We start from the raw sequence: 55,362 nt of genomic DNA, 5'->3' as shown, positions 1-55,362 counted from the left end.
CGCCAGGAGCGCCGGGGCGCCGGCCAGGGCGGCCAGGGCCAGGGCGGTCGCGGCGGCCAGGACCGGCGCGGCGGCGGTCAGGGCGGCGGCGGTGACCGCGGCGGCTCCGGCGGCGGTGCGCCGGCCAACAGCGCCATGGCGGACGCGCTGCGCCGCGCGGGCCTGACCGGCGGCGACGGCGGCCGCGGCGACCGGCGCTCCGGGCGGCGCTGAACGGCTGAGCGGAGCCGAACCGGCACCCGGAACCCGACAGCGGCAGCGGCCGGGGCCGGTGGACGTCACGGTGCGTCCGCCGGCCCCGGCCGTCCGTGCGGGTCAGGCCAGGAGCTTGTCCTTGGCCTTCTGGTACTCCTCCTCGGAGATGGCGCCCTTCTCCTTCAGGGCCGCCAGTTTCGCCAGGTCGTCGACGTGGCTGCCGCCTCCGCCGCCCGCCGGTGCCGTTCCGGCGGCGTCCCGGATGTAGGACTTGAACGCGGCCTCGGACCGCTCCGCCTGTTCGACGTCCCGCTTGCCCATCGACTGCCCGCGGGCGATCAGGTAGGCGAGGACGCCGATCAGCGGCAGGATGATCACCAGGACCAGCCAGCCGGCCTTGGCCCAGCCGCCGAGGTCGTGGCTGCGGAAGATGTCCGTGATGATCTTGAACAGCAGGAAGAACCAGAGGATCCAGAGGAACAGCTCCAGCATCGTCCAGAAGATGTGGAGCGCCGGGTAGTCCACGGCCAGCAGTTTGGTGTCCATGGCCGAGTCATATCACCGCAAAACGGACACGGCCTGCTGCTGTTCGGCCGTTCCGGTGGTCTTCCGCCCCAGTGGGAATATCCCGGCGGGGAGCGGTTTCAGCCCAGCCCGGCCCGTCGGCGCAGCTCCACCGCCAGCGCGACCAGCTCGCCCCACCAGGCGTCGTGCCCGGCCAGCAGCAGCCGCTGGGCCTCCGCGGGCGGCACCGGACGGACCTCGACCACCTGCTCGCCGTCCGCCGGGTTGGTCGGCGCGGAGTCCAGCGCGACCTCGCCCCAGCCCCACAGCCAGGCCTTCTCCGGGTGCGGCTGCCACGGCCGGTACGGCACCGGGTCCTCGGTGCGGCAGCGGTGCGCGCCCAGCCAGTGCGGCTCGCCGAGCAGCCGGGCACCCGCCTCCTCGCGCAGCTCCCGGGCCAGGCAGGCGACGATGCCCTCGTCCTGCTCCCGGGTGCCGCCGGGCAGGAACCAGTGGTCCCGGTCGTCCCGGCAGAGCACGACCTGACCGTCCGCGAAGCCGACCAGGTGGATGTTGGTGACCAGGGCGTCCGGCGGCGGCTCGGTGGAGAACTGCGCGTCGAAGCGGCCCCAGCTCCAGTACTGCGGCGCGTGCAACGCCGGGAACAGGGCGGCGAGTTCGGCTGATCTGGCAGAGGTGTCGGTGCGCTCCGTGGTATCGGTCATCAGGAGATCGTAGTGCCGGTCGGGAAACGGCGGGGGACGGTCGGATGGACGAGCGCGATGTCGGAGGTGGAGATGGCGCGCGGCCGGCGCGGACGCGCCCCTTCGGCCGGTGCGCCGACCCAACTGCCCAGCGAGATCTCGGCGGTGATGCCCGGTCCGAAGCCCGCGATCAGCCCGGTGGTGCCCTCGGGCACGCCGCCGTCGGCGAACAGCCGGGCCAGGGCGTCGAAGACGACGGCGCTGGCGATGTTGCCGCGCTCGGTGAGCGTCGCCCGGCTGTAGCGGAAGGTGGCGGGCTCCAGGTTGAGGAAGCGGCACAGGTCGTCCAGGATGCGCGGGCCGCCCGCGTGCACGATGTAGAAGCCGAGCCCGGAGACGTCCCAGCCGTGCTCCCCGGCCAGGCCGCGCAGCGCGGGCGCGAGCAGCTCCATGGTGCCGGGCACCCGGCGGTCCAGCTGGAAGTGGAAGCCGGTGTCCTTCACCCCGTACGAGATCCAGTCCTCGGTGTGCGGGACGAGGTGCGAGCCGTTGCGCTCGACCTGCACGCCGTGCCCGCCGTTCCCGCGCATCACCACGGCGGCGACCGCGTCGCCGAACAGCCCGTTGGAGAGCAGCGAGCCGACGTCGAGGTCGGTCGGCTGGTAGCAGAGCGAGCAGAACTCGCAGGCGACGATCAGCACGTTGGCGCCCGGGTAGGCGCGGCAGAAGTCGTGCGCCCGGTTGACGGCGGCGCCGCCGGCCGCGCAGCCGAGCTGGGCGATCGGCACCTGGCGGGTGTCGGAGCGGAAGCCCATGGTGTTGATCAGCCAGGCGGTCATCGACGGCATCATGAAGCCGGTGCAGGACACGTAGACGATCAGGTCGATGTCCCGGGCGGTCAACTCGCCGTGGGCGAGGGCGCGTTCGACCACCTCGGGGACGCGCCGCTTGGCCTCGCGCTCGTACACCTCGTTGCGGACGGTGAAGCCCGGGTGGGCGAGGGTCCGCTCGATCGGCTGGACCAGGTGCCGGGTGCGCACCCCGGTGTTCTCGATCAGCCGTAGTGCCAGGCCGAGTTGGGGGTGGCCGGCGTGCAGGGTGCGGGCCAGGGCGAGGGTCTCGTCGAGGGTGATGACGTGCTCGGGTACGGCGATGGCGGGGCGGCAGAGTGTTGCCATGGGTACGGGTCTCCCCTGGGGGCCTGGTGGCAGGCATGGTGGATGCGTGGAGCGGTGCGGACGCCGCGGCGGCCGGGGGCGGCGGGCGGCGGCGGGTGGTGGTGACGGGTGGCGGCGGCAGGCGGGGAGTCGGCTACCAGGCCACCGGCAGGGTGCGCGGGAAGCGCCAGATCGAGCCGGAGTTCCAGTCGAGTTCGGACGGCTCGACGGCCAGCCGCAGGCCGGGGAAGCGGCGCAGCAGGGTGCCGATGGCGACCTGCAGCTCCATCAGGGCCAGGTGCGAGCCGAGGCAGCGGTGCTGGCCGTACCCGAAGGTCATGTTGACGGGCCCGGCGTCGCGGTCGAGGTCCAGTTCGTCGGGGCGCTCGTAGGCCGCCGGGTCCCGGTTGGCGGTCAGGTAGGAGACGTGCACGGCCTCGCCGGCCCGGATCAGCACGCCGCCCAGTTCGACGTCCTCGGTGGCGACCCGGGCGATGCCGACGCCCTGGCGGAACGGGATGAAGCGCAGCAGCTCCTCCAGGGCGCGGGGCAGCGTCTCGGGCCGGGCGCGCAGTTTGGCGAGCTGCTCGGGGTGGGTGAGCAGGGTGTAGGTGAGGTTGCCGAGCTGGTAGGTGCTGGTGTCGTGGCCGGTGACCAGCAGGACCATCGCCATGACGGTCAGCTCGTCCGGTTCCAGCAGTTCGTCGCCGTCGCGGGCGGTGGCCAGGGCGCTGATCAGGTCCTCGCCGGGGTGGGCGCGGCGCTCGGCCGTCAGCCCGGTGAAGTAGTCGCGCAGCGCGCTCTTGGCGGCCTCCTGGCCGTCCCGGCTGCCGGGGCCCATCCGCATCATCGCCACGGCGTGGCCGCGCAGTTCGGCGCGGTCGGCGGCGGGGATGCCGAGCAGTTCGCAGATGGTGGTGAGGGGAAGGCGGCCGGCCAGGAAGTGCATCAGGTCGGCGGGGGCGCCGTGCTCGGTCATCTCGTCGAAGTAGCCGTCGACGGTCCGCTGGGTGGCCGGGCGCATCCGTTCGACCTGGCGGTTGGTGAAGCCCTGGGCGACGAGCCGGCGCAGCCGGTTGTGGGCGGGCGGGTCCATCAGGTTGATCGCCTCGGCCTGGGCGATCGGGGCGGGCGTCATCCGGGGCAGGTCGCGGCCGATGCCGGCGGCGCGGCTGAACCGGCGGTCGCTGGTGACCACCTTGACGTCCTCGTAGCGGGTGGCCAGCCAGGCCTCGCCCTCGCCGTGCGGCAGCCGGATCCTGGCGACCGGGGCCTCGGTGAGCAGTCGCTTCAGGAGGGGGTCGAACTCCAGGCCGTCGGTGTGGTGGAAGGGGCAGTCCCACACGGGGGCGGTGGTGGTCACGGGCCGGTCCAAGTGTTCTCGTCATGCCGGGGGGTGGCGCCCGAGGTGGTGGTCACGTTCGGGCGTGGACATGCAGATGGTGCCCCATGAACTGGCAAAAAGGAGAACGTGGTGAAGAGAGTTAACTCCAAGGAGTGAGATTGGGCTGATATTCATGCCAATCAGCATGAGGTCAAGGGAAGTTGACGTTCAGTCGGCGCCGCCCGGCGCGACCAGCCCGGTCTCGTAGGCGAGCACCACCGCCTGCGCCCGGTCCCGCAGGTTCAGCTTGGCGAAGATCCGGGCCACGTGGGTCTTCACCGTCGACTCGCTGAGCGTCAGCTCGCGCGCCAGCTCGGTGTTGGACAGCCCGCGCCCGAGCAGCGCCAGCACCTCCGCCTCGCGCGGGGTGAGCGGCGCGAGGTCGCGGTGCAGCGCCGGGCCGTCGGCGCCCGGGGCCGGGCGCGGGGCGCCGGCCGCGAACCGCTCGACCAGGCGCCGGGTGATCGAGGGGGCGAGCAGCGCGTCCCCGGTGTCCACCAGCCGTACGGCGGCGGCGAGGTGGGCGGAGGTGACGTCCTTGAGCAGGAAGCCGCTGGCCCCGGCGGACAGCGCGGCGTAGACGTAGTGGTCCAGGTCGAAGGTGGTCAGCATGATCACCCGGCAGCCGGGCACCTGGGCCAGGATGCGCCGGGCGGCCTCCAGGCCGTCCGTGCCGGGCATCCGGATGTCCAGCAGCGCCACGTCCGGGCGGTGCAGGACGGCGGCGGCCACCGCCTCGGCGCCGTCCGAGGCCTCGGCGACCACGTCGATGCCGCGCGCGGTGAGGATCATCCGGAAGCCGGTGCGGACCAGCTCCTGGTCGTCGGCGATCACCACCCGGGGGCGGCGCTCCTGGTCCTGGGGCACGTTCTCCTCCGTCACGGCCGGTCCAGCGGGATGCGGGCGCGGACCCGGAAGCCGCCGCCGAGCCGGCGCCGGGCGTCCAGGTCCCCGCCGTACACCGCGACGCGCTCGCGCAGGCCGATCAGCCCGCGCCCGGCGCCGTCCGGCCTCGGCCCGTCCGGTGCGGCTCGTCCCCCTGACGCGGCGGCCGCCCCGGAGAGCACGCTCGGACCGCTGTTGAGCACCTCCACCCGCAGGTAGTGGTCCGCGTAGCGCACCGTCACCTCCGCCGTCACCCCGTCCCCGTGCTTGAGCGCATTGGTCAGCGCCTCCTGGATGATCCGGTACGCCGTCACGTCGATCCCGCCCGGCAGCGGTCTCGGCTCGCCCGAGACCCGCACCTCGACCGGCAGCCCGGCGAAGGCGAACCGGTCGATCAGCGGGCTCAGCCGGCTCAGGCTGGGCTGCGGCGCGAAGCCGTCCGGCGCGGGCTCCTCGCTGCCGTCCGCGGCGGGGGCCAGCAGGCCGAGCAGGTGCCGCAGCTCGGTCATCGTGTCCCGCCCGGCCGCCTCGACCGCGGCCATCGCGGCCGCCGCCTCCGCGGGCATGGTGGCCAGCACCTCGCGCGCGGCCCCGGCCTGCACCACCATCAGGCTCACGTTGTGGCTCACGATGTCGTGCAACTCGGCGGCGATCCGGGACCGTTCGGCCTCCACGGCGGTCCGGGCGGCGCTCTCCCGCTCCCGTTCCAGCAGCCAGCCGCGCTCGCCGATGGCCGCCCGGTGCAGCCGCCGCGCCCGGGCGAGCGCCACCGCCAGCCAGCCGGCCGCCGTGCCCGCCGCAGCGGCCGTCGCGACGGCCGCCCACTCCCACCCCGTTCCCCACACGGCGACAGCCTCCCAGGTCACCGCATGATCCACATCATCCGGGGGTGCCGCCCCCGTACATCCCGGGTACTACGGCCGCCGCGGTTACACCCGGGGTGGGACGTGCCGGCGGCGGCCCCGCGCCTACGGTCGTCCACCATGAGCAACGACCACGACGGGACCTCCCGGCCGGACGACGCGCAGGTCGTCGTCGAGCTGTCCGGGGTGCACAAGGAGTTCGGCGACGCCAAGGCGCTCGACGGCGTCGACCTGCGGATCCGCGCCGGCGAGGCGGTCGCCGTGATGGGCCCCTCGGGGTGCGGCAAGTCCACCCTGCTGAACATGGTGGCCGGACTGGACCGGCCCACCGCCGGCACCGTCCGGGTGCAGGGCCAGGACCTCGGGCGGCTGAACGAGAACGGGCTGGCCCTGTTCCGCCGCCGGCACGTCGGCATGATCTTCCAGTTCTTCAACCTGATCGACGACCTCCCGGCCCTCGACAACGTCGCCCTGGCCGCCCAGCTGACCGGCACCGGCGCCCGCCAGGCCCGCCGCCGGGCGCTGGAGCTGCTGGACGAACTCGGCGTCGCGCACCGCAAGGACGTCTACCCGGCCACGCTCAGCGGCGGCGAGCGCCAGCGCGTCGCGGTGGCCCGCGCCCTGATGAACCGCCCGGCCCTGCTGCTCGCCGACGAGCCCACCGGCGCCCTGGACAGCCGCTCCGGAGAGCAGGTGATGGACCTCCTGATCGACCTCAACCAGATCGGCCAGACCCTGCTGATCGTCACCCACGACCCCGCCCTGGCCACCCGCTGCGCCAGCCGGCTGGTCGAGGTCGCGGACGGCCGGGTGGCCGGCGACCGGATGCTGGAGGCGTCCGCATGACCGGCGCCGTCTGGCGTGCCTCCCGGGCGGCCGTGAAGCGCCGCCGGGTGCAGACCATCGTGATCGGTCTGGTCGTCTTCTGCTCCACCACGACCGTGCTGCTCGCCCTCGCGGTGATCAGTGCCGCCCGGGCCCCCTTCGACGACGCCTTCTCCCAGCAGCGCGGCGCCCACGTCGTCGCGACCTTCGACCCGGCCGGGGCCACGCCGGAACAACTGGCCGCCACCGCCCACCGGCCCGGCGTCGAGGCCGCCGCCGGGCCGTTCGACCAGGCCGTGGTGGAGATCCCCACCGACTGGGTCGGCAGCCCGCCCGGAGCGCTCACCCTGGTCGGCCGCTCCGACCCGGCCGGCCCGGTGGACCGGGTGCAACTGCTGGGCGGCCGCTGGGCGAGCAAGCCCGGCGAGGTCGTCATCAACGAGCCGTTCGGCGGCTACTCGCCCGCCAACCTGGACTACCCGCTGCCCCTCAGCGGCGGCCGGACGCTGACCATCGTCGGCTACGCCACCAGCATGAGCCAGAGCGCGGGCGGCTGGGTCACCCCCGAACAGGCCGCCGACCTGCACCCCAGCGCCCGGCAGATGCTCTACCGGTTCTCCGACGCCTCCGACGAACAGCGGCTCACCTCCGCCCTGGCCACCGCCACCGAGGGCCTGCCGAAGGACGCGCTCACCAACGTCCAGTCCTACCTGGTGCTCAAGGACGCCTTCTCCGCGGGCGCCGACGCCTACCTGCCGCTGATGACGGTCTTCGGCGTGCTCGGCCTGGTCGTCGCCGCGCTGATCGTCGGCAACGTGGTGAGCGGCGCGGTCGTCTCCGGCTACCGGCACATCGGCGTGCTGAAGGCGATCGGCTTCACCCCGCGCCAGGTGGTCACCGTCTACCTGACCATGGTCTCGGTACCCGCCGTCGCCGGCACCGTCCTCGGCACCGCGGCCGGCTGGGTGGCGGCCCACCCGATCCTCCAGGCCGCCTTCTCCGGGATCACCACCGGCACCGCCGTCATCGAACCGGCCGGCTGGCTGCCCGCCGCCACCCTGGTCAGCGTCCCGCTGCTGGTGGTCCTCGCCGCCCTCCTCCCCGCCTCGCGCGCCCACCGGCTGTCCGCCGCCCAGGCCATCTCGGCCGGCAGCGCACCGCGCGCCGGGCGCGGACTGAAGGTCCAGCGCCTGATGAGCGGCACCCGCCTGCCGCGCGCCGTCAGCCTCGGCCTCGGCCAGCCCTTCGCCCGCCCCGGCCGCACCGCGCTCACCATGTCGGCGATCGTGCTCGGCGTGCTCACCGTGACCGTGACGTCGGGACTGGGCACCACCCTGACCAGGCTGGTGGGCCACAACGACGGCCACACCCACGTCAGGGTGCAGACCGCCCACTTCGCGGGCAACAAGACCGAGCCCCGGCTCACCCCCGCCCAGACCGAGACGATGCTGCGGACCACACCCGGCGCCGACCAGGTCCACGTCCGCGGGCTGGTCAAGGTCGGGCTGGTCGGCTTCACCCAGCCGGTCTTCGCCGACTTCCTCAGCGGCGACGGGATCACGGAGCAGCTGCAGCGCGAGGTGGTCAGGGGCCGCGCGGCGACCGGGCCGAACGAGATCGAGGCCGGGCCCTCCTTCCTCCGGGAGCACGGACTCAGGATCGGCGACCGGCTCACCCTCGACCTCGACGGCCGCCGGCTGACCGTCACCGTCGTCGGCGAGGTGGTCCAGGGCAACGCCCGGGCCTTCACCTCCAACGACCTCACCCGGGCCGCGCTCACCGACGACCCGCACGCGGTCGAGTACGACATCAGCCTCGCCGAGGGCGCCGACGCCCAGGCGTACCAGCGGGCCGTGACGGCCGCCGACCCGAGCCTCTCGGCCCAGGTGTTCGCGCCCGACCCGTCCGGCCCGATCGTCGCGGTGATCAGCTTCGCCACGATCTTCACCGTCCTGCTGTCGGTGGTCGCCGCGCTGGGCGTCTTCAACACCCTGCTGCTCACCATCCGCGAGCGCCGCCGGGACCTCGGCATGCTCAAGTCGATCGGCATGACACCCCGCCAGGTGGTGACGATGACGATCACCTCGGTGGCCTGGCAGGGCGTGGTCAGCGCGCTCATCGGCGTCCCGGCCGGCATCCTGGCGCACCGGCTGCTCATCGAGAACGTCGGGAGCATCCTCTTCCCGGAGTGGACGATGGACGTCTGGAGCGCCCCGCTGCTCACCGGCGTCGGCGTCGCGGGCGTCGCCATCGCCGTCCTCGGCGCGCTCGTCCCGGCCCGTTCGGCCGCCCGGCTGCCGATCGCCGAGGTGCTGCACAACGAGTGAGTCCGGGGTGGGGGGAGGGCTGGTCGGATCATCCGACCGGCCCTCCGCCGTGCGCGGGTCCGCCGCGTTCCCGTCACGGAACTGACGCATGCTCAGTCCGTGCCGTGAGGACGCCTATCATCTGCGCCATGGCCACCGCTGAGCTGATCCGCATCGTCTCCCGCTCCTCGCCCATGGCACTGGCCCAGGTCGAGCGGGTCCGCACCGAACTCGCCGCCCTGCACCCGGGGCTGCGCACCGAGGTGGTGCCCGTCACCACCTCGGGCGACCGCTGGACGGGTGATCTCGCCGCCCTCGGCGGCAAGGGCGCCTTCACCAAGGAGGTCGACGCCGCGCTGCTCGCCGGGGAGGCCGACGTCGCCGTCCACTGCCTCAAGGACGTGCCCGCCGACCGACCGCTGCCGGCGGGCACCGTCTTCGCCGCCTACCTGCGCCGCGACGACATCCGCGACGCCCTCGTCCACCCCGGCGGCCTGCCGCTGGCCGCCCTCCCGCCCGGCACCCGGATCGGCACCTCCTCCGTCCGCCGGGTCGCCCAACTCGCCGCCTCCCACCCGCACCTGGAGTGCCTCCCGATCCGCGGCAACGCCAACAGCCGGCTCGCCAAGCTGGACGCCGGGGACGTCGACGCGCTGCTGCTCGCCCTCTCCGGCCTGGAGCGGATCGGCGAGCAGGCGCGGATCACCGAGGTGCTCGGCATCGAGGCGATGTGCCCGCCGATCGGCGCCGGCATCCTCGTCCTGCAGTGCCGCGAGGGCGACACCGCGACCATCGAGGCGGTCACCGGCCTCGGCCACCACGACACCTGGCGCGAGGCGGCGGCCGAGCGGATGTTCCTGCACGCGCTCCAGGGCCACTGCAACAGCCCGATCGCCGGGTACGCCAGGGCCGAGCGGGACGGCCGCCTCTCGCTGCGCGGCCGGGTCTTCACCCCGGACGGCAAGCAGGTGCTGGACGCCCATGAGTGGGCGGGCGCGCTCAGCCCGGAGGACCTCGGGACGTCGGTGGCGCTGGCGCTCAAGCGGCAGGGCGCGCAGGAGCTGATCTCCTCGATCCCGCACTGAGCGCCTATTCCTCTTCGGCCGCGGCCCGTTCGATGATGCCGGCGATCACCTCGGTCTTGGCGTCGGCGTAGTTCTGCAGGTACTCCCAGGACTGCTCGGCCAGGGCCCGCTTGGCGTCGGCGTACAGCTCGCGGTCGCCGCGGTGGCGGCGCAGCCGGTCGCGGAAGCGCAGCATCCGCCCGATCTCGGGGCATCCGGCGGACAGCACGTGCAGGTTGGCGTAGTCGGCACTGGGGTCGATGGCGTACCGGCGCAGGACGCGGTGCTCGTACCAGTCGGGTTCGCGGACGGCGAGCCGGTAGCCCAGGGCTTCGAGGGCGGGCACGTAGGCCGCCTCGTCGGCGGAGTCGGGCACGATCAGCAGCATGTCGACGACCGGTTTGGCGGGGAGGTCGGGCACGGAGGTGGAACCGACGTGCTCGATCCGGTGGTCGAGGTGGGCCAGGGACTCCGCCATGCCGGCGGCCTCCCGCTGGTAGGCCGCGGGCCACCGCGGGTCGTGGTCGCGCAGGACGATCCGGCCGTCGGGCCTGGTGGGCGCACCCAGGTTGGCCGCCTCGATCTCCTCGGTGGTCATGGGGACGCGCGGGATCTCCTGCTCGGGCACGGCCGGCTCCTGTTCCTCGGGTGCTGGTCAAGGGGGTCCTCGTCGGGGACCGACCCAGTAGACCAGGACGCGTCGGCCTTCGCGCGGCCGTCGGGTCGGGGCCGCGTCGCCTTCCGCGCGGTCGCCTGACGGTCCGCGCGGTGAGCGGATGGTGACGCTCCGGAGGTTTTTCTCTTCCGGGTGAGAACCGGCCGGGTGCGCGGGGCGTCCGTTTGAGGCGTGATCAGTGCGGTGCTCGGCGGGATGCCGATGTTCTGGCCCGGGTTGCTGCTCTCGCTGGTGCCCGCGGCCCTGTTGAACCGGCCGGTGGGGCGGTTGCTGCGGGCCCACTGGGTGGTGGGCTTCGTCCTGCTGCTCGGGCTCGGCGGGGTGGTCGTGGCGACCCTGCTGCCGGAGGCGTTCCGGCTCTCGGAGGGCGCCGTCCGGCACTGCGCCGTGGCGGGCGGCCGGCCGCGGTCGCCGTACGAGCTGCTGCACGTCCGGCACATCGAGCTCAAGCTGGCGACGTACGCCCCGGTCGGTTTCGCGGCGGCGCTGGCGGGCCCCCGGCGGCGGGCGGCGGCGCTGCTGGGTGCGGCGGTGCTGCCGTTCGCGGTGTCGGCGGTGCACTACGCGCTGCCGGCGATCGGGCGGGCCTGCGACGTGCAGGACGTCTGGGACGGGGTGCAGGGGGTCGCCTTCGGAGCGGCGGCGGGGTTGGCGGCCGGGCCGCTGGTACGGGCGGTGCGGGCGCGTTCGCGGGCCGTCTGACGGCCTGTCCATCCGGCTGTCTACTGGTCGAGGAGCGGGAAGAGCCGGGTGACGGCGGCGACCGGGCGGGCCCCGGCGGGGCGGGCGGCCGGGTCGGTCTCGCGGCCCCGGTAGCGGGCCAGCATCCGGCGGACCTCCTCGCCGACGGCGGCCAGTTCCTCGGGCGTCAGGTAGACGACGGCGCTGAAGGCCTCGTCCTGCCGCCACTCGGCCGGGGCCTCGGCGCGCCGGGCGAGCCAGTGCTGGTAGCTCTCGTCCTCCAGGCCGCGCGCCAGCTCTCCGAACCCGCCTTCCACGGCGTCCGGTCGGCTTGTCGGCAGCCGCCAGGGCCGGGCCCGCCCGTCGGTGGCCGGGGCCTCCTCGATCAGCCCGTACCGGGCCAACTGCCGCAGGTGGAACGAGCAGAGGCCGGAGCTGAGGCCGAGCCGGGCGGCGGCCTCGGTGGAGGTGACGGTGCCGTGCTCGCGCTCGGCGAGCAGGTCCAGCAGCGCGGTGCGGACGGCGTGCTCGGGGAGGGGGCCGGTTCTGACGAGGTCTTCGGTCACTTTGCAAAGTCTGCTACTTTGCAAAGTCAGACCGCAAGTACCGTCTCTCGAAGGAGTGCCCTCCCGTGTCCGAGCTGCGCGAACGGCCGACCGTCCTGCGGATCACCGAGGTGGGGGAGGAGATCCTGAGCCGCACCTGCCGGACCGCCACCGAGGAGGACTTCGGCAGCGAGCGCCTGGCCCGGCTCATCGACGACATGTTCGCCACCATGCACGTCGCCGACGGCTGCGGCCTCGCCGCCAACCAGGTGGACGTCGACCTGCGCCTGTTCGTCTACGACTGCCCCGACGACGACGGCGTCCGGCACACCGGCCACGTGCTCAACCCGGTGGTCGACGAGCAGGAGCCCGGCCGCGCACTGATCGAGGAGACCGAGGGCTGCCTCTCCGTCCCCGGCGCGAACACCAAACTCGCCCGCCCCGCCCGCACCGTGGTGCGCGGCGTCGACCAGCACGGCGACCCCGTCGTGATCGAGGGCACCGGCTACTTCGCCCGCTGCCTCCAGCACGAGACCGACCACCTGAACGGCGGCCTCTACATCGACCGCCTCTCCGCCCGCGACCGCAAGCGCATGCTGAAGCAGACCGCCGACCGCCGGGAGAAGGTCTTCGCCGAACGCGCCACCAGGGCTGCCAAGATGGCGCGGTGACCGAACCCGCGCACCTCGCCGCCGTCCGCGCCTCGTACGACGCCGTCGCCGCCGACTACCTCCGCCTCGTCGTCCCGCCGGAGGGCATGGACCCGGTGTCCCGCGCCATGCTCGCCGCCTTCGCGGAGCTGGTACGGGAGTCGGGCGGCGGCGAGGTCGCGGACCTCGGCTGCGGCCCCGGGCGGGTGACGGCGTACCTGTCCGGCCTGGGGCTGCGGGCCTTCGGGGTGGACGTGTCGGGCGAGATGGTCGCGCTCGCCCGCCGGGCCTACCCCCGACTGCGCTTCCTGCACGGCTCGATGGACGCCCTCGACCTCCCCGACGGAGCCCTCGGCGGCATCCTCGCCTGGTACTCCGTCCACCACACCCCGGCCTCGCAACTGCCCGGCCTCTTCGCCGAGTTCGCCCGCGTCCTCGCACCCGGTGGCCACCTCCTCCTCGGCGGCCACGTCGGCGAGGCCCAACTGCTGCGCCCGACCCAGGCGTACGGCCACCCGGTGTCGTACGCCTCGCACCTCGTCCCGGCCGGGCACCTCGCCGAACTCCTCGAACAGGCCGGCTTCACCGTCACGGCGCGGACGGAACAGCCGCACCCGCAGCGGGAAAACCGGTCCCACGCCTGCCTGCTGGCCCAGGCGCCCGGCCGGCGCTGAGCCCGGACATCGACGCGGCCCGCCGGACCAGGGAGAGCGTCGGGGGCTGACACACGCCGGCCCGGACCCGTACAGAGTGGATCTGTCGGGTGGGGGCAGGAGGCAGCGGGTACGCCAACGGCCCGCCGCCGGGAAGGCGGTGGGCCGTTTGGGGGAGCTCTGGTCGGTCAGACCTCGGTGGTGGCGGCGAACTTCACGAAGGCCGCCCACGTGGCCGGCTCGAAGGCCAGCTGGGGGCCGCTCTTGTCCTTGGAGTCACGCACGTGGACGGTGCCGGGGGTCTCGGCGACCTCCACGCACGCGGCATCTTCATTGCTGCTGTAGCTGCTCTTGAACCACGTCAGCTCGGCCATGCTCATCGCTCTCCCAGGATCATTTCGATCAAGGCCAAGGACTCCCTCATGGTGAGCGCCTGCCCCCTGAGAGTGCCGTACCGTGCGGCCATCTTACGGACTTCTTCCGGCTCCGTGATCAGCCTGTTGACGTGCTGGACCGCAACGTACGCGATCTGCGGCCGTCCGTTCGGTGTGAGGAGGACGAACGAACCCCCCATGCCGGCATTCTCGGTCCTGTCGAGCGGCATGACCTGCAACTCCAGGCCCCGGATCTCGGCGACTTTGAGCAGGTGGCGCAACTGCTCCCGGTGAACGTCCCAGCCGCCCAGCGGACGACGCAGGGCGCTTTCGTCGATCACCCAACTCATGACCGGCAAAGGCCAGCGAGTGAGGATCTGCTGCCGCTCCAACCTCGCGGCAACCCACTGGTCGACCTGCTCCACGGAGAGCCACGGCCTGCGCATGTCGAACAGTGCTCGTGCATGGGCCTCCGTTTGGAGAAGTCCAGGAATGTGGAGGCTGCTGTACTCGTGGATCTCGATCGCCTTCCACTCTTCCTGGGTGAAGGCCTTGTTGTAGGCGGGGTGCCTCTCGGACACGCGCACCTTCGCCTTCATCACGTCGTCCGCGACGACCTTGAGCAGCCCGCCTGCGTCAAGGGCGTCGTCCACCACCGTCAGGTACTCGATCCTCGGGGTCCGCACGCCCCGCTCCACGGCCCCGACGTGGTCTTCGCTGTAGCCGGTGGTCTTGGCCAGCTGCTTCTGCGTGATTCCCGCCCGCTCGCGGAGGAGTTTGATCATCTTCCCGACCGCGCTGTAGAACTCCGCGACGCCGTCGAAGCCCTCCGCCGTCTCGCCGTCCTCGAAGACGGTTCCCTCAAGGCTCATCGCAGTCCATCTCTTTCGATCTTGGGTCGACCGGCAGGCCAACTATGTGCACCCGTACAGATACTCTCTGTGTCCGCCGGGCTGCTGGTCAGCGTACGTCCACCCGACCACGCTTAACTCCCATGACGACCGAAACCCCCCTCGAAAACCCCCGGTCCCGTACCGCCCTCTTCGCCGCCACCCCCAAGGGCGCCGCCGTCTGCCGGCGCCTGGCGAGGCGTCAACTCACCCACTGGGGGCTGGACTCCACGCACACCGAGCCGTTCCACTGCGCGCTGCTGATCGTCACGGAGCTGGCCGCCAACGCGATCACGCACGGACGCGTTCCGGGGCGCGGGTTCGAGCTTCACCTCTCCCTCACCACCTCCGTGCGCCGGGGCACCACCCTTCGCATCGAGATCAGCGACCCCCGGGGTGACAGACTCCCCGTCCTCCCCACCGTCCACACCCCCAGTGCCCAGACCGGACGCGGCCTCACCCTCATCGACGCCCTCAGCCACCGCTGGGGCACCATCCCCCGCCACCCCAACTCCAAGACCGTGTGGGCCGAACTCGACCTCGTCGCGCCCGCCGCGCCCGATGTCCCCGATGCCCCCTGAACCCCGCGATAGCCCAACACCCCACTGAACCAACAGGAGTGGGAAGTCGACCCCTCCGACTTCCCACTCCTGTCGCTTCCTCGCCGACGCCCACCGCCGGTCCGGGGACATCCCAGGTTTGTGGGATACCCCCAGGTCGAGGGGCATTGCCAGGATGTGGCGCACGGAGCCGACCACTCCGGCCGGGCTCCGTCGGAGCGTCCGGCCGTCTCGAAAGAGGGATCCACACCCATGAAGATCCGCCGACTTGTCGCCGCCTCGGCCGTAGCCGCCGTGCTGGCCCCGGTGCTCGTCCTGGCCACCGGGACCCAGGCGAACGCCTACCCGCGGCAGCTGTCGAAGAGGGAGCAGTGCACCGCGGCGTGGAACGTCAACTACTGGTCCGGCGGCGCGTCCTTCGCTCGCGGCCAGTGGGCCGCCTGTATGGCGGGCTGACCGCCTCCCGCGGCCCCCCGGCCCCGGCCGGGGGCCGCGACCCACCGGCCGCTGTCGTCCGGTGTATCGGTGACGTCGGCGCCCCCGTGCTCCGGTCCACCGCAGGGACCATGCCGACAAATTCGCTGTCCGGTGGCCGGAGTGCCGTGATACACAATCCGGCGTGCAGAACATAGTGGAGTTTCCCGAGGTCCTGAGGCTGATCGAGGACCGGTCGGCCGCTTTCCGCGCCGCGATCGCGGCCGCCCCCGACCTCGACGTCCAGGTCCCGACCTGCCCGGACTGGACGCTGCGTGAACTGGCGCAGCACCTCGGCGACGGCCGCCGCCGCCAGGCCGCCATCGTCGCGGCGGGCCCGGGCGCCGAGCCCCCGGCGAAGACGTCCCCGAAGGGCGCCCCGACCGCGCCCCGTGACCGCGAAGCCCTGGACGCCTGGCTCGCCGAGTCGACCGGGCTCATGCTCGACGCTCTGCGCGAGGCCGGTCCGGACCGCGGCTGCTGGACCTGGTGGGGCCGTTCGCAGGCCCCGGAGACCAGCGGAGCCCTGGCCCGGCACCAGATCCAGGAGATCGCCGTCCACACCTACGACGTCCAGCTCATCCTGGGCGCCGCACAGCCGCTGCCGGCGGACGTCGCGGTCGAGGGCGTCGACGAGTTCCTGACGACCGTCTCGGCGACGACCGTCCCCTGGCCGTTCAAGCCGGCGACCATCGACCTGCACGCGGCCGAGGGCCGCTCCTGGCGCCTGACCCTCGACGCCTCCGGCGTCCGCTGCGACGGCCTCGCCGCCGACGCGGAGCCGGGCGACATGGTGATGCGCGGGGCGGCGAGCGACCTGGTCCTCTACTTCTACGACCGCATCCCGCTCGACAGCCTGGACAACTCCGGCACCACCGAGCCGATGGAGCAGCTCGCGGAGTGGGACCCGACCGCGTAGAGGCGGCATCCGGTGGGCCGGCAATCGGCGAGAGGGCGGGCGATGGCCGAGGCGTGGGACCGACTGCGGGCGATCATGGGGGAGCCGGTGTACGCCCCGGCGCGGGTTCCGTGGGAGTCGGCGCCTGCCGAGCTGGGGGTCCAACTGCCCTCGGACTACCGGGCGTTCATCGACCTGTACGGCGGGGTGAACCTGAACGGCGAGTGGGGTGTGTACACGCCGACGGAGACGCCGGTCCACGCCGGCGAGCCGACCGGTCTGGCGGGATGGCGCTTCAGGACCGACACCGATCTCCGCGATCAGCTCGAAGGCGAAGAGGTGTGGTGGGAGCTGCCGGGCCCCACCCCGGTGTTCCCGGACCCGGGCGGCCTGCTGCCCTGGGGCTGGAACAGCAACCACAACCAGTGCTGCTGGCTGACCACCGGTCCGGACCCCGAGCAGTGGCCGGTGGCGGTGTTCTACGAGGACCGGCTCGACCACTTCGACGGTGGTTTCGCGGAGTTCCTGGTCACCGTGCTGACCGGCGGCTACGCGGCGGAGGACGAGTTGCTGGTGCGCGCGGACCCTGCCGTGTGGGGGCCGCAGCCGGCCCGGCCCCTCTGGTCGCCGAAGGGGGACTGGGCGGGCAGGAACTGGGGCGCCGAGTGGGGGATCGAGGGGTTCCTCACGGCGCCCGGGTCGACGGAGATGCCCTGGGTCAGGACGTGAGGGTGCCGCACGCACGCGCACCGCGGACGGGAGGCGGTTCCCGGTGAAGCGCCCTCATTGGCAGCCGTACTGGTGGCGGCTGCGGTTCCGTGCGGACGGCGAGCCGGAGTTCGCGGTGCTGGGGCCCGAGCCGGTCAACCGGGTTCCGAACGACGCGCTGAGGAACGTGCCCCTGGAGGTGTGGGCGGACGCCCTGCTGGAGGAGGCGCCCGACGAGCTCGACGACCTGCGCGGCGAGCTGCTCCTGGAGTGCTTCACGGAGCCCGCCCCCACGGAGGGCACTCCGCCGGTGTACTCGCGTCAGGTCCGGCTGCCGGGCCCCGCCCTGCCTCCGTACCCCGGGAGACGGCGTACCTGAGCCACCACCCCGGCACCGCTCCCCGGCCGCGGAGCGCTGCGTCGCTCGTGCTGAGGACGATCGTGGACCGGGGAGGTCTCAGGCCGGCGGGTGTCGGTCCCCGGTCGTACCGCTGGGGCCGGGTCCGTTCCCGGGTGGCGCGGTCGGTGCCACGCGCTCCCGTAGCTCTCGCAGGTCCGCCGGGGTGTTGACCGCGCACCAGTAGCCCTCGGCGCGGTACCCCGCCAGCTGCCGCAGCCGCACCAGGTGCGGCAGGGTCGTGGTCGCGTGGTCCCCCCGGTCCGGTAGCAGGGGGACGACCCCGGGCGCGAAGGCGTACACGCCGCCGTTGACCGTGCAGGCGGGCGGGGGCGGTGCGGCGAGTTCGGCGACCCGGCCCAGGGCGTCGCAGCGGACCGTGCCCCGGGGCAGCCGGGGCGGGACGAGGGCGACCGTGGCCAGCGCCCCGCAGCGCAGGTGGTGGGCGCCCAGCGCGGTGAGCGGGAAGTCGGCCCAGATGTCGCCGTAGACGGCGAACCACGGGTCCCGCGGCGCCGGTAGCGCGCGGGCGGCGAGCTTCAGCCCGCCGCCCCGGCCCAGCGGGGTGGACTCCACGACCACGGTGGTGCGGACGGGCAGGGGCGCCGTGCGGACGTAGTCGGTGATCACCTGGGAGCGGTAGCCCGCCGAGACGACCACCGTCTCCACGCCCGCGTCGGCGAACCGGTCGAGCTGGTGGCGCAGCAGTGGTGCGCCGTCGACCTCGACCATCGCCTTGGGGCGCAGGTCCGTGTGCGGGGCGAGCCGTCTGCCGCGTCCGCCTGCCAGGATCACGGCTTGGCGGATCGGGAAGCACGTGTCCGGCGATGGCATTCCCGACCTCCCGGGAGCGACGGCACGGCTTCGGAGCCCCGGCCGCGCGGTGCGGACGGAGCGTACGAATGCGACGAGGGTGGCCCCGACGCGCCGCTGGAGAGGCAACCGATCCGATCGCCGTGAAGTCACGCCGATGAGCGGGTGATCGGTGTGATCGGTGCTCCCGTCCTGCGGAGTGATCGGTCGGGTCCGCAGATGTCCGAGTCGGACTCCGCCCACAGCCTCCTGTGTCGCGCCTCCGGGACAACCCTGACGGAAGATCAGGGGACGGCGGCTCCCCGCCCCTGATGCCCCGGACGAGCGGGATCGGAAGACTCGTCGTCCGGGCCGGGAACCACCGGCCCGGACGACGACCAGTCTGGAGCCGGACCGCACGTGAACGCGCACACGAACCGCAACCGTTGGGCCGTCGTGGCCGCCTCCGCCGCCCTGGCGGCCGCGCTGACGGTCGGGGCGGGCACGCCCGCCCTCGCCACCACCTCCACCGTGTCGGCGACGGCGGCGAGCCCGTCCGCACTGTCGCCGCTCGACCCGGCGGCGCTCCGGGCCGCCCTCGCCCAGCGGCCCGCCGCCGACGTCTCCGCCGGGTTCGTGCGGGTCACCGGCTCCGCCGGAAGGTTCGAGGGCAGCTCGGCGGAGGGCGGGGCGGCCGTGGACCCGCAGGGCCGGTTCCGGATCGGGTCGATCTCGAAGGTCTTCACCGCCACCGTCGTCCTCCAACTCGCCGCCGAGGGCCGGATCGACCTCGACGGCAGCGTCCGGCGGTACCTCCCGGACCTCCCCGCCCAGTTCGGGGCGGTCACGGTGGGGCAGCTGCTCAACCACACCAGCGGACTGCCCACCGGCGACAACACGTACTGGGGCGACGGCACCACCGGCTGGTTCGCCGAGCACCAGCTCGACGCGCCCACCCCCGAGGAGATCGTCGCCTCGACGGCCGGGCAGTCGCCGGCCTTCGACCCCGGCACAGCCCAGCAGTACAACGGCATGAACACCTTCGTCGCCGGGCTGGTCGTCGAGAAGGTCACCGGCCACCGCTACGCCGAGGAGCTGCGCCGTCGGATCATCGGCCCGCTCGGCCTGCGCGACACCTCCCTCCCGGACGCCGACGACCCGGCGCTGCGGCGCCCCGCGACCCGCCCGTACCTGACCGTCCCCGACGCAGACGGCGGCTCGCACCGCGTGGACGTCACCGAGCAGAGCCCGTGGCCCTGGGCCGAGGGCGGCATGATCTCCAGCGCCCCCGACCTGGACCGCTTCATGACCGCCCTGTTCCGGGGCCGCCTCCTCCCGCCGGCCCAGCAGGAGGAGCTGTTCACCGTCCCGGAGGTGCCGGTCGCCCCGGGCAACCGCTACTGCCCGGACGACACGGCGTGCCTGAGCATGGGCCTCGTGCGCCTCGCCTCCGGCGGCGTCGTGGCCTGGGGCAAGACCGGCTCCCGGCCCGGTTCCACCAGCGGCGTCTTCGCCACCCGCGACCTCTCCCGGACGGTCGTGTACTCGGTCGACCCGACCACGCTGAAGGGCACCGAGACCCCGTACGCCCTCGGGCTGCTGAAGTCCGCCTTCGGTCTGGGGAAGTAGGGCCCGTCTCCGCCGGTGGTCGGACGGGCGGCTGGCTCGCGCGGGGGAGGGGGACGGGCCGAGCGGTGGACGTGCGGCGGGGGCGGTGTCCGGGAGCGTGGACGCATGCTGAAGACCATCCCGGTGGGCGACACCGAGCGCCCCGTTCCCCGGTGGGCCCTGCGGCTCGCCAAGGCCCTCCCGTTCATCGTGCTGCCGCACTGCCTGTGGCGGCTGCCGTTCGCGTTCGACTTCCGGATGGGCACCGTCGACCCGCAGGCCCCGGCCTACGTCTGGTGGGCCGCCCCGTACGTGATCGGTCTGAGCGTGCTCACCGAGGCGCTGACGCTCCTGACCCTGGGGCTGGTCAGCGGTTGGGGCGAGGTGTTCCCGCGCTGGGTGCCCGTGCTGCGGGGCCGCCGGGTGCCGCCGCTCGCGGCGGTCGTGCCGGCCGTGCTCGGCGGGCTGGTCCTGGCGGCCCTGTTCGACGGGATGCCGCTCGGCTGGCTGGGGGTGTTCGAGGAGGTCGGCTACAGCAACGGCTGGTGGCTGCTCCTGGGGCGGGTCTGCACCTCGACGGCGATGTTCTGGGGCCCGATCACCCTCGCCCTGGCCTGGGCCTACCACCGCCGCCGTCGCCCCGCCGCCGCTCCGGCCCGTTGACGCCCGGCCGCGGGCGGGCCGCCGTGGGCGGGGCGTCGGCCCCGCCCCCAGACCCCGCCGCCGCGGGGGGGGGGGGCGGGGGGGCGGGGGGGCGGGGGGGGGCGCGCGCCCGGCCCCCCCCCCCCCCCCCCCCCGCTTCCGCGGTGGGCGGCTCAGTGGGTGCGGTAGTACTCGGCGACGGCGGAGAACGCCTCCTTCGGGTCCCAGGGCAGGCCGGGGTAGGTGGTTCCCGTGCGGTCCTCGTAGGTCCTGACGACGCCGTAGCTGGCGAGGTCGAGGTCGTCGCGGGGGTCCCCGTCCGGGCGGTGGACGTGGTCGTAGAGGGCGAAGGTGAAGACGAAGGCGGCGTCGATGCCGCCGGCGTCGAAGGCCTCCAGCAGTTCCCGGACGTACGCGGCCTGCCCGGCCTCGTCCCGCTCGTAGACGCCGTCCAGGCGGACCGGGCCCCCGTCGGCGTACTCGACGATGTCCAGGCCGTTCGCGCCCCGGTCGCCGGCGCCGCGGAAGGTGGCGGAGCCGAACTCGGTGACGGCGACCGGCTTGCCCTGGGCGGTCAGCTCGCGGACGCCGCCGGCGAAGCGGTCGGCGGTCTCGGCGGAGCGGTACAGGTCCAGGGAGACCAGGTCGAAGGGCTCCCAGTCGACGCGCTCCAGCGGTACGGCGGCGTACGTGACGCGCCCGCTGAACCGGGCCCGGACGGCGGCCACCGCCTCGGCGAGGAACGCGTTGACCCGGCCGCTCACCGCACCGAGGTGTGCGCGCACCTGCTCGGGCCGGGCGAGCAGGGCGAGGCGCTCGCCGATGCCGGAGCCGGGCAGGAACCCCGGGTTCATCAGGCTGAGTTCGGCGCCGGTGACGAACACGACCTCGGCGCCGCGCCGCCGCAGCCGCTCGGCGCGCTCGGCGCAGTCGGTGAGGAGCGCGAGCATCGCGTCGGCGGTCAGTTCCAGCGGGTAGGGCGAGAACCAGACCTCCAGGCCCAGGTCGGCGGCGTGGCCGGCGGCGAGCTCGATCCGCTCCGGGTCGCCGCCCATGATGCGGACCGCGGTGCAGTGCAGGTCGTCCCGGATGATCCGCAGCTCACGCTCGACCGCCTCGGAGTCGAACCAGGCGCGGGAGTACGCCCCGTCCCTGATGAAGCCGGTGTCGTAGCTGATTCCCTTGGCGCGCACGTTCTTCCGCCTTTCCGGCGAGAGAGAATTTACGGTACGCCCAGTACCCTAGTTGCCGACGGCCCGGCACGGCAAGAAGGATGGGGAGGGTACGGGCGGTATCGGCGGGCGGACTGGGCGGAGCGAGGGCATGGCCGGGCAGACGCGGCGGCGCGGAGCGGCGCTGGAGGAGGCGATCCTGCACGCCGCGGTCGAGGAGCTCACCGGGGCCGGGTACGCCGGGCTGACCATGGACAAGGTCGCCGCCCGCGCGGGCACCAACAAGAACGCCATCTACCGCCGCTGGCCCAACCGGCTGGCACTCGGCATCGCCGCGTACAAGCAGCTCGCGAAGACCGCCCCGCTCCCCGACACCGGTGAACTGCGCGGCGACGCCCTGGAGTTGCTCCGCCAGGCGAACCGCCACTGGAGCTCCCCGCTGGGCGCCGTACTGCGCGAGCTGCTGGCCGCGGCCGGCGGCGCCACGGAGTTCCTGGCCCAGCTGCAGGACCAGTCCGGCGACGCCGTGGCCGCGCCCTGGCTCACCGTCCTGGGCCGCGCCGTCGCCCGCGGCGAGGCCGCCCCCGAGGCGCTGCACCCCCGGGTGGCGACGGTGGCGATGGTGCTGCTGCGCAACGAGTTCATGGCGCGCGGGGTGCCGACGGCGCCGGACGACGTCCTGGTGGAGATCGTCGACGAGGTGTACCTGCCCCTGGTGCGCGGGCGCGGCCAGGGGTGGCAGCGGGGCTAACGGCCGCGCTTCCCCTCGGTCTTCGCCGCGGTGTTCGCCTCGGCGTTCCCGCCGGCGTTCCCCGTGAGCAGTGAGTCGGCGAGCCGCTCCGCGGTGCCCGCGTCCAGTGGCCCGTGCCCGAGCAGGAAGCGGTACCAGAACACCCCGTAGACCTGGTCGGCGATGAGGTCCGGATCGGCGTCCGCGGACAGTTCGCCGCGCTCGCGTCCCCGGGTGAGGAGTTCGCGCAGCGCGGTGCGGCGGGTGGCGGTGAAGCTCCGCATCAGATCGGCGAGGTGCGGGTCGCGCGCGGCCTCGCGGGCGACGGTGCGCAGTGCGGGGGCGGTGGTGTCGCGCTGGGCCGCCTCGAAGGTGGTGCTGACGAAGGCGCGCAGGTCGGCGCGCAGGTCGCCGGTGTCGGGGCCGGACACGTCCTGGCCGGCGCGGTCGGTGAGGGCGTCGAGCAGGACGGCGCCCTTGGAGGGCCACCAGCGGTAGACGGTCTGCTTGCCGACGCCGGCCGCGCGGGCGATGGCGTCGATGGTGACGGGGGTGCCGTCGGACTCGGCGAGCAGGCGCAGCGCGGCGTCGAGGATCGCGCGGTGGGCGGCCTCGTTGCGGCGGCGCCCGGTGTGCGGGCGTGCCGCCGGGGTGCCCTCGGTGGCCTCGGTGCCCTCGGTCTCGCTCATCGTGCTCCCTCTCCTCCGGTGTGCCTCTCCCCGATTCCCCTTGACAAGACTATCAGTCTCGACAACCATCATTTCCGGAACCGACAGTCTCGACAAGTCGAAAGGCCCCACCACCATGAGCACTGCGTCAACCCCCTTCGCCGGACAGCGCGTCGTCGTGATGGGCGGCAGCTCGGGCATCGGCGAGGCCACGGCCACCGCCTTCGCCGCCGACGGCGCCGAGGTCGTGGTGACCGGCCGCGACCGCGACCGGCTGGACGCCGCCGTCGCCCGGATCGGCGGCAAGACCACCGGGCACCCGCTGGACGCGACCGACCCGGCCGCCCTCGCCGCCTTCTTCGCCACGACCGGCGTGGTCGACCACCTGGTCGTCGCGGTCAGCGGCGCGGCCGGCGCCGGCCCGTTCGCCCAGCTCGACCTGGCCGAACTCGCGGCCGGCTTCGATGCCAAGTTCTGGCCGCAGGTGCGCGTGCTCCAGGCGGCGCTGCCGCACCTGCGCGAGGACGGCTCGGTCACCCTGATCACCGCCGCCTCGGCCCGCGCCGCCTTCCCCGGCACCGCCGGACTGGCCGCCATCAACGGCGCGCTGGAGGCGATGGTGCCGCCGCTGGCCGTCGAGCTGGCCCCGCTGCGGGTCAACGCCGTCTCGCCCGGCGTGATCGACACCCCGTGGTGGGACCGCGTACCGGCCGAGCAGCGGGCCGCGCTGTTCGAGGGCCTCGCCGCCACCACCCCGGTCGGCCGGGTCGGCCGGGCGGAGGACGTCGCCCGGGCGATCCACCTGCTGGCCGCCAACGGCTTCGTCACAGGTGTGGTGCTCGACTGCACCGGCGGGGCGAACCTCCCGACCGGCCGCTGAGCCGGCCGCTGGGCCGACCACCGGGCGCGTGGTCGACTGCCCGGCGGCCGGTGGGCTCAGCCCGCGTACTGGCCGAGGATCTTCGCGAACTCGTACGGCTGCTGCGGGATGTTGGTGCACTTGGACAGCGAGCCGCCGGTGCAGGCGTTGGCGTCCCGGGTGGCGTCCCAGAAGGAGAGCATCCCGAGGTGGTTCTGCCGGGCGAAGGCCACCAACTGCTGGGCGTCGGCCTGGTTGTAGACCTGGTGGTCGTCGTTCTCGCCGATCATCGGGGTGACGCCGACCATGGCCCACAGCTGGGCGTCGGTCTTCGCCGGGTAGAGCGCCTTGAGCTGGCCGAACAGCGACTGGGCGGCCTGGACGGCGGCGTTGCCGTAGTCCGTCCCGTTCCGGTAGTAGTCCATCGCCATGATGTTGACCAGGTCGACGGCCACCCCGGCGTCCCGGGCGGACTTGACGATGGCGACGCCCTCGGAGGTCAGGCCCTCGGGCAGGACGGGCAGGGTGAAGGAGACCCTGAGGCCCGGGTGGGCCTGCTGGAGCCTGGCGAGGGCGGCCGAGCGGCGGTCGTTGGCGGCGGTGTCGGCGATGGCCGCGCCCTCGATGTCGAAGTCGACGTAGCGCAGGTTGTAGGCGCTCACCACCGCGTCGTACTCGGCGAACAGTGAGTCCACCGTGGTGCAGGCGGCGGCGAGTTCGGTGCCGGCGGCGCCGCCGAAGGAGACCTTGACGTCGCCGCCGGCCGCGCGCAGCGCGTCCACCTGGTCCTTGGCCCAGGCGGTGCGCGGGTCGTAGGCGTTGAACCAGCTGGCCTTGCAGCCGACGCCGGTGACGAAGCCCATCGTGTAGCCCTTGAGGCCGGCGGCCTTGGCCAGGTCGGGCATCGAGGGGGTCGGCCAGGCGCCCATGTCGATGAACGGGGCGACCGGGAGCGCGACGTTCGGCGCCGGGGTGCCCGGGCCGCCGGTGGGCGTGCCGGTGGGCGTGCCGGTCGGGGTGCCGGTCGGGCTCGGCGGGGTCGAACTCGGCGGCGGGGTGGTCGGGTTGCCGCCGCCCGGGCCGGTCAGGGCGATGTCGTCGGCGAGGTAGCCGCCCTGCCCGTACCAGCCGTGCAGGTACACGGTGACGCTGGTGGTGGCCGCCCCGGTGGTGAAACTGGTGGACAGCTGCTGCCAGTCGGCGCCGCCGGCGGTCCAGGTGGCCGGGTCGGTGACGCCGCTGCCGGTGGCGCCGAGGTAGACGTACCGGCCCTGCACCCAGGCGCTGAGCGTGTACGTGGTGTTGGGCTGGACGCTGACGGTCTGGCCGCACTGCGCGGTGTCGCTCGCGCCCACCGCCCCCTTGAGCGCGTACGTCCCGCTGTGCGCACCGGAGTCGACCACGCTCCCGGTGTCGGCCGAACAGCTCCACGGGCCGAGCGCGCCGCTCTCCAGCCCGCCGTTGGCGAGCAGGTTGCCGTCGGCGGCGCCGGCGTTCCCGGCGAGGACGGCCAGGCCGCCGGCGGCGAGCGCGGTGGCGGCGGCGAGGCTCAGCAGAGTGGTCCGGCGGGCGGGGCGGCGGTGCGTGGGGGCGTGCTGGGGCGCGCTGGGCATGGGGGTGCCTCTCGGGACGTGGGGGCCGCCCGCGCCGCGAGGGGGAGGCGCGGGGCGGGCGGCGGCCTGGGGTGGTCCGGGGTGGGGGAGCGCGGTGCTGAGCATCAAACTGGACTAGACCAGCTGTGCACGTCAAGCATTTCCCGGCCTCGGACGCCCCGTCAGGGACAGGTTTTAGGAACGGTTAAGACGATGCCGGGCGGCGGCCGCGGCGGGCCCGGGGATGAAGGGGCTTGACCTTGAGTGCACTCCAAGGTGAAAGCTGAAGGCGTTGATCACGCACCACCACGCGAACCACCGCGGCCACCCCACGGGAACCGCGGAAACCACGACGGGAGCACCATCATGCGCAACGCCTCGTTCGGCACCAGCGGCCCGGAGATCGGCGTCATCGGTCTCGGCTGCATGGGCATGACCTGGGCCTACACCGAGCGGGACCGGGACGACGAGAAGTCGGTCCGGGTGATCCGGCAGGCGCTGGACCTCGGCGTCGGCCTGATCGACACCGCCGACATGTACGGCCCGTACACCAACGAGGAGGTGGTCGGCGCCGCGCTGGCCGGCCCGTACCGGGAGCGCGCCTTCCTGGCCACCAAGGTGGGCATCGTGCCGGGCGGCGCGGGCCAGCAGGAGCGCAACGGCCGGCCCGAGCACGTGCGCCGCTCGATCGACGAGAGCCTGCGCCGGCTGGGCACCGACCACGTCGACCTCTACCAGCTGCACCGGGTCGACCCCCAGGTCCCGATCGAGGAGACCTGGGGCGCGTTCGCCGAGGTCGTCGCGGCGGGCAAGGCCCGGAGCATCGGCCTCTCCGAGGCGGGCGTCGAGGAGATCAAGCGGGCGCAGAGCGTGCACCCGGTGGCCTCGGTGCAGTCCGAGCTGTCGCTGTGGACCAGGGACGCGCTGGCCGAGGTGCTGCCGTACACCGAGGAGCAGGGCATCGCCTTCCTGCCGTTCTCGCCGCTCGGCCGGGGCTTCCTGACCGGCGGGATCACCTCCATCGAGGAGCTGCCCGCCGACGACTTCCGCCGCCGGCTGCCGCGCTTCCAGCACGACGCGCTGCGGGCCAACCTGGCGCTGGTCGGGAAGGTCCGGGCGGTCGCCGAGCGGATCGGCGCCACCCCGGCGCAGGTCGCGCTGGCCTGGGTGCTGGCGCAGGGCCGGTACGTCTTCCCGATCCCGGGCACCAGGACGCCGCGCTACCTGGTGGACAACGTGGGGGCGGCCGGGATCGAGCTCTCGGCGGCGGACCTGGCCGAGCTGGACGCGCTGCCGGCCGCGACCGGCGAGCGCTACTGACGGCGGCGCTGCCCCGTACCCGCGCCGTCAGCGCTCCCGCACCCACACCAGCTGCCGTCCGGTCTCGCCCGGAGCCCGGACGGCGGCCTCCGCGACCCGGTCCAGCCGGTAGCCGAGTTTGCGCGGGACGGCCGCGCTGGCGCCGTTCGCCCGGTCGCAGCGGATCTCCACCCGGGTGATCCCGGGCAGGGCCAGCGCGGCCTCGGTCAGCGCCCCGGCCGCGGCGGTGGCGATGCCCCGGCCGACGTGCCCGGCGGCGACCCAGTAGCCGATCTCCAGCGCGCCCGGGCCGATCCGCCCGTGGAGGCCGAAGGCGCCGATCACGCCGCCGGGCTCGGCGTCCAGGCCGGCCAGGTACATGAAGTCGGTGCCGGCCTCCCAGGCGGCCGCGCCGGCCCGGGTCAGCTCGGCGGTCCGGGCCCGGGAGGGGGCCTCGGCCGCCCACTCCATCCAGGGCCGCAGGTGGTCCAGGTTGGCGCGGACGGCCTGGTTCAGCGCCGCCGTGTGGCTGCTGCGGCGGCGCCGCAGCCAGAGGCCGCCGGGCAGCCGCAGCCGTTCCGGCGGCCGCCCGGCGGTCGCCTCCACCAGCGGTGGGGCGAGGCCGCAGGGCCGTGGCTGTGCTTGGCTCATGGCGGCGATTATGTCCTTGGCCGGGACCTGTCACCATCGGATATCCCTCTGGTGGCGGGCGCGCCCGGCCGCACCCCGGCGCGTCAGAGCCGGACCATCACCTCGTCGAGCTCCTTGCGCCGCAGGTCCGGCACGCGCGCCCCCTCGGCCGGGTAGCCGACCGGGATGACGTACGCGGCGCGCTCCTCCGCCGGGCGGTCGCACACCTCGTTGAGGAACTTCATCGGACTCGGGGTGTGGGTCAGCGTGGCCAGGCCGGCCTGGTGCAGCGTGGCCAGCAGCAGCCCGACCGCGATCCCCACCGACTCCTTGGTGTAGTACGGGCGCGGCGACTCGGGGCCCTTGTGCACCTCGAACACCACGATCACGGCCGGCGCGTCCTCCAGGAACGGCTTGCGCCAGTCGGTGCCGATCGGGGCGAGCGCGGCCAGCCACTCCTCGGACGCCCGGTGGCCGTAGAACTCGCGCTCCTCGGTCTCGGCCGCCTCGCGCAGCCGCCGCTTGCGCTCCGGGTCGGTGATCACCACGAACCGCCAGGGCTGGACGTGCGCGCCGCTGGGCGCGGTGGAGGCGGTCCGGACCGCCCATTCGACCACCCCGTCCGGGATAGGGCGGGTGGAGTAGTCGCGGACGGTCCGGCGCTGCGCCATCACGTCGTGGAAGGACCTGCTGCGGGCCTCGGCCTCGTGGGCGGGCACCGTCATGGGGGTGAGCGGGACGGTCGGGTGGGACGTCCCCGCCACGGCGCTGTCAGTGCTGTCAACCATGGCGCACAGCACAGCACATGACGGCCCCTCCGGGAGGGGGTTTCCGGGAAGAGGTAGAGACCAATCCCTGGAGACCGATCCCGGAGGCCAATCCCCGGAGACCGATCCCGGAGGCCAATCCCCGGAGACCGATCCCGGAGGCCAATCCCCGGAGACCGATCCCGTTCCCCGGGCCCGGCGGCCCCTACAGCTCGTGCGCCCGCCCGTCCCGGACCTCGATCCGCCGGTTCACCGCCACCGTGTCCAGCATCCGCCGGTCGTGGGTGACCAGCAGCAGGGTGCCGGTGTACGAGCCGAGCGCGGACTCCAGCTGCTCGATCGCGGGCAGGTCCAGGTGGTTGGTGGGCTCGTCCAGCACCAGCAGGTTGACCCCGCGGGCCTGCAGCAGCGCCAGCGCGGCCCGGGTGCGCTCGCCGGGGGAGAGGGTGCCGGCCGGGCGCAGCACGTGCACCGCCTTGAGGCCGAACTTGGCCAGCAGGGTGCGCACGTCCTCCGGCGCGAGCTCCGGCACGGCGGCCGCGAAGGCCTCCAGCAGCGGCTCCCCGCCGAGGAACAGCCCGCGCGCCTGGTCCACCTCGCCGACCACCACGCCGGAGCCCAGCGAGGCGCTGCCGCCGTCGAGTTCGAGCCGGCCGAGCAGGGCGGCCAGCAGCGTGGACTTGCCCGCGCCGTTGGCGCCGGTGATGGCGACCCGGTCGGCCCAGTCGATCTGCAGGTCCACCGGGCCGAAGGAGAAGTCGCCGCGCTTGGCGACGGCCGCGCGCAGGGTGGCCACCACCGAGCCGGAGCGCGGCGCGGTGGCGATCTCCATCCGCAGCTCCCACTCCTTGCGCGGCTCCTCGACCACGTCCAGCCGCTCGATCATCCGCTGGGTCTGCCGGGCCTTGGAGGCCTGCTTCTCGGTGGACTCGGTGCGCTTCGCCTTGGCGTTCTTGTCGTTGTCGCTGCTCTTGCGGCGGGCGTTGCGGACGCCGTGCTCCATCCAGTTGCGCTGCATCTGGCCCCGGGCCTCCAGCGAGGCCTTGGTGTCGGCGTACTCGTCGTACTCCTCGCGGGCGTGCCGGCGGGCCACCGCCCGCTCCTCCAGGTACGCCTCGTAGCCGCCGCCGTACAGGTTGACCTGCTGCTGGTGGAGGTCCAGCTCCAGCACCTTGGTCACGGTGCGGGCCAGGAACTCGCGGTCGTGGCTGATCAGCACGGTGCCCGTGCGCAGGCCCTTGACGAAGGACTCCAGCCGCTCCAGGCCGTCCAGGTCGAGGTCGTTGGTGGGCTCGTCGAGCAGGAAGACGTCGTAGCGGGAGAGCAGCAGCGAGGCGAGGCCGGCCCGGGCGGCCTGGCCGCCGGACAGGGCGGTCATCGGCAGGTCCAGCGAGACCTTCAGCCCGAGCGAGTCGGCGACCTCCTCGGCGCGCTCCTCCAGGTCGGCGCCGCCGAGGTCCAGCCAGCGCTCCAGGCCGACGGCGTACGCGTCGTCGGCGCCCGGCCGGCCCTCGACCAGGCCCTCGGTGGCCTCGTCCAGCGCGGCCTGCGCGGCCGCCACACCGGTGCGGCGGGCCAGGAAGTCGCGCACCGACTCGCCCTCGCGCCGCTCCGGCTCCTGCGGCAGGTGGCCGACGTTGGCGCTCGCCGGGCTCAGCCGCAGCGAGCCGCCCTCGGGGGTGTCCAGGCCGGCCAGCAGCCGCAGCAGGGTCGACTTGCCGGCGCCGTTCACGCCGACCAGGCCGATCACGTCGCCGGGGGCGACGACCAGGTCCAGGCCGGAGAAGAGGGTGCGTTCGCCGTGGCCGGCGCTGAGGTCCTTGACTACGAGTGTGGCGCTCATGATGAGCCCGATTGTAGGAGGAGCCGGGCGTCCGGCCGAAAAGACGGGGGCCGCGGCCGTCGCGGCCGCGGCCCCCGGATCACCGCTCAGCGGGTCACCGCGCCGCTCGGAAGACCTCTCGGCCTTCGTCGGAGCGGGTCACTCGGCCTTCTTCACTTGGCCTTCTTCGAGAAGTACTCGAACATGTGCTGGGCCACGTCCTCCAGGTACGGACCGGCCTCGTAGGTGTTCGCGCCGTTGCCGATGGAGGTGTCGCTGACCAGGGCGGGCTTGCCGTCCTTGGTCGCGTACCAGCCGCCGCCGCTGCTGCCGCCGGTCATGTTGCAGCCGATCAGCAGCATCGCCGGGCGGCTCGGGTCGCCGGTCTTCTTGGACGGCTTGCCGCCGTCGCAGTGCTCCAGCTCCACGCCGTCGAAGGGCTTGCCCTCCGGGAAGCCGTAGTTGCTGACGGCGCCGACCTGGTCACGCGGGGCGTTGAACCAGAGCGGGACGGAGCCGCCGACGGTCTCCTCCAGCGACTTGCCGCCCGGGCTGGGGTTGGCGACCTTCACGATGCCGAAGTCGTACTGGCTCCACGGGCCGCCCTTCTCCGGGTCGGCCTCCGCGGCCCACTGCGGCGAGACCATGCCGGAGGTGGCGGTCCACTCGCCGTACGGCTCGGCGTCCTCCAGCTTGGCCTGCTTGTTGCCGTTGCTCAGCACGCCGTTGCTGTTGAAGGCCGGGGCGAAGGTGATGTCGGTGTAGTACTTGTTGCCCTTGCCGCCGTGCAGGCAGTGGCTGGCGGTCCACACCAGGTTGCTCTTGCCGGGGTTGGCCGGGTCGGAGACGACGGTGCCGGAGCACACGTAGTCCTCGTTGCCGTCCTTGAAGAAGATCTTGCCGTTGACGTGCATGTTCTTCGGGAACGGGTGCGCCACGGGCTTGGCCGGGACCATCGCGGGCAGCTGGTCCGTGCCGCCGCCACCGCCGGGCTGGGCCGCGGTGGGCTGGGCCGTGGGCGCGGCCGAGGCGGGCGCGCTGGTGGCCGGCGCGGCGCCGGTGGGCTGCGCGGGCGGCTGGGTCCCCTCCGGGGCGGGCTGCGGCAGCGGCTTCGGCTTGGCGTCCAGCAGCTTCTGCAGGGTCCAGTAACCCTTGACCGCCGGGGTGATCACGTTGGCCTGGGCCCACTTGTCCCAGTCCTCCAGCTTCCAGGTCTTCAGCTCTTCGAGCGTCGGAAGCTTGATCGGAGCCGCGCCCGGCGTGCCGGAGGCGCCGGCCGTGACGCCGGGAGCCGCGGTCACGGCCGGGTCGGCGTTGTCGGGGCCGCACGCGGTGGCGACCACCATGGTCAGCGCGACGACGGAGGCGCCCAGGACGGCACGGCCCGGCCGGGATATCGGTGACATGAGTTCAAATCCCCCTGTTGACTACCGCCATGCGGCCCGTTCCCCGGGTGCGGCCCGACTCGGCCGCAGGCATGGCAGGTGAGGAGTCTGCCATGCGTCCGGGGGACTCCCGAATTCCGCACCGGACCGGGACGGGGCCGTCACCGGATGGGCACGGGATCGGCACCGGGGGCCCGTCGCGGGGCGGTCCCGGGGGTGCGCCCGGCGGGTCGCGCAGTGGTCCCGGCGGGCCCGGCGGCCGGTAAATCGGTTGCACGCCCCGGGCGGGCTGCCTAGCGTGGTCCGGGTCATCAGCCAGACAAGGAGAAGGCCGTTGCTCTACTGAGGTCCCGGGACACCGCCCCCGCCGCGCAGGCCCTGCTGCCGTCGCGCGGTGCGCGAGTGTGCGACCTCAGTCACGGCCCGTGGCACTCCTCTGCGTGACGCCACCCCTTCGTTCCCCCGGCCGTGCCCGGTTTCCGCACCCGCGGTGTCTCCCCGTGTTGCTCACCACCCCTTCGGCAACCACCCCGGGAGGCCTGTATGGCACACCACCCCACCACCACCGCCGTCCTCTGCACCGAGCTTTCGTTCGAGTGGCCCGACGGCAAGCCCGTCCTGGACGGCTTCCAGCTCGCCGTCGGCCCCGGCCGCACCGGCCTGATCGGGCTCAACGGCGCGGGCAAGTCCACCCTGCTGCGGCTGATCGCGGGCGAGCTCACCCCGACCGGCGGCACCGTCCGGATCGACGGCGAACTCGGCTACCTGCCACAGGGGTTGACGCTCGACACCACCCTGCGGGTGGACGAGGCGCTCGGCATCCGGGCCGCCCGCGAGGCCCTGCACGCCATCGAGTCCGGCGACACCGACCAGCGCCACTTCGACGCGGTCGGCGACGACTGGGACGTCGAGGAGCGCGCCCGCGCCACCCTCGACCGGCTCGGCCTGCACCGCCTCGGCCTCGACCGGACCACCGGCGAACTCTCCGGCGGCGAGGCCGTGCTGCTGCGGCTGGCCGCCCTGCTGCTGGCCCGCCCCGACGTCCTGCTGCTCGACGAGCCCACCAACAACCTCGACCGGGCCGCCCGCGAGCGGCTCTACGAGACGGTGGCCGGCTGGAACGGCGTGCTGCTGATCGTCAGCCACGACCGCGAGCTGCTCCGGCACGTCGACCAGATCGCCGACCTCCGGGACGGCGAAGTCACCTGGTACGGCGGCAACTTCGAGGAGTACGAACGCACCCTCGCGGCCCAGCAGGAGACGGCCGAGCGGCTGCTGCGCAACGCCGAGGCCGACGTCCGGCGCCAGAAGCGGGACTTGGCCGACGCCCGCATCCGGCTGGACCGCAGCGCCGCGTACGGCAAGAAGCGCTCGGTCACCCGCAACGACCCGCACATCTTCGCCGGGATGCTCAAGCGCAAGGGCCAGGAGACGGCCGGCCGCCTCCAGGGCATGCACACCGAGCGCCTGGAGGAGGCCAAGGCCCGGCTCGACGCGGCCGAGGAGGCCGTCCGGGACGACGCCGAGATCCGGATCGACCTGCCGCGCACCGCCGTCCCGGCCGGGCGCACCGTGCTCACCCTGGACAGGGTCCGGCTGCCCCACGGCACCACGGCCGACCTCGACCTGCGCGGGCCCGAGCGGATCGCCCTGGTCGGCCGCAACGGCGCCGGCAAGACGACGCTGCTGCGCACCATCGCGGGCGAACTCGCCCCGCCGGCGGGAGAGGTCATCACCCCGGTGCCGCTGCGGCACCTCCCGCAGCGGCTCGACCTGCTGGACGAGGAGCGCTCCGTCGTGGAGAACGTCAAGCTGTTCGCCCCCGCAGCCGGGGACAACGCGGTCCGCGCCCGGCTCGCCCGCTTCCTGTTCCGCGGCGCCCGGGCCGACCAGCCCGCCGCCACCCTCTCCGGCGGCGAGCGGTTCCGGGCGACGCTGGCCGCCCTGCTGCTGGCCGACCCGCCGCCGCAGCTGCTGCTGCTCGACGAGCCGACCAACAACCTGGACCTCGCCAGCGTCCGCCAGCTCACCCAGGCGCTGTCCGCGTACCGGGGCGCGCTGATCGTGGCCAGCCACGACCTGCCGTTCCTGCGCGGCCTGGGCCTCACCCGGTGGCTGGAGCTGGACGGCGAACTGCGGACGGTGGGGCCGATGTAGCGCCTACTGCTGCTCCTACCGTTGCTGCTCCTGGTCGTTCTCGGCGTTCCCCTGGTCGCCGTGGTCGCCCTGGCTGCTCTGGTTGCCTTGGGCGTCCTCGGTGAGCATCCGGCGGGCCGTGCTCAGGGCCGAGTCCCTGAGCGCGGCCAGCTCGTCCGGGGTGAACACCGGCGTGCGGACGTTCGGCGGGATGCCCGGGCCGTCGAAGGTACTGCCGTTCCTGGTCAGGTACTTCTCGTTCGGCAGGACGGCCATGAAGTCCGGCGAGAGCGACTTGATCATGATGTCGGAGAAGACGCCCTGGGTGTTCTCGCCGACCCGGAGCACCCGCGGGGAGCGGCCCGTCATGGCCTGGGTGAAGGTCTCCGCGGCGCTGGTGGAGATCGAGGAGGTGAGCACCGCCACCGGTCCGGTGAAGTGCCCGCCCGCCGACGGCCGTACGGTGATCGGCTCGGGCCGGGTGAACTTCGTCGGGTCGGCCGGGTCGTTGCGCGCCACCTTCCGGTAGGCGACGTACGGGCGGTCGGTGAGCCGGGCGGCGATGTGCAGCCCGAGCGCGTCCGAGCCGCCGCCGTTCAGCCGCACGTCGACGACCAGGCCGGTGGGCCGGTCCGGGCCGGCCAGCACGGCGTCCAGCGCCCGGTCCAGCTCGTCGACCTGGCTCCGGAAGTCGCCGTCGGTGTAGCCGTCGAAGCTGCTCACCCGGAGGTAGCCGAGGCCGTCCGGGAGCCGGCCCACGCCGAGCCGGCCGCCGGCGAACTGCTGCTCCGGGCCGGTGAGCTGGGCGGCCGAGGCCTGCAGGGCCCGCGCGGTCAGTTCCGGGGTCTGCACCGTCGAATCCGGCCGCTGCCCGCCGAAGACCTCCTTGGCGTGCCCGTCGACCACCCGGGCCAGCCCGGTGTGCGCGTCGCCGAGCGGGCGGAGCATGTCCGTGAAGACGTCCTGCAGCCGGTCGGCGGTCGTCGCCGGAGTGATCGTGGGCCGCTTCTCGTCCCGGACGGCGTGCCAGTCGATGCCCTTGGCGGCGAAGAACGGGTAGTTCTCCTCGAAGTCCTCCCAGAACCGGTCGAAGACCGCGAGCGGGTCGTTCGGAGCCGGCCGCGCGCACAGCGACGGCAGGGCGTCCAGGCGGGTGAGCGACTTGGTGCCGACCCCGCTCTCCTCGCGTTCCACGGCCCGGTTCCGGCCCTTGGGGGTGAGCGTCATGGCGAGGTTGCCCACGGTGTAGCGGGTGGTGCCGTCCGGCCCGGGCTCCGAGGCCTGCGTCCCGGTGACCCACCCGGGCAGGCAGCTGTGCGCGGTCACGTCGTAGGTGGTGACCCGGCCCCCGGAGACCGCGATCAGCAGGCCGTAGCCCTCCGTCCGCCAGACCCCCTCCAGCGGGTTCCCCCGCCCTTCCTGCGCCGCGGCCGCCCCCGGTGCCGCCAGCCCCACCGCCGTCGCGAGGGCCACCACCGCGGCCGCGGTCCGGCCGACGCCGCTTCCGGTCCTGCTGCGCGCCGTTCCCGTCGTGAGCCCTGTTCCCGTCCTGCGCGCCGTTCCCGCCGTGCGTGTCATCCCTGACCTGCGTGCCATTCCTGACCTGCGTGTCATCTCCGGCCTCCGCCGAAACCCCGGTCTCCCCCGCGGAACCCCTCCGCCACCGCTCCCCGTCGACGCTACGGCCGGCCCCACCGCCCGGGCGTCATCCGACGAGCCGCACCCGCTTCCTCCTCCGGGCGCACCGGCTTCCTTCTCCGGGCCGACCCGGAGCCGGGCGCAATGGTCCTCGGCGGTCTCGACAGCGACCGTTTTGACTGCGGGTGAAAAACCGCCGTCCGCGGCCCCAACTACCCGTCGCTCCAGTACCATCGGCGGCATGCCTGCGCTCACCATCGAGTACACGGAGCACGAGCTCGCCGCGATCCGCGAGGCCGCCGCCGCGGACGGCAAGACCGTGAAGGCCTACGTCCACGACCTGAGCGTGCGCGAGCAGCAGCGCCGGGTCTTCGTGGACCACGCGGTGGCGTTCTGGAAGGCGCACCGGGCCGAGTTCGACGCCGCGTTCCCCGAGGACGCGCCCGCTGCGTGAGCGACGGGGGAGCGTGAACTCCCGGGGCTATGCCTGCGGCGTCGACCGCAGCCTTCCCGCGATCCGCGTCCCGAGCCGGTCCAGCCCGACGACGAGTGCGGCGAGCGCCACGAACTCGACGGTCAGCAGGGCTATCTGGCCCCAGACGTAGCCGTAGCCCTTGGTGGTCGGGTCGAAGAAGAAGTACGGGTAGGGCATCGGGTAGTCGTCGAACAGCGCGTTGCGGGCGAGCACGATCGCCGCGTAGCCGAGCGGGAAGCCCAGCCAGAGCGGGATGTCCTTCCAGGCCGAGGCGTTGCGCGGCTTGAGCACCAGCCAGTCGGCGATCACCATCACCGGCGTCACGTAGTGCAGGAAGAACGACGACCAGTGCGCCAGCTTGTCCGGCCCGCTGACCAGCCCGGGCAGCGGGTTGGCGCCGTGTTCGAGCAGGATGTGCGAGACCAGCCCGGTGATCAGGATGTACAGCGTGGCGGCGCCGCGCAGCCGGGGCGCGGGCGCGTCCACGGTGCCGCGCTTGAGCATCCAGTACACCGCGCCGATGAAGTAGCCGAACACGATCACGTTGCTCTGCACGGTGAAGTAGACCAGCGGCGCGGTCCCGAGGGTCAGGCCGAGGCCCGCCGAGAGCACGATGCCCATGCGCCACCAGAGCGCGGGTCGGGTCCGGACTGTCATGCGGCCACCAGTTCGTTCCAGGCGATACGGGAGGTATCGGACGTCGAGGGGGAAACCCGCACTCTACTCGCTGGTACCGATCGGATGGAATCCACGTTCGAGACGTTCGGGCGTACCGGGGGCACGGGTGATGGTCGCGGCCGATCCTGAGCAGGCGTCAGCCCGGCAGCACGAAGCCCGACTCGTACGCCGCGATGACCGCCTGGGTGCGGTCCCGCGCGCCCAGCTTGGCCAGCACGCTGCCGACGTGCGTCTTCACCGTCTCCTGGCTCACCACCAGCTGCCGCGCGATCTCGCCGTTGTTGAGCCCGGTGGCCATCAGCCGCAGCACCTGCCCCTCCCGCTCGGTCAGCCGCCCGATCGGCCCCCGGTCGCCCGACCCGGCCTCCCGGCGCCGGTCCGCGCCGTGGCGCAGCGCGAGGTCGCGGACGGCCGCCGGGAACAGCAGCGAGTCGCCGCGCGCGACCAGCCGCACCGCCTGCACCATCTCCTCCGCCCGGGCCCGCTTCAGCAGGAACCCGGCGGCGCCCGCGCGCAGCGCGTCGTACACGTGGTCGTCGTGCTCGAAGGTGGTGACCACCAGGATGCGCGGCGGCGGGGCCATCCCGTTGACCAGCTGTTCGGTGGCCCGGATGCCGTCGATGCCGGGCATCCGGACGTCCATCAGCACCACGTCCGGGCGCAGTTCGCGCACCAGCGGGACGACCTCGGCCCCGTCGGCGGCCTCGCCGACCACGGTGAGGTCCGGTTCGCTGTCGATCACCACCCGCAGGCCCAGGCGGACCAGCCGCTCGTCGTCCGCGATCACCACCCGGATGCCGTCGGCGCCCTGCGGCGCACCCTCGTCCACGGCGTCGTACCCCATCTCGTTCATGTCCTCGCTCACGTCGTTCCTCCCACCGGCAGCCAGACGGCCAGCCGCCACGTCGTTCCGTCCCCGTCCGGCCCCGCCGCGCTGCCGCCGTGCAGGGCCGCCGCCCGCTCGCCGATCCCGCGCAGCCCGCGCCCGCCGCCGGGGCGGCTCGGCCGGGCAGGGCCGAGCGGATTGGTCAGGTCGATCTCCAGTCGGCCGTCGGCGAGCCGGACCCGCAGCCCGGCCGGGGCGGGCCCGGCGTGGCGCAGCACGTTGGTCAGGCCCTCCTGCACGATCCGGTACGCCTCGCGGGAGACCGGCTCGGGCAGGCCGGCCAGCCCGGGCGCCAGCTCGGCGTCCACCGCCACCCCGGCGCGGCCGAGCTGGCGCAGCAGGTCGTCCAGCCCGGCGAGGGTGGGCCCGGCGGGTCCGGCGGCCTCCGGGTCCTCCTCGCGCAACAGCCCCAGGACGGCGTCGAGTTCGGCGACGGCCGCCCGGGCGGTCTCCTCGATCGCCGCGAGCGCCTCGGCGGCGAAGTCCGGGTTGCTGCGCAGCACCCGGGCGGCGGCCGAGGCCTGGATGCCGACGGCGCTGAGCGCGTGGCCGACCGAGTCGTGCAGCTCGCGGGCCAGCCGGTTGCGCTGGGCGAGCACGGTGGCTCGGCGCTCGGCGGCGGCCACCCGCTCCTCCGGGGTCGGGCCGAGCAGGGCGGGCGCCCAGCGGGCGAGCAGCGCGCCGCAGACGGCGTTGGTGCCGACGATCAGCAGCAGAACGCCGAGGCCGAGGACCGGGCCGGTGACCAGCCAGCCGGGGAAGTGCCGCTCCCACATCCGGACGAACTCCCTGGCCCCCGCGAAGCCGCAGACCAGCACCACCGCGAACGGGGTGCCCGCCAGCGTCATCCCGGCGACCACCCCGCCGAACAGGACGTGCAGCACGTACCAGAGCGCGGTGCGCCACCGGGCGCCCCAGGAGCGGGCCGGCCCGGTGGCCAGCTCCTCCGGCCGGGCCGCCGAGCACAGCGCCCGCGCCGCCGCGCCCTCCAGCCCCCGCACCATCGGCACCAGCGCGGTGACGGCGGCCATCGGCAGCGAGGTGAGCAACGACAGGACGTAGAGCAGCAGTTGGCGTCCGGGCGGCTGGTTCGGGTTGAGCGCCCCGTACAGCACCACCGACAGCATCCAGTACGGCATCAGCAGCGCGCCGCCCAGCACCAGGTGCACCCAGCGCAGCCGGGCCCGCCGGCCGACCGACGCGCCCGCCGCACGCCGCAGGCGGACGCCCACCGCTCCCGTACGCCGCAGCCGCATGCCCACCCCCGTGATCACCCGCGCGACTCTACGGCAGCGGCGCGCCGGAGGGTGCCGCGTTCGGTGAGCGCGACCGCCCCGACCGCCAGGACCAGCACCGCGGCCACCACCTGGGCACCCTGGACCAGGGGGGTCAGCCCGGGGACGGCCGTCCGCAGCTCGGTCACCCGGGTCGTCGTCGCCCCGAAGGCCACCAACTGCCAGGCGCCCCAGCCGAACAGCGAACCGGCCGCCGTCCAGACCGCCAGCAGCGGCCCGAGCAGCCGGCGCCCCGGACGGAACCGGAAGACCAGGACCAGCAGCGCCGCCGCCGCGGCCACCGCCATCACCGCCGTCACCCCGTTCATCACCGCCACGCCCCGGGACCGGCCGTCCACCAGGTCCTGCGGCACTCCGGCGGTGCCGCCGAACGCCCAGTAGACCCGGGCCGCCGCGACACCCGCGGCGAGCAGCGCGGCGACGCAGGCGAGGACGCGCTGCACGGTCAGGGTGGGGGAGTCCGGCAGGTCGCCGATCCGTTCCCGCAGCAGCCCGGCCCAGCGCCGGCGGGCGTACAGCACGAAGGCGGTGATCAGCGCGAGGCCCTGGACGGCGAAGCCGCCGTACACGACGGGGAAGACCCAGCCGCCGAGGCCCTTGTCGTCCGGGTCGGCGCTCTCCGGCCCCAGGACCAGGAGGCTCAGCAGGTACAGCGGCAGCGCGACCAGGATCGTGCCGAGCAGACCGGTCGCCACCCACATCGGGAACGCCACCAGCCCGGCCGGCGCCCGCCGCCCCCACGGCCGGACGAACGCCAGCGCCAGGGCCACGGCGATCGCGTCCATGCCGAAGGTCAGCAGGTTCACCAGCCACAGCCGGTCCATCTCGCCGGGATCGCCCGCCCCCACCGGATGCCCGGTCAGCCACAGCAGCTTCAGCGTCAGGTACGGCCCGGTCGCCGCCACCGCCGTCCACGCCGCCCCGGCCCGCACCATGTGCTCGTTGGTCCTCATGCCCCCACGGTCCCGCCGGGCCGGGCGCCGGGGCCTCCGCCCGGGGCGCGATCCCGCTCCCCCTGGCGGGGGATCTCGGCGGGCGGGGGCTCCTCCGGGGGTTCCTCCGGGGGGTCCTCTCCGGGCGGCGGGCTCCGGCCTCAGGCCATCCGGTGGATCACCCGGTCCTCCTCGTCGGTGCGGCCGTCCGGGTCGGCGACCAGCCCGAGCCGCTCGGCGAGCCGGCGCGAGGGCAGGTTGTCCGCGTGGATCAGGGCGACCACCGGGACGCCGGGGTGGCGTGGCAGTGCCTCCGCCATCGCCGCCCGGGCCGCCTCCGCCGCGTACCCGAGGCCCCAGGCGGACGGCCGGAACCGGTAGTAGAGGTTGAACACCCGTTCCCCGTCCAGGGTGTGCAGGTAGAGCCCGGCGAACCCGATCACCGTCCCCGGGTCCTCCCGGGTGGCGACGGCGCAGTACCCCACCCCGTCCCGCACCCAGTCGGCGACGAACCCGTCCAGCATCTCCCGCGCCTGGACGAGCTCCCGCTGCGGCCCGTGCGGGTTGTACCGGTTGGTCTCCGGATCCCCGTGGATCGCGAACACCGCCCCCACGTCCCCCTCCCGCGGCCGCGTCAGTACCAGCCGCTCGGAGACGGCGACGACGGTGCGGGCGGTCGGGTCGGTACGGTCGGTGGTGGTGGTGCTCATGGTGCTCCCCCGTGTCTCACGTAATAGGTCCATCGCAAGATAGACCATTACCCCGACACCCGCCCGCCCATTTTCCGCCCGCTACAGGATCGGCTCACACCCGATCGCCTGGCCGCCGGCGGTGAGGAACTGCTTCCAGGCCTCGTCGGAGGTGGAGAACAGGTGCCCCAGGTGCCTGATCGCGCCGATCCGGAAGTAGACGGGGCGACCGTGGCAGGTCACCACGATCTCGTCCCGGGGGAGGGACCCCACCCAGCGGGCACGGCCGAACGCCGGCCTGGTGTCCCGCTCGGTGGCCTCCGGCCGGAGCCGGGACTCGGTGGCGATGACGAGGGAAGAGGTGCTCCCGTGCGCATCCTCAGGCGTGATCTCGCAGGTCCACAGGGGATCGGATCCCACGGTCACGGCCTCCCTGTAGCGCTTGTCGGGCGAGCGCCGGACGGAGACCCCCGGCAGGCCGCAGACCGCGTCGCCGTCGAGCTCCCGCTCGGTGGCGGCCGGGGCCAGCTCGTGCAGGACGGGCAGCGGCGCCTTGCCGCAACCGCGCTGGTCCGCGATGCGGTCGGCCGCCGACACGGCGAGCCGGGCGAGCTTCAGGGGGTCGGGCTCCTTCCCGGAGTACGCGGTGACCCTGGCCCAGAGCCCGTTGGGGCAGCCCTCGGGGAGCAGTGCCCACGCCTCGTCGCCACGGACGGCGCCGACCGCGCCGCCGTTCGCCGAGGCGGCGAACGTCCGGGCGCCGGGAGGGATCGGGAGGTGGAACACGTCCTTGCTCTCGCCGAGGGACACCCGGATGTTCCGGTCGTCGCCGAACATCCCGCCGGCCACCTGCACGGTGCAGACCGCCGTGCCGCGGCTGACGTTCCCCTCGTACGGCTCCGCGCTGACCTTGCCCGACCCGAGCGCTTCGTTCACCGCCCGTGAGCTCACCACCTCGTCGCACACGCTGTCCGGCCCGAACCTGTTGGTCATGTCGTCCGCCAGCAGCGCCCACCCGGCGACCCCCAGCCCGACCGCCGCCACTGCCATGACCCCGGCCCGCACCCGCAGCCCCCGCGTGGTGAACCCCCGCCGGTCGAGCGCCGCGTCCATCCGCCCGACCGGGCCGTTGGCGGAGCCGTTCTTGTCTTCCATGGTGTGTCGTTCCCTGGTTGCTGCTCGGTCGGTCGGATTCAGGCGTGCTCCTGCGGGCGGCCGGTCGTCAACCGGCCGCCCGCAGGAGGGGAGGCGTCACAGGATCGGCTCACAACCGATCGCCTTGCCACCGGCGGTGAGGAACTGTTCCCAGGTCGTCTTGCCGATGAGGTCCCGGAAACCGTCCACTTCGAACCGGAAGCGGGTGGGCCGTCCCTGGCATGTCGCCATGACTTCGTGTTGCCCGACCCAGTGGGTTCGGCCGAAGGCCGGGCCGGGGTCGAGGGTCCACGGCTGGACGAGGCGCGGATCGGTGCCGATGGAGAAGGTGATCGCGGACCTGAGGTCCGCGTCCGAGTGGATCCTGCAGGCCCACAGCGGATCGGTCGCGTTGGTCACGGTCTCCTGATAGACGGGGCCACCGGGAGTGTCGGGCATCGTCAGCCCCGGCAGGCCGCAGACGGCGTCGCGGTTGAGGGGGCGGTCCGCACCCGCCGGGGTGAGCTCGCGCGGTGCGGGGAGCGGCGCCCCGCCGCAACCCTGTTGTGCCGCGACGCGGTTGGCCACCGCGGTCGCGAGCCCGGCGAGCTTCCGGGCGTCGGAGGACCGGGACTTGACGGTGGCCCGCTGCCCGTTGGCGCAGTCCTTCGGGAGCAGTGCGAAGCCGTACGACGACTTGTGCACGGCGCCGGCCGCGCCTCCGTTCGCCGAGGCGGCGAACAGCTGGGACTCCGCGTCGTACTTGAACCTGGCGAGGTCTCCGGCCTTGGGGAGCTCGATGACGGCGAACCGGTCGTTGCCGAAGATCCCGTTGCTCACCATCGCCGCACAGGACGCGCCGGGGGTGTCCAGCTTCCCGTCGCCGTACATCGTGGCGCTGACCTTGCCCCACCCGAGCGCGTCGTTCACCTCGTCCGCGCTCACCGCGCCGTCGCACACGACGTCCGGCCCGGACAAATTGGTCAGGTTGTCCGCCAGAAAAAATCCCGCCCCGGCCGTGACCGCCACCACCCCCGTCACGGCAACCAACGCCTGCACCCGCAGCGGCCGGGTGGTGAACCCCCGTCGGCCGGGCGCCGCATCGACGCGCCCGGCCAGGCCTGCGGTGGAGCCGTCAGGCCTGTCGTCGTCCTTGTTGTCCACGATGTGCTGTCCCCTGTGTGTTGCTCGGCCGACTGGATCGGTGCGGGCGGCCGGTTGGGAACCGGCCGCCCGCAGAGAGGTCAGAGGATCGGCTCGCAGCCGATCGCCTTGGCACCGGCGGTGAGGAACTGCTTCCAGGCGGAATCGCTGTCCGGTACGAGGTCCCGGAAGCCGTTGACTTCCATCCGGAAGTAGGTCGGCCGGCCCTGGCAAGTCGTTGTCATCTCGTCGGGCTTCACCCAGCGAGCTCGGCCGATCCCCGGTTCGTCCTTCGGGGTTGTCGCGGTCAGGAGGCGGGGCTCGGTGCCGACAGTGAAGGTGATCGAGGACCTCGGGTTCGCGTCCGAGTGGATGAGACAGGCCCACAGCGGGTCGGTCGCGGTGGTCACGGTCTCCCGGAAGGCCGGGCCGCCGGGGGTGGTGGGCATGGTGAGCCCGGGCAGACCGCAGACGGTGCTGCGGTCGAGGTCGCGGTCCTTTCCGGCATCGGAGAGTTGGTGCGGCGCGGGCGTGGGCGACGTGCCGCACCCCTGTTGTGACGCGATGCGGTCGGCCGTCGACGCGGCGAGTGCGGCGAGCTTCTCGGCCCCGGGCCGTTCACCGCGGTCCGCTCTGACGGTGACCCGCTGCCCACTGCCGCACGCCTCGGGAAGCAGTGCCCAGGCCCGGTGGTCGAAGGCCGCGCCGGACGCTCCACCGTTGGCCGAAGCGGCGAATAGCCGGGCCTCCGAGTCGTTCGCGACGACGGAGAGGTCGCTGTTCTTGCGCAGCTCCACGGTGACTGACCGTTCGTTGCCGAAGACCCCGGAACTCACCTTCGCCATGCAGAAGGCGGATCCGCTGCGCAAGTGCCCGTCGCCGAACGCCTGATCGCTGACCTTGCCCGGCCCGAGTACGTCGTTCAGCAAATCCGCGCTCACGGTACCGTCGCACACGCTGTCCGGTCCGAAGGCATTGGTCAGGTTGTCCGCGAGGAACACCCCGGCCCCGGCCACGACCGCCGTCACCGCCACCACGGCGACCGCCGCCCGTACCCGCAGCGGCCGGGTCGTGAACCCCCGCCGGTCGAGCGCCGCGTCCAGGCGCTCGCTGACGGTGTTCTCGTCGCCGGGCTGATCGGCGGCGTGCTGAGTCTTCTTCATCTCAGCGTCCACCCAGCGCATTGCGGTACGTCTGGTTGACGCCTGTCCCGTAGCTATCGGACACATCGTGCAGGAGCTTCTGGGGCACACCGGCAGTCGAAGCGATCTCCGCGTTGGTGAGACCGGCCTCTTCGGCCTTTGCGACGATCATCTGCTTCAGCTGGTTCTCTCCGGAATTGAACATCTTGGACAGGTCTGCCTGTGTCTCCTGGTCCTGCTTGCTGTTGAGCCCGTTCGCCCATTCCGACGTACCGACATCGACCATGCGCTGGACGAAGTCACCCACAACCGGTACGGGAGTCAGGGGCGTGCCGATGAGGTGGTAGTTCATCTTCGCTTGCCAGTTGTTCTGGAACACCACGTCGTCATGGTGACGGGTCATGACGTCCGACTGCGTGCCACTGAGCGCCCCCAGGACCTGGCCGGCCTCTCGCACATAGCCCTCGATACCGGGGTTGGGGTGCCCGGTTTGATCCATCCTGAAGGTGTCAGCGGGGTAGGCGTCGAGCCGCCGGGCCATTTCCTGGCTCTCGGCGTAGTGGATCGCCCTGAACGCCTCAGGGTCATCGGACACTCCTCGGATGACCCGGATGAGACGATCTCGGTCGATGACCAATCCGCTGGTCTCGGAGTGCCCGTTGACCTCCTTGCCGATGATCTCGTACGTGTCGGCCGCGTAGTCGGCGATCATGTTGCCGAACGGTCGGCGCAGTCCGACCGGGAGCTCGGTCACATGCCCGGCGGAGTCGCCCCCGAAGTGGGTGATCGTGTCGGACATGATGCGCGCCATCGCCGCGTCGTGCGGGCGGACGGGCGGCTGGTTGCCGTTCGGATCACGACCGGTGGTTGCGGCCTCCAAGGCGTCGCCGAACGCGCCGCGGGAGTTGTTGCGTGCGACCGGGTCCAACTGGTTGTGCTCGTAGCCCTGGTTGGGCCACTGGCGGGCTTTGAGCAGGTAGTCGAGGTTCTTGTTGGCTGCGGGGTCGAGGAAGTCCTTCGAGGCCTCGGGGTTGCGGCTCATGGCCTGCATGAGGTCCCGCATCGGATCGCCCTGGTGGCCAGTGGCGTTGCTCCAGTCCGGGCCCCACAAGTCCGCGCCCTTGAGCTTGCTGCCGCGCTCGTAGTCGACCAGGTCGGTGCCTACCTTGGTCAGGAAACCCTTGTCGAAGCTGCCCTTGGCGTTGAGCAGCGCCGTCAGCGCCGGGTAGTTGTCGTTGTATCCCGCCGCGGACCCCCCGGTGCGGCGGGCGGCGGCCAGCAGCCCGACCTCCCAGGCCTTGCCCATTCCGCCGTCGCGGGTGGCGCTGGCCAGCGCGACGGACAGGTTCTTGTAGACATCCTGGTAGCCCGCGGCGTTGTGGTTGCCGTGGGCGAGGCCGTCATAGACCTTGCTGTACTCCAGCAGGGCGTCGGGGCCGGTCTTTCCGCCGTAGTTGAGGCCGTTGAGCAGGGTGGTGGAGAAGTCCTTGTTCTCCGCGTTGGCGGCCATGAGGGCCTGCAGCTGCTTGAGCTGGTCGTCGGAGAGGCTGCCGGCCTTGGCCATGAGGTCCTTGGCCCGGTTGGCGTCGGCGACCGGGCCGCCACCGTAGGGGGTGGGGTTGAAGGACGTGGTGCTGGTACCGATGTCGCCCTGGAGTGCGACGCTTGCCCGTTGGTCTGCGGCGGCGGCCTTCTCGACGGCCTTCGTCAACCGGGCCGCGATGGCCTCCGCTTTGGCCCTCAGTCCTTGGGCCAGCTTCTCGCCATCGGTGTCGTTCCGAGCCTCCTTCGGCAGGGTCCAGTTGACCTGGCCGTCTGCGGAGACGGTCATGTTCTCGGTTTGCGCGTCATGGATGGCCGTGTCGAGGTCGCGCCGGGCGGCGGTGAAGTCCTCGGAGGCGGTCTTCATGATCGCGGCGAGGGCGGTGGCGACGGCAGAGGCCTGCTTGAAGTCGCCGTCCATGCCCTGCATGGCCGTCGTCGCCGCGTCGGCGGCATCGCCCTTCCAGCCGGCCCGCTGGGCGGTGCTGGTGAGGTCCTTGGTGACCCGGCCGTCCAGAGCGGTGAGGGCCTTGGCCACGCCGGCCCAGGCCTCCGCGGCGTCGCTGACCCCGGAGAAGTCGGCCTCGTGCAGTTCCTTGAAGGACACCATCTGTGCTTTCCCCTCTCCTGGCTAGCGGGTCGCGCCGAGGTCGGCGGCGGTCCTGGCCTCGTTGTCGCCGTAGAACCGTTGGGTCTTGTCGAGGTTCGCGGCGGTGCTGCCGAGCTTGTCGTGCAGGGTCTTGCACTGCTGCAGCCACCGTTCGGTGCTGCCGGTGAGGGCACCGCCGAAGGAGAAGCCCCGGATCTTGGTCGACGCGGTGCTCGCGTACTCGGTGAGGCTGTGCGCGCCGGGGCCGGCCTTGCCGTTGGCGCTGTCGAGGTCGGTGGCGATCTGCCGCGCTATTCCGGCCGAGGCGTTGAGCTCGTGCGGGGTGTCCAGCTGGGTGGTGCCGAGGGCGGGCGGGATCAGCACGGGGTTGACACCGTTGGGCGGGGCCGGATTGGAGTACGGCGACTTCGCCGCGTACGTGGACGCCGGGCCCGGTATCGGGTCCTTGGCCGGTGCGACCGGTCCGGTGACGAAGTTCGGGTTACCCATGCGCGCGGAATCCTCCCCAATCGGCAAAGCGGCCGCTCCCCTGCGGCATGACGACCGTACAGGGAGCCTCCGTCAGTGCACCGACCCACCCTCCGTGATTCCGTGGGCGCGGGGAGTGGCCGGGTTCACCGGGCCTGGGTCGAGGGGGAATTGGCGGCTCGGCGCGGGGGTGGAGGTCTTGTTACCGGCGGGTCGCTTGCCTATCATCCCGAGTGTGACAGCTTTACTGTCAAACCCGTCGGGAAGGGTTCAGCAGCCAGTGGGTGACGCGAGCAGGGCGCCGGAGGCCGGGGGGCCGTTGGCGGGTGTGCGGGTGGTGGAGCTCGCCGGGATCGGGCCGGGGCCGTTCGCGGCGATGCTGCTGGGGGACCTCGGTGCGGACGTGGTGCGGGTGGATCGGCCGGAGCCGTCGCCGCTCGGTACGGACCCGGCGTACGACCTCAGCAACCGCAACAAGCGTTCGGTGCTGATCGACCTGAAGTCCCCGGAGGGCCCCGGGCGGGTGCTGGACCTGGTCGAGCGGGCGGACCTGCTGATCGAGGGCTACCGGCCGGGCGTCGCGGAGCGGCTCGGGGTCGGCCCCGAGGCGTGCCTGGCGCGCAATCCGGCGCTGGTGTACGGGCGGATGACCGGCTGGGGGCAGCACGGCCCCCGGGCGGCGACGGCCGGGCACGACCTCGGGTACGCGGCGGTCGCCGGGGTGCTCGGGATGGTGGCGGCGCCGGGCGGGGCCGAGGAGGCCCCCGGTATCCCGGCCAACCTGCTGGGCGACTACGCGGGCGGCTCGCTCTACCTGGTCGTCGGCCTGCTCGCCGGGCTGCACCACGCCCGCGCCACCGGCGCCGGGCAGGTGGTCGACGCCGCGATCGTGGACGGCGCGGCGCACCTCGGCTCCATGCTGTGGGGCCTGCTCGCGGCCGGCCACTGGCAGGACCGCCGGGGCGTCAACCTGCTGGACGGCGGCGCGCCGTTCTACGCGGTGTACCGGGCGGCCGACGGCGGCCACCTGGCCGTCGGCGCGCTGGAGCCGCGCTTCTACGCGGAGTTCGCCCGGCTGCTGGAGCTGGGCCCGGACGCGCCCGGCCAGTACGACCCGGCCCGCTGGCCCGAACTCCGCGCCCTGATCGCCGCCCGCTTCGCCACCCGGACCAGGGCCGAGTGGGAGGCCGTCTTCGCGGGCTCCGACGCCTGCGTGGAGCCGGTCCTGACGATGCGTCAGGCATCGGCGGACGCCCACCTGTCGGCGCGCGGGACGTACGTCGAGGCGGACGGCGTCACCCAGCCGGCCCCCGCCCCGCGCTTCTCCGCCACGCCGGGCGCCCTGCGCCGCCCGCCGGCCCGGCCGGGCTCGGACACCGCCGAGGTGGCCCGCGACTGGGGCGTCCCCGCCCTCGATCCTGACGTACCGGTCCCAGGGGCCGGCGGCACCTTCCCCAACTCCACGGCAGAGCAAGGAGAGTAGCGTTGCAGCGCGAGATCTTCACCGAGCAGCACGACGACTTCCGGGCCACCGTGCGGGCCTTCCTGGCCAAGGAGGTGCTGCCGCACTACGACCGCTGGGAGAAGGCCGGCATCGTCGACCGCTCCGCCTGGCTCGCGGCCGGCCGCCAGGGCCTGCTCGGCCTGGCCGTCCCCGAGGAGTACGGCGGTGGCGGCACCCCGGACTTCCGCTACGCCGCCGTACTGGCCGAGGAGTTCGCCCGGGCCGGCGCGTCCGGACTGGCGATTGGTCTGCACAACGACATCATCGGCCCGTACCTCACCTCGCTCGCCACCGAGGAGCAGAAGCGCCGCTGGCTGCCCGGGTTCTGCTCGGGCGAGCTGATCACCGCGATCGCGATGACCGAGCCCGGCACCGGCTCCGACCTCCAGGGCATCCGCACCCAGGCGGTCGACCAGGGGGACCACTTCCTGCTCAACGGTGCCAAGACCTTCATCTCCAACGGCATCCTCGCCGACCTGGTGATCGTGGTCGCCCGCACCACCCCCGAGGGCGGCGCCCACGGGCTGAGCCTGCTGGCCGTCGAGCGCGGCACGCCCGGTTTCGAGCGCGGCCGCAATCTCGACAAGATCGGCCAGAAGGCCCAGGACACCGCCGAGTTGTTCTTCGAGGACGTCCGGGTGCCGAAGGAGAACCTGATCGGCGAGCTCAACGGCGGCTTCGTCCACCTGATGCAGAACCTCGCCCAGGAGCGGCTCACCATCGCCGCCGCGGCGATCGCCGGCGCCGAGTACCTGGTCGAGATCACCACCGACTACGTCAAGCAGCGCGAGGCCTTCGGCCGTCCGCTCGCCAGGCTCCAGCACGTCCGCTTCGAGATCGCCGAACTGGCCACCGAGTGCGCCGTCACCCGCGCCTTCGTGGACCGCTGCATCACCGAGCACAACCGCTGGGCGCTCACCCCGGCGGACGCCTCGATGGCCAAGTGGTGGGCCACCGAACTGCAGAAGCGCACCGCCGACCGCTGTCTCCAACTGCACGGCGGCTACGGCTACATGAGCGAGTTCCCGGTCGCCCGGGCGTTCACCGACGGCCGCATCCAGACCATCTACGGCGGTACCACCGAGATCATGAAGGAGATCGTCGGCCGCTCCATCCTCGGCTGAGCGCCTCCGTCCTTCCGAGCCCCCAGAGTCCCCGCCCCGAACAAGTCCCCCGCCCCGAAAACCCGCTGAAAGGCGTTCCCACCGTGACCACCGAAGCGTACGTCTACGACGCGATCCGCACCCCGCGCGGCCGGGGCAAGGCCACCGGCTCGCTGCACGGCACCAAGCCGATCGACCTGGTCGTCGGCCTGATCCACGAACTGCGCGGCCGCTACCCCGGGTTGGACCCGGCCGCGATCGACGACATCGTGCTCGGCGTGGTCAGCCCGGTCGGCGACCAGGGCTCCGACATCGCCCGGATCGCGGCCATCGCGGCCGGCCTGCCCGACACCGTCGCCGGCGTCCAGGAGAACCGCTTCTGTGCCTCCGGCCTGGAAGCCGTCAACCTGGCCGCCGCCAAGGTCCGTTCCGGCTGGGAGGACCTGGTCCTGGCCGGCGGCGTGGAGTCGATGTCCCGGGTGAAGATGGCCTCCGACGGCGGCGCCTGGTTCGCCGACCCGATGACCGCGTACGAGACCAATTTCGCCCCGCAGGGCATCGGCGCCGACCTCATCGCCACCATCGAGGGCTTCTCCCGCACCGACGTGGACGCCTTCGCCGCCGAGTCCCAGGCCCGCGCCGCCAAGGCCCAGGCGGACGGCCTGTTCGACCGCTCGGTCGTCTCGGTGCGCGACCGCAACGGCCTGGTCGTGCTGGAGCGCGACGAGTTCATCCGCCCCGGCACCACCGTCGAGACCCTGGCCGGCCTCAAGCCGTCCTTCGCCGGCATCGGCGAGGCCGGCGGCTTCGACGCCGTCGCCCTCCAGAAGTACCACTGGGTCGAGGCCATCGACCACGTCCACCACGCGGGCAACTCCTCCGGCATCGTGGACGGCGCCGCACTGGTGGCCATCGGCAACCGCGAGGTCGGCGAGCGGTACGGGCTGCGGCCGCGCGCCCGGATCGTCTCCGCCGCCGTCTCCGGCTCCGAGCCGACCATCATGCTCACCGGCCCCGCCCCGGCCACCCGCAAGGCGCTCGCCAAGGCCGGGCTCACCGCCGCCGACATCGACCTGGTCGAGATCAACGAGGCCTTCGCCGCAGTCGCGCTCCGCTTCATCCGCGAACTCGGCTTCCGCCACGACCAGGTGAACGTCAACGGCGGCGCGATCGCGCTCGGCCACCCGCTCGGCGCCACCGGCGCGATGCTGCTCGGCACCGTGGTCGACGAACTGGAGCGGCGCGACCTGCGGTACGGCCTGATCACCCTCTGCGTGGGCGGCGGCATGGGCATCGCCACCATCGTCGAGCGCATCTGAGCCCACGCGTCGCCCGCCGCCTCCCTTCGTGGGACACGCTGCGCGTGGTACCTCCCTCTGCAGACCGGTAGACCTGGAGAACTTGATGAGCGACACCACCACCATCCGCTGGGAGCAGGACCAGGACGGCGTGGTCACCCTCGTCCTCGACGACCCCACCCAGTCCGTCAACACCATGAACGAGGCCTTCACCGCCGACTTCGAGACCGTCGTCGAGCGGCTCGCCGCCCTGGCCGCCGCGGACGCGCTGCGCGGCGTGGTGGTCGCCTCCGGCAAGAAGACCTTCTTCGCCGGGGGAGACCTGCGGATGCTCTCCGCCGCCCGACCCGAGGACGCCGAGGCCGTCTTCGAGAAGTCGATGCGGATCAAGCGCGCGCTGCGCACCCTGGAGACCCTCGGCAAGCCGGTCGTCGCCGCCGTCAACGGCAGTGCGCTCGGCGGCGGCCTGGAGCTCGCCCTCGCCTGCCACCACCGGATCGCGCTCGACACCCCGGCCAGCCGGATCGGCCTGCCCGAGGTCACCCTCGGCCTGCTGCCGGGCGGCGGCGGAGTGGTCCGTACGGTCCGGCTGTTCGGCATCACCGACGCCCTGCTGAAGTTCCTCCTCCAGGGCCGCCAGTACCGCCCGGCGCAGGCGCTGGAGCACGGACTGGTGCACGAACTGGTCGACACCCCGGAGGAGTTGACCGCCCGCGCGAAGGCCTGGATCGAGGCCAACCCGACCGCCGTCCAGCCCTGGGACGTCAAGGGCTACAAGATCCCCGGCGGCACCCCGGCCACCCCGGCCTTCGCCGCCAACCTGCCCGCCTTCCCGGCCAACCTGCGCAAGCAGCTCAACGGCGCGCCCTACCCGGCCCCGCGCAACGTCCTGGCCGCCGCGGTGGAGAGCGCCCAGGTGGACGTCGACACCGCGATGACGATCGAGGCCCGCTACTTCACCGAGCTGGCCTGCGGGCAGACCAGCAAGAACATGATCCAGGCGCTGTTCTTCGACATGCAGGCGGTCAACTCCGGCGCCGGACGCCCGAAGGGCGTCGAGAAGCGGCCGGTCCGCAAGGTCGCGGTGCTCGGCGCCGGGATGATGGGCGCGGGCATCGCCTACGCCTGCGCCAAGGCCGGCATCGAGGTCGTGCTCAAGGACGTCGGCATCGAGGCCGCCGAGCGCGGAAAGGCCTACTCCGAGGGGCTGTTGAACAAGGCCGTCGCGCGCGGGCGCTCCACCGAGGCCGACCGCGACGAGCTGCTGGCCCGGATCACCCCCACCGCCGAGACCGCCGACCTGGCCGGCTGCGACGTGGTGATCGAGGCGGTCTTCGAGAACACCGAGCTCAAGCACAAGGTGTTCCAGGAGATCGAGGGCGTGGTCGGCCCCGACACGCTGCTCTGCTCCAACACGTCCACCCTGCCGATCGGCCTGCTCGCCGAAGGCGTCGAGCGCCAGGGCGACTTCATCGGGCTGCACTTCTTCTCGCCGGTCGACAAGATGCGCCTGGTCGAGATCATCCGCGGCCCGCGCACCGGCGACGAGGCGCTGGCCCGCGCCTTCGACCTGGTCCGGCAGATCGACCGCACCCCGATCGTGGTCAACGACTCCCGCGGCTTCTTCACCTCGCGGGTGATCGGCCAGTTCCTCAACGAGGGCGTCGCCATGGTCGGCGAGGGCATCCACCCGTCCAGCATCGAGCAGGCCGCCGCCCAGGCCGGCTACCCGGCCAAGGTGCTCTCCCTGATGGACGAGCTGACCCTCACCCTGCCGCGCAAGATCCGCGACGAGTACCGGCGCTCGGTGGAGGCCGTCGGCGGCAGCTGGACGCCGCACCCGGCGGACGCGGTGGTCGACCGGATGGTCGACGAGTTCGGCCGCCCGGGGCGCAGCGGCGGCGCTGGCTTCTACGAGTACGGCGAGGACGGCAGGCGCGGGCGGCTCTGGCCGGGGCTGCTGGAGCACTTCTCCGGTGCTCGGGCCGGTGCTCCGGCCGGTGCTTCCGCGGATGCCTCGGGTGGCGCTCCCGCTGGTGCTCCGGGTGACGTTTCGTTCGAGGACCTCAAGGAGCGGATGCTGTTCAGCGAGGCGCTCGACTCGGTGCGCTGCCTGGAGGAGGGCGTGCTGACCTCGGTCGCCGACGCCAACGTGGGCTCGATCCTCGGCATCGGCTTCCCGGCCTGGACGGGCGGCGTATTCCAGTACATCAACGGGTACGAGGGCGGCCCGGCCGGCTTCGCGGCCCGCGCCCGCGAACTCGCCGCCGCGTACGGCGAGCGGTTCGCGCCGCCGGCGCTGCTGGAGCGGGTCGCGGCCGAGGGGCGGACCTTCACGGACTGACCGGTCGGCCTGCTGGCCTGTCGGCTTACCGATCTGCTGACCTGCTCGGACCTGGGTGAGGCCGTGGCCCGTACGGCCTCACCCGGGTTCCAGGCCCGACTCCAGGCTCGATTCCTGGCCCGACTCCCGGCTCAGCTCCTCGCCCAGTTCCTCCCGCAGCGAGCGCTGGAAGGCCGTGACCAGCGCCTGCGCCACCATTGGCTGGATGTGGTCCGTCAGCGCCCGCATCCGGGCCAGCTCGGCGGGCGCGGGCTCGCTCTCCCGGTACGGCTTCCACACCGTCTCGCGGAACAGCCGCTGCAACTCCCGTGCCGTCGCCCGGCTGTGCTCCAGCACCACCGCCCGGGCGGCCAGCAGCGTCTCCAATGGGATCGGCACGTCCAGGATCCGCACGCCCAGCGGCAGCAGCCCGGGATCCACCCGGAACACCTCCGGATCCCGCGTCCGCTCCAGCGCCCCCATCGCGGCGAGCCGCTCGACCTGCCCCTCCGTCAGACCCCGCCCGGCCCGCCGCTCCAGCTGCGCCCGGGTGACCTCCTCCGGGGTCTCCGGCGTCCACGACGCCACCAGCGCACGGTGGATCGCCAGGTCCAGCGGCGTACTGTCCTCCGGCAACCGCGCCAGGTACCGCTCGATCGCGGCCAGCGTCAGGCCCTGCCGCTGCAACTCCTCGATCAGCTCCAGCCGGTCCAGGTGAGCCGCCCCGTACAGACCCACCCGCCGCGGCCCCAGCTCCGGCGGCGGCAGCAGCCCCTTCGTCCCGTAGAACCGCACCGTCCGCACCGTCACCCCGGCCCGCGCCGCCAGCTCGTCCACCGTCAGCCGCACTCCGCCCCCCACCCCGCCGTGCTCCCCCATCCGCCGCCTCCCGCGCTGGCACACTCCTGCTGTGACAGCAGCAGTGTGACAGTGGTGGGCGGGCCGGTCCACCGATGCGGGCGGCGGGCGGCGGGCGGGCGGCAGGCGGGCGGCGGGGGTGTGCGGGAGTGCGGGCGCGTGCGGGCGCGTGCGGACGCGTGGGGGCGCTGACGCCGACGCCCCTGCCGTCCGCCGGGGGACCGGCTTCGGGCAGGGGCGTCGGGCAGGGGCGTCGGGAGTGGGGCGTCGGGGTTGCGGCGGTACCGGGGGTCAGGCGAGGGCGGCGTGGTGGCGGCGGGTGACCTCGGGGTGGGCCCTGGTGGAGCCCTTCCACTCGTTGAGGCCGAAGTCGGCGAAGAGTGGGTTGGCCGGGTCGGCGGTGGCGCCGGGGGCGTGGTGGGCGAGGGGGAAGTCCAGCGGCTCGATGTGGGCGTCGAGGCGGGGGTTGTAGAAGAACGGCACCGAGAAGCGCTCGCGGGCGCCGACCGGGCTCACCACGCGGTGGTTGGTGGCCTTGAGGTAACCGTCCGTGGCCACCTCCAGCAGCTCGCCGAGGTTGACGACGAAGGCGCCGTCGAGCGGCGGGACCTCGAGGAAGGTGCCGTCCGCGCGCTCAACCTGGAGGCCGCCGACGGTGTCCTGCAGCAGCAGGGTGATGAAGCCGTAGTCCTTGTGGGCGCCGACGCCCTGGCCGGCGCCGTCCGGGGCGGTGCCGGGGTAGCGGACCAGCTTGAGGCGCAGGTGGGGGTGGCCGGCGAAGGCCTCGTCGTAGAAGTCGGGGCGGGCGCCGATCGCGGCGAGGAGTTCGTGCAGCAGGCGGCGGGCGACCGCGCCGAGGTGGTCGATCCAGCCGAGCGCGGCGGTGCGCAGCTCGGGGAGGGCCTCGGGCCACTGGTTGGGCCCCTCCAGCCACCAGTACGGGGGCTCGCCGCTGCCGGGGACGTGCGGGGGCAGCTCGGCGCCGATGTCCAGCTGGTCGCGCCAGTCCTGGCTGCCGCCGGTGCGCTCGTCGCCGGTGCGGGTGTAGCCCCGGTAGTGGGGGGAGTTGAGGTTGCTCACGGCGAGCCGGTCGGCCTCGGGGAGGGCGAAGAAGGCACGCATGGCTCGGGCGAGCGCGGCCGTCTCCTCCGGGGTGACGCCGTGGCCGACCAGCTGGAAGAACCCGACGCCGGTGGCCGCGGCGCGGAGCTCGTCGTGCAGGCGGCGGCGATCGTCCGGGCTGCCGTCGGCGAGCGAGAGGTCGATCACCGGGAGGGCGTCCGCCGAGGGGGCTTCCGCCGAGGGGGAGCCGGTGCCGGTGCCGGTCTCGGATATGGGTGTGTACTGCTGCGTCATGTGTGACATCCGCTGGGTCTCGTCCCGGCTGGTCCCGGTGGTCGACCGGGGGCGGCCGGAGCTGTGCCTGGTGCGGCGGGTGCTCCGGGGCCGGGAGGTGGTGGCGGCCGGGCAGGGGTCGCCGTTGAGGGTGGGTGGCGCGAGGTTCAGCCGGAGCGTCGACAGGACATGGTCGTCACGCGGAGCAGGTCCACGTGGCGGCGGCGAACAAGGATGAGCACCCCACCAGCCTAATTGACCCGTTCTGCGGCAGGCGAGCCCCCTGCAGCGGAGGGCCACTCGCCATTTGTCGGTGATCTATCAAGTTGTGGGACGGTGGCGCCGGAGTGTGGGCGGTGGCGGCTCCTTTCGGGAGTCGTTCGGGAGTCGTTCAGGAGTTGTTGAGGTAGGCCAGGACGGCCAGGACCCGGCGGTTGTCGTCGTCGGAGGGCTGGAGGTCGAGCCGGACGAAGATCGACGCGGTGTGCTTGGCGACGGCCCGCTCGGTGATCACCAGCTGCTGGGCGATCGCCGCATTGGACCGGCCCTCCGCCATCAGTCCGAGCACCTGCCGCTCGCGCGGGGAGAGCGTGGAGACCGGGCCGGCCGAGGAGTTGTGGGTGAGCAGCCGGGTGATCACCTCCGGATCCATCGCGGTGCCGCCCTGGGCGACCCGCCGTACGGCGTCGATGAACTGGGTGCCGTCCATCACCCGGTCCTTGAGCAGGTAGCCGATCCCGCCGGTGCTGCCGGCCAGCAGCTCGCGGGCGTACAGCTGCTCCACGAACTGCGACAGCACCAGGACGGGCAGGCC

At 73.3% G+C, this 55,362-nt stretch carries 55 protein-coding genes (2 of these 55 cut by a window edge); 23 read left to right on the top strand and 32 right to left on the bottom strand.

Translation table 11 applies throughout. From position 1 onward, the window contains the following. Positions 1-213, top strand: the end of a protein-coding gene (locus tag ACLWS4_RS22275; protein WP_416875012.1) for a Tex family protein. Its footprint begins 2,277 nt before the window's first position; the window shows 213 of its 2,490 coding nt (coding positions 2,278-2,490); the start codon falls outside the window, past its left edge; its stop codon occupies positions 211-213. A 102-nt stretch (positions 214-315) separates the two neighbouring features. On the opposite strand, the gene ACLWS4_RS22270 is transcribed toward ACLWS4_RS22275, so the two are convergent. The 6 genes from ACLWS4_RS22270 to ACLWS4_RS22245 form a co-directional block, all read right to left on the bottom strand. Then, positions 316-741, bottom strand: coding sequence for an SHOCT domain-containing protein (locus tag ACLWS4_RS22270; RefSeq protein ID WP_416875011.1), 426 nt, complete (start codon positions 739-741; stop codon positions 316-318). 98 nt (positions 742-839) lie between these two features. Next, positions 840-1,424, bottom strand: a complete 585-nt coding sequence (locus ACLWS4_RS22265) for an NUDIX hydrolase (protein ID WP_380743826.1) — start codon at positions 1,422-1,424, stop codon at positions 840-842. Then, a complete protein-coding gene (locus ACLWS4_RS22260; RefSeq protein ID WP_074002218.1) occupies positions 1,424-2,581 on the bottom strand; it encodes a type III polyketide synthase in 1,158 nt (385 codons plus the stop codon). Before ACLWS4_RS22260 ends, ACLWS4_RS22265 begins: the two co-directional genes overlap by 1 nt. Positions 2,582-2,714: 133 nt before the next feature. Further along, positions 2,715-3,923: a cytochrome P450 gene (locus ACLWS4_RS22255; protein ID WP_416875010.1), complete on the bottom strand. Its 1,209-nt coding sequence runs from the start codon at positions 3,921-3,923 to the stop codon at positions 2,715-2,717. Between the two features lie 189 nt (positions 3,924-4,112). After that, on the bottom strand, positions 4,113-4,811 hold the full coding sequence (locus ACLWS4_RS22250) for a response regulator (protein ID WP_255357472.1): 699 nt from the start codon (positions 4,809-4,811) through the stop codon (positions 4,113-4,115). Positions 4,812-4,822: 11 nt separating this feature from the next. Beyond that, positions 4,823-5,695, bottom strand: a complete 873-nt coding sequence (locus ACLWS4_RS22245; protein WP_387966421.1) for a sensor histidine kinase — start codon at positions 5,693-5,695, stop codon at positions 4,823-4,825. Between the two features lie 117 nt (positions 5,696-5,812). Here ACLWS4_RS22245 and ACLWS4_RS22240 point away from each other — a divergent pair, with 117 nt between their 5' ends. The 3 genes from ACLWS4_RS22240 to hemC all read left to right on the top strand — a co-directional run bounded on the left by ACLWS4_RS22240 (position 5,813) and on the right by hemC (position 9,908). After that, entirely contained in the window at positions 5,813-6,538 is a 726-nt protein-coding gene (locus tag ACLWS4_RS22240) for an ABC transporter ATP-binding protein (protein ID WP_049651382.1), read from the top strand. Next, positions 6,535-8,844 carry an FtsX-like permease family protein gene (locus tag ACLWS4_RS22235; RefSeq protein ID WP_416875009.1) on the top strand — a complete coding sequence of 770 codons (2,310 nt, stop codon included), beginning with the start codon at positions 6,535-6,537 and terminating at the stop codon, positions 8,842-8,844. Before ACLWS4_RS22240 ends, ACLWS4_RS22235 begins: the two co-directional genes overlap by 4 nt. 128 nt (positions 8,845-8,972) lie before the next feature. Then, complete coding sequence (gene hemC, locus ACLWS4_RS22230) at positions 8,973-9,908, top strand: hydroxymethylbilane synthase (RefSeq protein ID WP_049651384.1); 936 nt, start codon at positions 8,973-8,975, stop codon at positions 9,906-9,908. Positions 9,909-9,912: 4 nt separating this feature from the next. Here the strand turns inward: hemC and ACLWS4_RS22225 are convergent, their stop codons facing one another. Then, the gene (locus ACLWS4_RS22225) at positions 9,913-10,515 is read right to left on the bottom strand and encodes a GrpB family protein (RefSeq protein WP_416875008.1); all 603 of its coding nucleotides are present in this window, start codon (positions 10,513-10,515) and stop codon (positions 9,913-9,915) included. Between the two features lie 219 nt (positions 10,516-10,734). Here ACLWS4_RS22225 and ACLWS4_RS22220 point away from each other — a divergent pair, with 219 nt between their 5' ends. Then, entirely contained in the window at positions 10,735-11,265 is a 531-nt protein-coding gene (locus tag ACLWS4_RS22220; RefSeq protein ID WP_049651385.1) for a hypothetical protein, read from the top strand. 20 nt (positions 11,266-11,285) lie between these two features. Here ACLWS4_RS22220 and ACLWS4_RS22215 read toward each other — a convergent pair whose 3' ends face one another. Continuing rightward, the gene (locus ACLWS4_RS22215) at positions 11,286-11,810 is read right to left on the bottom strand and encodes an ArsR/SmtB family transcription factor (RefSeq protein ID WP_380743815.1); all 525 of its coding nucleotides are present in this window, start codon (positions 11,808-11,810) and stop codon (positions 11,286-11,288) included. Positions 11,811-11,875: 65 nt separating this feature from the next. Here ACLWS4_RS22215 and def point away from each other — a divergent pair, with 65 nt between their 5' ends. Both def and ACLWS4_RS22205 read left to right on the top strand, forming a co-directional pair. Further along, the gene (gene def / locus ACLWS4_RS22210) at positions 11,876-12,460 is read left to right on the top strand and encodes a peptide deformylase (protein ID WP_049651387.1); all 585 of its coding nucleotides are present in this window, start codon (positions 11,876-11,878) and stop codon (positions 12,458-12,460) included. Beyond that, positions 12,457-13,113, top strand: a complete 657-nt coding sequence (locus ACLWS4_RS22205; RefSeq protein WP_416875007.1) for a class I SAM-dependent methyltransferase — start codon at positions 12,457-12,459, stop codon at positions 13,111-13,113. The genes def and ACLWS4_RS22205 overlap by 4 nt, the downstream gene beginning before the upstream one ends. A gap of 167 nt (positions 13,114-13,280) precedes the next feature. Here ACLWS4_RS22205 and ACLWS4_RS22200 read toward each other — a convergent pair whose 3' ends face one another. Together ACLWS4_RS22200 and ACLWS4_RS22195 are read right to left on the bottom strand one after the other, a co-directional pair. Beyond that, positions 13,281-13,472: a DUF397 domain-containing protein gene (locus tag ACLWS4_RS22200; protein WP_416875006.1), complete on the bottom strand. Its 192-nt coding sequence runs from the start codon at positions 13,470-13,472 to the stop codon at positions 13,281-13,283. Further along, positions 13,469-14,338 carry a helix-turn-helix domain-containing protein gene (locus ACLWS4_RS22195; RefSeq protein ID WP_049651390.1) on the bottom strand — a complete coding sequence of 290 codons (870 nt, stop codon included), beginning with the start codon at positions 14,336-14,338 and terminating at the stop codon, positions 13,469-13,471. Before ACLWS4_RS22195 ends, ACLWS4_RS22200 begins: the two co-directional genes overlap by 4 nt. A gap of 122 nt (positions 14,339-14,460) precedes the next feature. On the opposite strand from ACLWS4_RS22195, the gene ACLWS4_RS22190 reads away from it, so the two are divergent. From ACLWS4_RS22190 to ACLWS4_RS22170, 5 genes are all read left to right on the top strand, one after another. Next, a complete protein-coding gene (locus ACLWS4_RS22190) occupies positions 14,461-14,937 on the top strand; it encodes an ATP-binding protein (RefSeq protein ID WP_107418725.1) in 477 nt (158 codons plus the stop codon). A gap of 231 nt (positions 14,938-15,168) precedes the next feature. Next, the gene (locus ACLWS4_RS22185; RefSeq protein ID WP_049651392.1) at positions 15,169-15,372 is read left to right on the top strand and encodes a hypothetical protein; all 204 of its coding nucleotides are present in this window, start codon (positions 15,169-15,171) and stop codon (positions 15,370-15,372) included. A gap of 163 nt (positions 15,373-15,535) precedes the next feature. Further along, on the top strand, positions 15,536-16,309 hold the full coding sequence (locus tag ACLWS4_RS22180; RefSeq protein ID WP_074002226.1) for a maleylpyruvate isomerase family mycothiol-dependent enzyme: 774 nt from the start codon (positions 15,536-15,538) through the stop codon (positions 16,307-16,309). A 42-nt stretch (positions 16,310-16,351) separates the two neighbouring features. Then, the gene (locus tag ACLWS4_RS22175) at positions 16,352-17,017 is read left to right on the top strand and encodes an SMI1/KNR4 family protein (protein ID WP_416875005.1); all 666 of its coding nucleotides are present in this window, start codon (positions 16,352-16,354) and stop codon (positions 17,015-17,017) included. 43 nt (positions 17,018-17,060) lie between these two features. Then, the gene (locus tag ACLWS4_RS22170; RefSeq protein ID WP_416875004.1) at positions 17,061-17,375 is read left to right on the top strand and encodes a hypothetical protein; all 315 of its coding nucleotides are present in this window, start codon (positions 17,061-17,063) and stop codon (positions 17,373-17,375) included. Positions 17,376-17,453: 78 nt separating this feature from the next. Here ACLWS4_RS22170 and ACLWS4_RS22165 read toward each other — a convergent pair whose 3' ends face one another. Continuing rightward, on the bottom strand, positions 17,454-18,188 hold the full coding sequence (locus ACLWS4_RS22165) for a nucleotidyltransferase family protein (protein ID WP_416875003.1): 735 nt from the start codon (positions 18,186-18,188) through the stop codon (positions 17,454-17,456). Positions 18,189-18,605: 417 nt separating this feature from the next. Between ACLWS4_RS22165 and ACLWS4_RS22160 the strand changes: the two genes are divergently transcribed. Both ACLWS4_RS22160 and ACLWS4_RS22155 read left to right on the top strand, forming a co-directional pair. Further along, positions 18,606-19,814, top strand: coding sequence for a serine hydrolase domain-containing protein (locus tag ACLWS4_RS22160; RefSeq protein ID WP_416875002.1), 1,209 nt, complete (start codon positions 18,606-18,608; stop codon positions 19,812-19,814). A 105-nt stretch (positions 19,815-19,919) separates the two neighbouring features. Next, positions 19,920-20,456 (top strand): hypothetical protein, encoded by a 537-nt coding sequence (locus tag ACLWS4_RS22155; protein WP_049651396.1) that lies wholly within the window; start codon positions 19,920-19,922, stop codon positions 20,454-20,456. 152 nt (positions 20,457-20,608) lie between these two features. Here ACLWS4_RS22155 and ACLWS4_RS22150 read toward each other — a convergent pair whose 3' ends face one another. Next, positions 20,609-21,628: a hypothetical protein gene (locus ACLWS4_RS22150; RefSeq protein WP_416875001.1), complete on the bottom strand. Its 1,020-nt coding sequence runs from the start codon at positions 21,626-21,628 to the stop codon at positions 20,609-20,611. 130 nt (positions 21,629-21,758) lie between these two features. Here ACLWS4_RS22150 and ACLWS4_RS22145 point away from each other — a divergent pair, with 130 nt between their 5' ends. Beyond that, entirely contained in the window at positions 21,759-22,358 is a 600-nt protein-coding gene (locus ACLWS4_RS22145) for a TetR/AcrR family transcriptional regulator (protein ID WP_416875000.1), read from the top strand. On the opposite strand, the gene ACLWS4_RS22140 is transcribed toward ACLWS4_RS22145, so the two are convergent. Beyond that, positions 22,355-23,026, bottom strand: coding sequence for a TetR/AcrR family transcriptional regulator (locus ACLWS4_RS22140; protein WP_416874999.1), 672 nt, complete (start codon positions 23,024-23,026; stop codon positions 22,355-22,357). The genes ACLWS4_RS22145 and ACLWS4_RS22140 overlap by 4 nt on opposite strands. 115 nt (positions 23,027-23,141) lie before the next feature. On the opposite strand from ACLWS4_RS22140, the gene ACLWS4_RS22135 reads away from it, so the two are divergent. Beyond that, entirely contained in the window at positions 23,142-23,885 is a 744-nt protein-coding gene (locus ACLWS4_RS22135) for an SDR family oxidoreductase (RefSeq protein WP_049651400.1), read from the top strand. 56 nt (positions 23,886-23,941) lie between these two features. Here ACLWS4_RS22135 and ACLWS4_RS22130 read toward each other — a convergent pair whose 3' ends face one another. Then, positions 23,942-25,477, bottom strand: coding sequence for a carbohydrate binding domain-containing protein (locus ACLWS4_RS22130; protein ID WP_416874998.1), 1,536 nt, complete (start codon positions 25,475-25,477; stop codon positions 23,942-23,944). Between the two features lie 345 nt (positions 25,478-25,822). Between ACLWS4_RS22130 and ACLWS4_RS22125 the strand changes: the two genes are divergently transcribed. Then, positions 25,823-26,776 (top strand): aldo/keto reductase, encoded by a 954-nt coding sequence (locus tag ACLWS4_RS22125; RefSeq protein ID WP_049658731.1) that lies wholly within the window; start codon positions 25,823-25,825, stop codon positions 26,774-26,776. Between the two features lie 27 nt (positions 26,777-26,803). On the opposite strand, the gene ACLWS4_RS22120 is transcribed toward ACLWS4_RS22125, so the two are convergent. The 4 genes from ACLWS4_RS22120 to ACLWS4_RS22105 all read right to left on the bottom strand — a co-directional run bounded on the left by ACLWS4_RS22120 (position 26,804) and on the right by ACLWS4_RS22105 (position 31,380). Continuing rightward, positions 26,804-27,406 carry a GNAT family N-acetyltransferase gene (locus ACLWS4_RS22120; protein WP_117487287.1) on the bottom strand — a complete coding sequence of 201 codons (603 nt, stop codon included), beginning with the start codon at positions 27,404-27,406 and terminating at the stop codon, positions 26,804-26,806. A gap of 83 nt (positions 27,407-27,489) precedes the next feature. Beyond that, on the bottom strand, positions 27,490-28,173 hold the full coding sequence (locus tag ACLWS4_RS22115; protein WP_049658730.1) for a nitroreductase family protein: 684 nt from the start codon (positions 28,171-28,173) through the stop codon (positions 27,490-27,492). A 184-nt stretch (positions 28,174-28,357) separates the two neighbouring features. After that, positions 28,358-29,995 (bottom strand): ABC-F family ATP-binding cassette domain-containing protein, encoded by a 1,638-nt coding sequence (locus ACLWS4_RS22110; RefSeq protein ID WP_074002235.1) that lies wholly within the window; start codon positions 29,993-29,995, stop codon positions 28,358-28,360. Positions 29,996-30,147: 152 nt separating this feature from the next. Further along, positions 30,148-31,380 (bottom strand): hypothetical protein, encoded by a 1,233-nt coding sequence (locus tag ACLWS4_RS22105; RefSeq protein WP_380780107.1) that lies wholly within the window; start codon positions 31,378-31,380, stop codon positions 30,148-30,150. Positions 31,381-31,902: 522 nt separating this feature from the next. Between ACLWS4_RS22105 and ACLWS4_RS22100 the strand changes: the two genes are divergently transcribed. Then, a complete protein-coding gene (locus tag ACLWS4_RS22100) occupies positions 31,903-33,516 on the top strand; it encodes an ABC-F family ATP-binding cassette domain-containing protein (protein WP_416874997.1) in 1,614 nt (537 codons plus the stop codon). 15 nt (positions 33,517-33,531) lie between these two features. Here ACLWS4_RS22100 and ACLWS4_RS22095 read toward each other — a convergent pair whose 3' ends face one another. Beyond that, complete coding sequence (locus tag ACLWS4_RS22095; protein WP_416874996.1) at positions 33,532-34,971, bottom strand: S41 family peptidase; 1,440 nt, start codon at positions 34,969-34,971, stop codon at positions 33,532-33,534. Between the two features lie 403 nt (positions 34,972-35,374). Between ACLWS4_RS22095 and ACLWS4_RS22090 the strand changes: the two genes are divergently transcribed. Then, on the top strand, positions 35,375-35,587 hold the full coding sequence (locus ACLWS4_RS22090; protein ID WP_074002239.1) for a hypothetical protein: 213 nt from the start codon (positions 35,375-35,377) through the stop codon (positions 35,585-35,587). Positions 35,588-35,614: 27 nt separating this feature from the next. Here the strand turns inward: ACLWS4_RS22090 and ACLWS4_RS22085 are convergent, their stop codons facing one another. The 10 genes from ACLWS4_RS22085 to ACLWS4_RS22040 form a co-directional block, all read right to left on the bottom strand. Beyond that, positions 35,615-36,265 (bottom strand): Pr6Pr family membrane protein, encoded by a 651-nt coding sequence (locus ACLWS4_RS22085; protein ID WP_074002240.1) that lies wholly within the window; start codon positions 36,263-36,265, stop codon positions 35,615-35,617. 157 nt (positions 36,266-36,422) lie between these two features. Beyond that, positions 36,423-37,130 (bottom strand): response regulator transcription factor, encoded by a 708-nt coding sequence (locus tag ACLWS4_RS22080; protein ID WP_049658284.1) that lies wholly within the window; start codon positions 37,128-37,130, stop codon positions 36,423-36,425. A 17-nt stretch (positions 37,131-37,147) separates the two neighbouring features. Beyond that, positions 37,148-38,446, bottom strand: a complete 1,299-nt coding sequence (locus tag ACLWS4_RS22075; RefSeq protein WP_416874995.1) for a sensor histidine kinase — start codon at positions 38,444-38,446, stop codon at positions 37,148-37,150. After that, positions 38,443-39,420 carry a hypothetical protein gene (locus ACLWS4_RS22070; protein WP_416874994.1) on the bottom strand — a complete coding sequence of 326 codons (978 nt, stop codon included), beginning with the start codon at positions 39,418-39,420 and terminating at the stop codon, positions 38,443-38,445. Before ACLWS4_RS22070 ends, ACLWS4_RS22075 begins: the two co-directional genes overlap by 4 nt. Before the next feature lie 140 nt (positions 39,421-39,560). After that, entirely contained in the window at positions 39,561-40,109 is a 549-nt protein-coding gene (locus tag ACLWS4_RS22065; protein ID WP_416874993.1) for a GNAT family N-acetyltransferase, read from the bottom strand. Between the two features lie 81 nt (positions 40,110-40,190). Further along, complete coding sequence (locus ACLWS4_RS22060) at positions 40,191-41,243, bottom strand: hypothetical protein (RefSeq protein WP_416874992.1); 1,053 nt, start codon at positions 41,241-41,243, stop codon at positions 40,191-40,193. Between the two features lie 96 nt (positions 41,244-41,339). Then, positions 41,340-42,386, bottom strand: a complete 1,047-nt coding sequence (locus tag ACLWS4_RS22055) for a hypothetical protein (protein ID WP_416874991.1) — start codon at positions 42,384-42,386, stop codon at positions 41,340-41,342. 80 nt (positions 42,387-42,466) lie between these two features. Next, on the bottom strand, positions 42,467-43,540 hold the full coding sequence (locus tag ACLWS4_RS22050) for a hypothetical protein (RefSeq protein ID WP_380738487.1): 1,074 nt from the start codon (positions 43,538-43,540) through the stop codon (positions 42,467-42,469). After that, a complete protein-coding gene (locus ACLWS4_RS22045; protein ID WP_416874990.1) occupies positions 43,530-45,659 on the bottom strand; it encodes a hypothetical protein in 2,130 nt (709 codons plus the stop codon). The genes ACLWS4_RS22050 and ACLWS4_RS22045 overlap by 11 nt, the downstream gene beginning before the upstream one ends. A gap of 21 nt (positions 45,660-45,680) precedes the next feature. Further along, positions 45,681-46,148, bottom strand: a complete 468-nt coding sequence (locus tag ACLWS4_RS22040) for a hypothetical protein (RefSeq protein WP_380738483.1) — start codon at positions 46,146-46,148, stop codon at positions 45,681-45,683. Positions 46,149-46,407: 259 nt separating this feature from the next. Here ACLWS4_RS22040 and ACLWS4_RS22035 point away from each other — a divergent pair, with 259 nt between their 5' ends. From ACLWS4_RS22035 to ACLWS4_RS22020, 4 genes are all read left to right on the top strand, one after another. Then, positions 46,408-47,610, top strand: coding sequence for a CaiB/BaiF CoA transferase family protein (locus ACLWS4_RS22035; protein ID WP_416874989.1), 1,203 nt, complete (start codon positions 46,408-46,410; stop codon positions 47,608-47,610). A 2-nt stretch (positions 47,611-47,612) separates the two neighbouring features. Next, positions 47,613-48,755 carry an acyl-CoA dehydrogenase family protein gene (locus ACLWS4_RS22030; protein ID WP_049654671.1) on the top strand — a complete coding sequence of 381 codons (1,143 nt, stop codon included), beginning with the start codon at positions 47,613-47,615 and terminating at the stop codon, positions 48,753-48,755. Between the two features lie 83 nt (positions 48,756-48,838). Continuing rightward, positions 48,839-50,053: an acetyl-CoA C-acetyltransferase gene (locus tag ACLWS4_RS22025; RefSeq protein ID WP_416874988.1), complete on the top strand. Its 1,215-nt coding sequence runs from the start codon at positions 48,839-48,841 to the stop codon at positions 50,051-50,053. An 85-nt stretch (positions 50,054-50,138) separates the two neighbouring features. Then, entirely contained in the window at positions 50,139-52,376 is a 2,238-nt protein-coding gene (locus tag ACLWS4_RS22020; protein ID WP_416874987.1) for a 3-hydroxyacyl-CoA dehydrogenase NAD-binding domain-containing protein, read from the top strand. 78 nt (positions 52,377-52,454) lie between these two features. On the opposite strand, the gene ACLWS4_RS22015 is transcribed toward ACLWS4_RS22020, so the two are convergent. From ACLWS4_RS22015 to ACLWS4_RS22005, 3 genes are all read right to left on the bottom strand, one after another. Then, positions 52,455-53,234: a MerR family transcriptional regulator gene (locus ACLWS4_RS22015; protein WP_416874986.1), complete on the bottom strand. Its 780-nt coding sequence runs from the start codon at positions 53,232-53,234 to the stop codon at positions 52,455-52,457. A 270-nt stretch (positions 53,235-53,504) separates the two neighbouring features. Next, complete coding sequence (locus ACLWS4_RS22010; RefSeq protein ID WP_416874985.1) at positions 53,505-54,569, bottom strand: isopenicillin N synthase family dioxygenase; 1,065 nt, start codon at positions 54,567-54,569, stop codon at positions 53,505-53,507. A 370-nt stretch (positions 54,570-54,939) separates the two neighbouring features. Next, positions 54,940-55,362, bottom strand: partial view of a response regulator gene (locus ACLWS4_RS22005; protein ID WP_049655241.1) — the 3' portion only. The gene runs 225 nt beyond the window's last position; the window shows 423 of its 648 coding nt (coding positions 226-648); the start codon falls outside the window, past its right edge; its stop codon occupies positions 54,940-54,942.

It is taken from the genome of Kitasatospora sp. SC0581, assembly GCF_048159585.1.
Taxonomy (GTDB): domain Bacteria; phylum Actinomycetota; class Actinomycetes; order Streptomycetales; family Streptomycetaceae; genus Kitasatospora.
The sequence above is the reverse complement of the archived record's forward strand: the minus strand, read 5'-3'. Positions and strand labels throughout refer to the sequence as shown.

Bases quoted from the DNA above. Each gene is read 5' to 3' on its own strand.
- ACLWS4_RS22270 (WP_416875011.1), bottom strand. From the start codon at position 741: ATGGACACCAAACTGCTGGCCGTGGACTACCCGGCGCTCCACATCTTC.
- ACLWS4_RS22265 (WP_380743826.1), bottom strand. From the start codon at position 1,424: ATGACCGATACCACGGAGCGCACCGACACCTCTGCCAGATCAGCCGAA.
- ACLWS4_RS22260 (WP_074002218.1), bottom strand. From the start codon at position 2,581: ATGGCAACACTCTGCCGCCCCGCCATCGCCGTACCCGAGCACGTCATC.
- ACLWS4_RS22240 (WP_049651382.1), top strand. From the start codon at position 5,813: ATGAGCAACGACCACGACGGGACCTCCCGGCCGGACGACGCGCAGGTC.
- ACLWS4_RS22235 (WP_416875009.1), top strand. From the start codon at position 6,535: ATGACCGGCGCCGTCTGGCGTGCCTCCCGGGCGGCCGTGAAGCGCCGC.
- hemC (WP_049651384.1), top strand. From the start codon at position 8,973: ATGGCCACCGCTGAGCTGATCCGCATCGTCTCCCGCTCCTCGCCCATG.
- ACLWS4_RS22200 (WP_416875006.1), bottom strand. From the start codon at position 13,472: ATGAGCATGGCCGAGCTGACGTGGTTCAAGAGCAGCTACAGCAGCAAT.
- ACLWS4_RS22195 (WP_049651390.1), bottom strand. From the start codon at position 14,338: ATGAGCCTTGAGGGAACCGTCTTCGAGGACGGCGAGACGGCGGAGGGC.
- ACLWS4_RS22190 (WP_107418725.1), top strand. From the start codon at position 14,461: ATGACGACCGAAACCCCCCTCGAAAACCCCCGGTCCCGTACCGCCCTC.
- ACLWS4_RS22185 (WP_049651392.1), top strand. From the start codon at position 15,169: ATGAAGATCCGCCGACTTGTCGCCGCCTCGGCCGTAGCCGCCGTGCTG.
- ACLWS4_RS22175 (WP_416875005.1), top strand. From the start codon at position 16,352: ATGGCCGAGGCGTGGGACCGACTGCGGGCGATCATGGGGGAGCCGGTG.
- ACLWS4_RS22155 (WP_049651396.1), top strand. From the start codon at position 19,920: ATGCTGAAGACCATCCCGGTGGGCGACACCGAGCGCCCCGTTCCCCGG.
- ACLWS4_RS22145 (WP_416875000.1), top strand. From the start codon at position 21,759: ATGGCCGGGCAGACGCGGCGGCGCGGAGCGGCGCTGGAGGAGGCGATC.
- ACLWS4_RS22140 (WP_416874999.1), bottom strand. From the start codon at position 23,026: ATGAGCGAGACCGAGGGCACCGAGGCCACCGAGGGCACCCCGGCGGCA.
- ACLWS4_RS22135 (WP_049651400.1), top strand. From the start codon at position 23,142: ATGAGCACTGCGTCAACCCCCTTCGCCGGACAGCGCGTCGTCGTGATG.
- ACLWS4_RS22130 (WP_416874998.1), bottom strand. From the start codon at position 25,477: ATGCCCAGCGCGCCCCAGCACGCCCCCACGCACCGCCGCCCCGCCCGC.
- ACLWS4_RS22125 (WP_049658731.1), top strand. From the start codon at position 25,823: ATGCGCAACGCCTCGTTCGGCACCAGCGGCCCGGAGATCGGCGTCATC.
- ACLWS4_RS22120 (WP_117487287.1), bottom strand. From the start codon at position 27,406: ATGAGCCAAGCACAGCCACGGCCCTGCGGCCTCGCCCCACCGCTGGTG.
- ACLWS4_RS22115 (WP_049658730.1), bottom strand. From the start codon at position 28,173: ATGGTTGACAGCACTGACAGCGCCGTGGCGGGGACGTCCCACCCGACC.
- ACLWS4_RS22110 (WP_074002235.1), bottom strand. From the start codon at position 29,995: ATGAGCGCCACACTCGTAGTCAAGGACCTCAGCGCCGGCCACGGCGAA.
- ACLWS4_RS22105 (WP_380780107.1), bottom strand. From the start codon at position 31,380: ATGTCACCGATATCCCGGCCGGGCCGTGCCGTCCTGGGCGCCTCCGTC.
- ACLWS4_RS22100 (WP_416874997.1), top strand. From the start codon at position 31,903: ATGGCACACCACCCCACCACCACCGCCGTCCTCTGCACCGAGCTTTCG.
- ACLWS4_RS22090 (WP_074002239.1), top strand. From the start codon at position 35,375: ATGCCTGCGCTCACCATCGAGTACACGGAGCACGAGCTCGCCGCGATC.
- ACLWS4_RS22085 (WP_074002240.1), bottom strand. From the start codon at position 36,265: ATGACAGTCCGGACCCGACCCGCGCTCTGGTGGCGCATGGGCATCGTG.
- ACLWS4_RS22080 (WP_049658284.1), bottom strand. From the start codon at position 37,130: ATGGGGTACGACGCCGTGGACGAGGGTGCGCCGCAGGGCGCCGACGGC.
- ACLWS4_RS22070 (WP_416874994.1), bottom strand. From the start codon at position 39,420: ATGAGGACCAACGAGCACATGGTGCGGGCCGGGGCGGCGTGGACGGCG.
- ACLWS4_RS22065 (WP_416874993.1), bottom strand. From the start codon at position 40,109: ATGAGCACCACCACCACCGACCGTACCGACCCGACCGCCCGCACCGTC.
- ACLWS4_RS22060 (WP_416874992.1), bottom strand. From the start codon at position 41,243: ATGGAAGACAAGAACGGCTCCGCCAACGGCCCGGTCGGGCGGATGGAC.
- ACLWS4_RS22045 (WP_416874990.1), bottom strand. From the start codon at position 45,659: ATGGTGTCCTTCAAGGAACTGCACGAGGCCGACTTCTCCGGGGTCAGC.
- ACLWS4_RS22040 (WP_380738483.1), bottom strand. From the start codon at position 46,148: ATGGGTAACCCGAACTTCGTCACCGGACCGGTCGCACCGGCCAAGGAC.
- ACLWS4_RS22020 (WP_416874987.1), top strand. From the start codon at position 50,139: ATGAGCGACACCACCACCATCCGCTGGGAGCAGGACCAGGACGGCGTG.
- ACLWS4_RS22015 (WP_416874986.1), bottom strand. From the start codon at position 53,234: ATGGGGGAGCACGGCGGGGTGGGGGGCGGAGTGCGGCTGACGGTGGAC.
- ACLWS4_RS22010 (WP_416874985.1), bottom strand. From the start codon at position 54,569: ATGACGCAGCAGTACACACCCATATCCGAGACCGGCACCGGCACCGGC.